Annotated in this window: 42 protein-coding genes (1 of these 42 running past the window's edge); 32 read left to right on the top strand and 10 right to left on the bottom strand. The window is 62.8% G+C overall.

The genetic code is table 11. From position 1 onward, the window contains the following. The 4 genes in view from ACE3P2_RS00210 to ACE3P2_RS00195 are tightly spaced (at most 22 nt apart) and all read right to left on the bottom strand, a layout consistent with a single transcriptional unit that may run on beyond the window. On the bottom strand, positions 1–244 hold the start of the coding sequence (locus ACE3P2_RS00210) for an efflux RND transporter permease subunit (RefSeq protein WP_374259499.1). It extends 2,810 nt beyond the left edge of the window; 244 of the gene's 3,054 nt are visible here — the first part of the coding sequence; its start codon is at positions 242–244; its stop codon lies beyond the left edge, outside the window. Then, positions 241–1,365: an efflux RND transporter periplasmic adaptor subunit gene (locus tag ACE3P2_RS00205; RefSeq protein ID WP_374259497.1), complete on the bottom strand. Its 1,125-nt coding sequence runs from the start codon at positions 1,363–1,365 to the stop codon at positions 241–243. The genes ACE3P2_RS00210 and ACE3P2_RS00205 overlap by 4 nt, the downstream gene beginning before the upstream one ends. Before the next feature lie 22 nt (positions 1,366–1,387). Further along, positions 1,388–2,650, bottom strand: a complete 1,263-nt coding sequence (gene lysA, locus ACE3P2_RS00200) for a diaminopimelate decarboxylase (protein ID WP_374259495.1) — start codon at positions 2,648–2,650, stop codon at positions 1,388–1,390. Then, entirely contained in the window at positions 2,647–2,850 is a 204-nt protein-coding gene (locus ACE3P2_RS00195) for a lipoprotein (RefSeq protein WP_374259492.1), read from the bottom strand. The genes lysA and ACE3P2_RS00195 overlap by 4 nt, the downstream gene beginning before the upstream one ends. A 47-nt stretch (positions 2,851–2,897) precedes the next feature. On the opposite strand from ACE3P2_RS00195, the gene cyaY reads away from it, so the two are divergent. Next, entirely contained in the window at positions 2,898–3,218 is a 321-nt protein-coding gene (gene cyaY / locus ACE3P2_RS00190) for an iron donor protein CyaY (protein WP_374259490.1), read from the top strand. Positions 3,219–3,232: 14 nt separating this feature from the next. Here the strand turns inward: cyaY and ACE3P2_RS00185 are convergent, their stop codons facing one another. After that, on the bottom strand, positions 3,233–5,584 hold the full coding sequence (locus tag ACE3P2_RS00185; protein ID WP_374259487.1) for a penicillin-binding protein 1A: 2,352 nt from the start codon (positions 5,582–5,584) through the stop codon (positions 3,233–3,235). A gap of 176 nt (positions 5,585–5,760) precedes the next feature. On the opposite strand from ACE3P2_RS00185, the gene ACE3P2_RS00180 reads away from it, so the two are divergent. From ACE3P2_RS00180 to ACE3P2_RS00110, 15 genes are all read left to right on the top strand, one after another. Next, complete coding sequence (locus tag ACE3P2_RS00180) at positions 5,761–6,837, top strand: pilus assembly protein PilM (RefSeq protein WP_374259484.1); 1,077 nt, start codon at positions 5,761–5,763, stop codon at positions 6,835–6,837. Then, complete coding sequence (locus ACE3P2_RS00175) at positions 6,834–7,457, top strand: PilN domain-containing protein (RefSeq protein ID WP_374259481.1); 624 nt, start codon at positions 6,834–6,836, stop codon at positions 7,455–7,457. Before ACE3P2_RS00180 ends, ACE3P2_RS00175 begins: the two co-directional genes overlap by 4 nt. Then, positions 7,454–8,128 (top strand): type 4a pilus biogenesis protein PilO, encoded by a 675-nt coding sequence (locus ACE3P2_RS00170; RefSeq protein ID WP_374259478.1) that lies wholly within the window; start codon positions 7,454–7,456, stop codon positions 8,126–8,128. The genes ACE3P2_RS00175 and ACE3P2_RS00170 overlap by 4 nt, the downstream gene beginning before the upstream one ends. Beyond that, on the top strand, positions 8,125–8,658 hold the full coding sequence (locus ACE3P2_RS00165; protein WP_374259476.1) for a pilus assembly protein PilP: 534 nt from the start codon (positions 8,125–8,127) through the stop codon (positions 8,656–8,658). The genes ACE3P2_RS00170 and ACE3P2_RS00165 overlap by 4 nt, the downstream gene beginning before the upstream one ends. A 2-nt stretch (positions 8,659–8,660) precedes the next feature. Then, positions 8,661–10,835, top strand: a complete 2,175-nt coding sequence (gene pilQ, locus ACE3P2_RS00160; RefSeq protein WP_374259573.1) for a type IV pilus secretin PilQ — start codon at positions 8,661–8,663, stop codon at positions 10,833–10,835. Positions 10,836–10,861: 26 nt separating this feature from the next. Continuing rightward, complete coding sequence (locus ACE3P2_RS00155; RefSeq protein WP_374259473.1) at positions 10,862–12,907, top strand: hypothetical protein; 2,046 nt, start codon at positions 10,862–10,864, stop codon at positions 12,905–12,907. Between the two features lie 51 nt (positions 12,908–12,958). Further along, a complete protein-coding gene (locus tag ACE3P2_RS00150; protein WP_374259571.1) occupies positions 12,959–13,468 on the top strand; it encodes a shikimate kinase in 510 nt (169 codons plus the stop codon). Continuing rightward, positions 13,456–14,535 carry a 3-dehydroquinate synthase gene (gene aroB / locus ACE3P2_RS00145; protein WP_374259471.1) on the top strand — a complete coding sequence of 360 codons (1,080 nt, stop codon included), beginning with the start codon at positions 13,456–13,458 and terminating at the stop codon, positions 14,533–14,535. The genes ACE3P2_RS00150 and aroB overlap by 13 nt, the downstream gene beginning before the upstream one ends. 16 nt (positions 14,536–14,551) lie before the next feature. Next, positions 14,552–15,676 (top strand): deoxyguanosinetriphosphate triphosphohydrolase, encoded by a 1,125-nt coding sequence (locus ACE3P2_RS00140; RefSeq protein ID WP_374259469.1) that lies wholly within the window; start codon positions 14,552–14,554, stop codon positions 15,674–15,676. A gap of 233 nt (positions 15,677–15,909) precedes the next feature. Further along, positions 15,910–20,586 (top strand): glutamate synthase-related protein, encoded by a 4,677-nt coding sequence (locus tag ACE3P2_RS00135; protein ID WP_374259466.1) that lies wholly within the window; start codon positions 15,910–15,912, stop codon positions 20,584–20,586. A 1-nt stretch (position 20,587) separates the two neighbouring features. Continuing rightward, positions 20,588–22,054, top strand: a complete 1,467-nt coding sequence (locus ACE3P2_RS00130; RefSeq protein WP_374259464.1) for a glutamate synthase subunit beta — start codon at positions 20,588–20,590, stop codon at positions 22,052–22,054. 319 nt (positions 22,055–22,373) lie between these two features. Then, complete coding sequence (locus ACE3P2_RS00125; protein ID WP_374259462.1) at positions 22,374–25,085, top strand: type VI secretion system Vgr family protein; 2,712 nt, start codon at positions 22,374–22,376, stop codon at positions 25,083–25,085. Next, positions 25,082–27,220, top strand: coding sequence for a DUF3274 domain-containing protein (locus ACE3P2_RS00120; protein ID WP_374259459.1), 2,139 nt, complete (start codon positions 25,082–25,084; stop codon positions 27,218–27,220). The genes ACE3P2_RS00125 and ACE3P2_RS00120 overlap by 4 nt, the downstream gene beginning before the upstream one ends. Beyond that, the gene (locus tag ACE3P2_RS00115; RefSeq protein ID WP_374259457.1) at positions 27,217–28,683 is read left to right on the top strand and encodes a hypothetical protein; all 1,467 of its coding nucleotides are present in this window, start codon (positions 27,217–27,219) and stop codon (positions 28,681–28,683) included. The genes ACE3P2_RS00120 and ACE3P2_RS00115 overlap by 4 nt, the downstream gene beginning before the upstream one ends. Positions 28,684–28,735: 52 nt before the next feature. Continuing rightward, positions 28,736–28,999: a PAAR domain-containing protein gene (locus tag ACE3P2_RS00110; RefSeq protein WP_374259455.1), complete on the top strand. Its 264-nt coding sequence runs from the start codon at positions 28,736–28,738 to the stop codon at positions 28,997–28,999. A 63-nt stretch (positions 29,000–29,062) separates the two neighbouring features. Here the strand turns inward: ACE3P2_RS00110 and ACE3P2_RS00105 are convergent, their stop codons facing one another. Together ACE3P2_RS00105 and ACE3P2_RS00100 are read right to left on the bottom strand one after the other, a co-directional pair. Next, positions 29,063–30,262 (bottom strand): acetate/propionate family kinase, encoded by a 1,200-nt coding sequence (locus ACE3P2_RS00105; protein WP_374259453.1) that lies wholly within the window; start codon positions 30,260–30,262, stop codon positions 29,063–29,065. Continuing rightward, positions 30,259–31,671, bottom strand: coding sequence for a bifunctional enoyl-CoA hydratase/phosphate acetyltransferase (locus ACE3P2_RS00100; RefSeq protein ID WP_374259451.1), 1,413 nt, complete (start codon positions 31,669–31,671; stop codon positions 30,259–30,261). Before ACE3P2_RS00100 ends, ACE3P2_RS00105 begins: the two co-directional genes overlap by 4 nt. Positions 31,672–31,884: 213 nt before the next feature. Here ACE3P2_RS00100 and glmU point away from each other — a divergent pair, with 213 nt between their 5' ends. From glmU to ACE3P2_RS00065, 7 genes are all read left to right on the top strand, one after another. Continuing rightward, positions 31,885–33,246, top strand: a complete 1,362-nt coding sequence (glmU, locus tag ACE3P2_RS00095; protein ID WP_374259449.1) for a bifunctional UDP-N-acetylglucosamine diphosphorylase/glucosamine-1-phosphate N-acetyltransferase GlmU — start codon at positions 31,885–31,887, stop codon at positions 33,244–33,246. 58 nt (positions 33,247–33,304) lie between these two features. Then, a complete protein-coding gene (gene glmS / locus ACE3P2_RS00090) occupies positions 33,305–35,143 on the top strand; it encodes a glutamine--fructose-6-phosphate transaminase (isomerizing) (protein ID WP_374259447.1) in 1,839 nt (612 codons plus the stop codon). Between the two features lie 140 nt (positions 35,144–35,283). Next, on the top strand, positions 35,284–36,120 hold the full coding sequence (locus ACE3P2_RS00085; protein WP_374243952.1) for a TnsA endonuclease N-terminal domain-containing protein: 837 nt from the start codon (positions 35,284–35,286) through the stop codon (positions 36,118–36,120). A 1-nt stretch (position 36,121) separates the two neighbouring features. Next, a complete protein-coding gene (locus ACE3P2_RS00080; protein WP_374243951.1) occupies positions 36,122–38,266 on the top strand; it encodes a Mu transposase C-terminal domain-containing protein in 2,145 nt (714 codons plus the stop codon). After that, entirely contained in the window at positions 38,256–39,887 is a 1,632-nt protein-coding gene (locus tag ACE3P2_RS00075) for an ATP-binding protein (RefSeq protein WP_374243950.1), read from the top strand. Before ACE3P2_RS00080 ends, ACE3P2_RS00075 begins: the two co-directional genes overlap by 11 nt. Positions 39,888–39,899: 12 nt before the next feature. After that, complete coding sequence (locus tag ACE3P2_RS00070; protein ID WP_374259445.1) at positions 39,900–41,720, top strand: TnsD family Tn7-like transposition protein; 1,821 nt, start codon at positions 39,900–39,902, stop codon at positions 41,718–41,720. Beyond that, on the top strand, positions 41,717–43,417 hold the full coding sequence (locus ACE3P2_RS00065) for a hypothetical protein (protein ID WP_374243948.1): 1,701 nt from the start codon (positions 41,717–41,719) through the stop codon (positions 43,415–43,417). The genes ACE3P2_RS00070 and ACE3P2_RS00065 overlap by 4 nt, the downstream gene beginning before the upstream one ends. A 158-nt stretch (positions 43,418–43,575) precedes the next feature. Here the strand turns inward: ACE3P2_RS00065 and ACE3P2_RS00060 are convergent, their stop codons facing one another. Together ACE3P2_RS00060 and ACE3P2_RS00055 are read right to left on the bottom strand one after the other, a co-directional pair. After that, on the bottom strand, positions 43,576–45,021 hold the full coding sequence (locus ACE3P2_RS00060) for a heavy metal sensor histidine kinase (RefSeq protein ID WP_374243947.1): 1,446 nt from the start codon (positions 45,019–45,021) through the stop codon (positions 43,576–43,578). Next, the gene (locus ACE3P2_RS00055) at positions 45,012–45,695 is read right to left on the bottom strand and encodes a heavy metal response regulator transcription factor (RefSeq protein ID WP_374243946.1); all 684 of its coding nucleotides are present in this window, start codon (positions 45,693–45,695) and stop codon (positions 45,012–45,014) included. The genes ACE3P2_RS00060 and ACE3P2_RS00055 overlap by 10 nt, the downstream gene beginning before the upstream one ends. 490 nt (positions 45,696–46,185) lie before the next feature. On the opposite strand from ACE3P2_RS00055, the gene ACE3P2_RS00050 reads away from it, so the two are divergent. From ACE3P2_RS00050 to ACE3P2_RS00010, 9 genes are all read left to right on the top strand, one after another. Then, a complete protein-coding gene (locus ACE3P2_RS00050; RefSeq protein WP_374259443.1) occupies positions 46,186–47,628 on the top strand; it encodes a TolC family protein in 1,443 nt (480 codons plus the stop codon). A 16-nt stretch (positions 47,629–47,644) separates the two neighbouring features. Continuing rightward, positions 47,645–49,066 carry a multicopper oxidase family protein gene (locus tag ACE3P2_RS00045; RefSeq protein WP_299886589.1) on the top strand — a complete coding sequence of 474 codons (1,422 nt, stop codon included), beginning with the start codon at positions 47,645–47,647 and terminating at the stop codon, positions 49,064–49,066. A 37-nt stretch (positions 49,067–49,103) separates the two neighbouring features. Next, positions 49,104–49,760, top strand: coding sequence for a cytochrome c (locus ACE3P2_RS00040; RefSeq protein WP_374259439.1), 657 nt, complete (start codon positions 49,104–49,106; stop codon positions 49,758–49,760). A 108-nt stretch (positions 49,761–49,868) separates the two neighbouring features. Continuing rightward, on the top strand, positions 49,869–50,300 hold the full coding sequence (locus ACE3P2_RS00035) for a DUF411 domain-containing protein (RefSeq protein WP_374243942.1): 432 nt from the start codon (positions 49,869–49,871) through the stop codon (positions 50,298–50,300). Positions 50,301–50,330: 30 nt separating this feature from the next. After that, complete coding sequence (locus ACE3P2_RS00030; RefSeq protein WP_334170134.1) at positions 50,331–50,669, top strand: copper-binding protein; 339 nt, start codon at positions 50,331–50,333, stop codon at positions 50,667–50,669. Between the two features lie 262 nt (positions 50,670–50,931). Then, on the top strand, positions 50,932–52,209 hold the full coding sequence (locus ACE3P2_RS00025; RefSeq protein ID WP_334170135.1) for a TolC family protein: 1,278 nt from the start codon (positions 50,932–50,934) through the stop codon (positions 52,207–52,209). After that, positions 52,206–53,825: an efflux RND transporter periplasmic adaptor subunit gene (locus tag ACE3P2_RS00020; RefSeq protein WP_374259435.1), complete on the top strand. Its 1,620-nt coding sequence runs from the start codon at positions 52,206–52,208 to the stop codon at positions 53,823–53,825. The genes ACE3P2_RS00025 and ACE3P2_RS00020 overlap by 4 nt, the downstream gene beginning before the upstream one ends. Positions 53,826–53,838: 13 nt before the next feature. Continuing rightward, positions 53,839–56,973, top strand: a complete 3,135-nt coding sequence (locus ACE3P2_RS00015; protein ID WP_334170137.1) for an efflux RND transporter permease subunit — start codon at positions 53,839–53,841, stop codon at positions 56,971–56,973. A 227-nt stretch (positions 56,974–57,200) separates the two neighbouring features. Then, the gene (locus tag ACE3P2_RS00010) at positions 57,201–57,467 is read left to right on the top strand and encodes a DUF2933 domain-containing protein (protein WP_334170138.1); all 267 of its coding nucleotides are present in this window, start codon (positions 57,201–57,203) and stop codon (positions 57,465–57,467) included. A gap of 79 nt (positions 57,468–57,546) precedes the next feature. On the opposite strand, the gene ACE3P2_RS00005 is transcribed toward ACE3P2_RS00010, so the two are convergent. Next, on the bottom strand, positions 57,547–57,671 hold a 125-nt coding region (locus ACE3P2_RS00005), incomplete at its 5' end, for a transposase (protein WP_374259569.1).

Below are 57,671 nucleotides of genomic sequence, written 5' to 3'. Positions count from 1 at the left end.
ACTGCACGTGCTCGATGCCCGGCACGCTGTTGACCGCCGATTCGATGATGTTGGTGATGCTCGAGTCGACGATGTCGGGGTTGGCGCCCTTCAGCGTGGTGGTGATCGAGATGACCGGGAATTCGATGTACGGGTAGCGGTCCATGCCGACCCGCTGGTAGCCGATGACGCCGACGAGCACCAGCACGGCGCTCATCATCCACGCCAGCACGTGGCGCTTGATGGAAAGCTCGGGCAGGGTCATGGCTTGGCGGCAGCGGCGGGTTGGGCGACGGGCTTGGCGGAGGCAGGCGTCTTGACGCTGACCGCAGCGCCGTCGGTGAGGAAGCCGGCGCCGTCCTCGGCGATGGTCTCGCCGTCGGTGAGGCCCTTGACGATCTCGATGCGGCCGTCGCGTTTGACGCCGGTTTCGATGACGCGCTGCTTCGCCTTGCCGTCGGCGATCACGTACACCACCTTGCCGGCGGGGCGCAGCACCACGCTCTGCTCGGGCACCACCACCGCGGCGGGCTTGCGGCCGGTGACGATGGCGGCGTTGACGGTGCCGCCCGAGAGCAGGCTGCCGTCGTTGTCGAGGCGCACCTGCACGTCGATGGCGCGGGAGAGATCGTTGATCGTGGGCTTCACGTCCTCGACGGTGCCCTCGATCACGGTGCCCGGCAGGTGTGGCAGCCCGAGGCGCACCGGCTGACCGGGGCGGATGCGTGCGGCGGCGGATTCCGGGAAGGGCAGGTGGGCGCGCAGCACGCGGTTGGAGACGAGGCGGAACAGCGGATCGCCGACCTTGACATAGTCGCCGGGGGAGACGATCTGGGTCTCGACGATGCCGTCGACCGGGGCGACGACCTGCGTGCGGCCCAGGTTGGCGCGGCTGGCGTGGCTGCGGGCGCGGGCGGTGGCGAGCTGGGCGCGCAGCGCGTCGCGCTGGGCGAGGGCGTCGTCGGCGCCGTTGCGGGAGATGAAGCCCTTGTCGACGAGGTTCTGCTGGCGCTCGGCGAAGCGCTCGGCCTGGGCGACGAGCGCTTCGAGGCGGTTGATCTCGGCGGCGTCGGTCTGCCCCTGGATCTGGAAGTCGGTGGGATCGAGCTCGGCGAGGCGCTGGCCCTTCTTCACCCGATCGCCGCTGTGGGCGCTGACCGACACCACCCGGCCGGCGACTTCGGCGCCGATCTTCGGGTCGATCAGCGCTTCGAGGGTGCCGAGGGTGTCCTCGGTCACGTCGAGGGGCACGCTGGCGGCCTTGAAGACGGTGATCGGCGTGGCCGGCGGGCCGGCGGGCTTGCCGGTGGCGGCGCCGTCGGGCTTCCCGCCGCAGCCGGCGAGTCCAAGGGCGAGGAGCAGGGCGAGGCGGGAGGCGGGATGCATGGCGGGCGGCGTCGGGTGGCGGTCAGGGCAGCGGGCGTTCGCCCTTCAGGAGGTGTTCGAGCGTCTCGCGCTCGCGGATGACGTGGACGTCGCTGCCATCCACCAGCACCTCGGCGGCGCGCGGGCGGGTGTTGTAGTTGGAGCTCATCGTCATGCCGTAGGCGCCGGCCGAGAGGATCGCCAGCAGGTCGCCGGTCTCGACCGAGAGGTCGCGGTCGTGGCCGAGGAAATCGCCGCTCTCGCAGATCGGGCCGACCACTTCGTAGCGGGTGGCGGGCAGGTCGCGCGGTGCGACGGCGACGATCTCGTGGTAGGCGTCGTAGAGGGCCGGACGGACCAGATCGTTCATGGCGGCGTCGATGATGGCGAAGTTCTTCTCGATGCCCGGCTTGAGGTATTCGATGCGGGTCAGAAGCAGGCCTGCATTGCCCACCAGGGAGCGGCCGGGTTCGAAGCACAGGGCCTCGTCGCGACCGGCGAAGCAGTCCAGCAGCGGCTTGAGGTAGGTGCTGGGGGTGGGCGGTTCCTCGTCCCGGTAGCGGATGCCGAGGCCGCCGCCCAGGTCGATGTGGTCGAGCTTGATGCCTTCGCGGCCGAGCTGGTCCACCAGGCCGAGGATCTTCTCGGCGGCTTCGGTCATGGGGGCCGGGTCGAGGAGCTGGGAGCCGATGTGGCAGTCGATGCCGGAGATCTCGATGCTCGGCAGCGTGGCGGCCTTGCGGTACAGGTCGAGGGCCTCGTCGAAGGCCACGCCGAACTTGTTGCTGCGCAGGCCGGTGGAGATGTACGGGTGGGTGTTGGGATTGACGTCCGGATTGACGCGGAAGGAGATGGGCGCGCGCTTGCCCATGCTGGCGGCCACCTCGGCGAGGCGGTCGAGTTCGGCGGCGGATTCCACGTTGAAGCAGCCGATGCCGGCGTCCAGGGCGAAGCGCATCTCGGCGGCGGTCTTGCCGACGCCGGAGAAGATCACCTTGCCAGCATCGCCGCCGGCGGCCAGCACGCGGGCCAGTTCGCCGCCGGAGACGACGTCGAAGCCGGAGCCCAGCTTGGCGAATACCGACAGCACGCCAAGGCTGGAGTTGGCCTTGACGGAGTAGCACACCAGCGACTTGCGCAGACCGAGGGCGCGCTGGTAGGCGTCGAAGGCCTGGGTCAGCGCGGCGCGGGAATAGACGTAGGTGGGGGTGCCGAATTGGGCGGCAATGTCTGCGAGGGCGACCCCTTCGAGGGTCAGGCCGGTGGGGCCGGCGGCAAGCGTCGGCACGGGCAGGGCGGTCGTCATGGGAGAGAGTCCTGGGTGGCGGGTTTGTTATGATCGGCGCCCGGTGCCGGGCTGGTGGCCGGGGCTTGCGCGGGCGTCGGCGTGGTGGCGGGCCGGGTGACCGGCTTGGGGGGCTGCGGGATGAACAGCGGCCCCTTGATGCCGCAGCCGGCCAGCAGGATCGCGCCGCAGGTTGCGGCTGCAATGGCGATGGTTCGCATGGATTCCGCGCAAAAGCGGGAATGTTAACAGATCAAGGGGTAAGGCGATGGATGAAGCAGATTTCAACGCACTGGCGGACGCCGAACTGGCGCGTCTCGAAGGACTGCTGGACGGCTGTGGGCTGGATTTCGACTACGAGCTGAAGCCGGGCGGGATCGTCGAGCTGGAATTCGACAACGGCAGCAAGATCATCGTCAATCGCCACACGGCGGCGCGGGAGATCTGGCTGGCCGCCAAGTCGGGTGGGTTCCACTTTCGCCCGGAGGGCGGGCGCTGGCTGGGGACGCGGGACGGCGCGGATTTCTACGCGGTGCTGTCCCGCTGCATGTCCGAGCAGGCGGGCGAGCCGGTCAGCCTGGCGGGCTGACCGGCTGCGGCGTTTCAGTCGGCGGGCGGTGGCGCCGGCGGCGCGGCTGCGGCCGGCGCTGCCGGTGCGGCGGCCGGGGTCGGTGCTTCGTCCGCCGGGGTGTTGCTGGCGGGTTCGTGCGGCGCTTCGGGCGGCACGGCCGGGAGATTTTCCTTGTAGATCATCTCTTCGGTGGGGCTGCCTGCGGGTTGGACGCGGATCAGGCCCGCCGGTGCGGTCGGGTAGGATTCGGGGACGCCCTCGAGGGCCTTGCGCATGTAGTTGATCCACATCGGCAGGGCAGCGGCGCCACCGGTTTCGCCGCTGCCGAGCTTCTTCGGCTGGTCGAAACCGATCCAGGCGACGGCCACCACGGTGGGTTGGTAGCCGCAGAACCAGGCGTCCACGTACTCGTTGGTGGTGCCGGTCTTGCCGGCGAGGTCGCCGCGCTTGAGCGCCAGCGCCTTGGTGGCGGTGCCGCGGCGCACCACGTCCTTCATGATCGAATCCATCAGGTAGGCGTTGCGCTCGTCGATGGCCCGTTCGGCGGTTTCTCCGGCCACCGGTGGGTCTACGCGGGCGAGCACGTTGCCGGCCTCGTCGCGGATTTCCTTCACGAGATACGGTTCGATCCGGTAGCCGCCGTTGGCGAACACCGCGTAGCCGCGCAGCATCTGCCAGGGGGTGACCGAGCCGGCACCGAGGGCCATGGTGAGATAGGGCGGGTGGCGTTCGGCGTCGAAGCCGAACTTGGTGATGTAGTCCTGGCCATAGCGCGGGCCGATCGACTTGAGCAGGCGGATCGACACCATGTTCTTGGAGCGGGCCAGCGCGGTGCGCAGCGAGATCGGGCCGTCGTAGCGACCGTCGTAGTTCTTGGGTTCCCAGGCCTGGCTGCCGGTCTCGCCGGCGGGGAAGGACAGGGGGGAGTCATCCACCACGCTGTTGGGGCCGTAACCCTTCTCGAAGGCGGCGGAGTAGATGAAGGGCTTGAAGCTGGAGCCCGGCTGGCGCCATGCCTGGGTGACGTGGTTGAACTTGTTGCGATTGAAGTCGAAGCCGCCGACCAGCGCCCGAATGGCGCCTGTGCGGGGGTCGGCGGCGGCGAGCGCGCCTTCCACTTCGGGTAGCTGGGTGATCTCCCAGTGGTTGTCTGCGCGCGTGATGCGGATCACGGCGCCGGGGCGGATACGCTTGTTGGGTGGCGCCTTGTCGCCGAGCATGGCGGATGCAAAGCGCACGCCTTCGCCGCTGATCCTGATGGTTTCGCCGTAGCGGTAGACCGTGACCACGCCGCCGCCCACCTTGGTGACGATCGCGGCCAGCATGTCGTCGTAATCGGGCGTGTCGGCCAGGAGTTCGTCGAGCGACTCGGTCTGTTCGGGGTTGGTGCGCGCCGGGTCGATGTAGCTCTCGGCGCCGCGGTAGCCGTGGCGGCGGTCGTAATCCATGATGCCGCGGCGCAGGGCGCGGTAAGCGGCGTCCTGTTCGGCCTTGTTGATCGTGGTGATGACCTTGATGCCGCGGGTGTAGGCTTCTTCGCGGTATTGCTCGTAGGCGATCTGGCGCGCCATCTCGGCGACGTAGTCGGCGCCGCTGCCGAAATCGGCGGTGCTGCTGCTCGTGCTGCCGGTGGCGACCTTGAGCGGAGTGTCGATCGCCTGCTGCTGTTCGGCCGGGGTGATGAAGCCGAGTTCGGTCATCCGGCGCAGCACGTATTGCTGGCGCAGCGCGGCGCGCTTGGGATTGACGATCGGATTGTAGGCCGACGGCGCCTTGGGGAGACCGGCGAGCATCGCGGCTTCGGCGATGGTTAGGTCGCGCAGCGGCTTGTTGAAGTAAGTCTGCGACGCGACGGCGAAGCCGTAGGCGCGCCGGCCAAGGAAGATCTGGTTGATATACACCTCGAGAATCTGGTCCTTGGTCAGGTTCTGCTCGATTTTGAAGGCCAGGAGGATTTCGTACAGCTTGCGGGAGATCGTCTTCTCGCGGGTCAGGAAGAAGTTGCGCGCCACCTGCATGGTGATCGTCGAGGCGCCCTGGCGCTTGCCGCCGGTGGCGAGGTTGGCGCCGGCGGCGCGCAGGATGCCGAGGAAGTCGACGCCGGAGTGCTGGTAGAAGCGGTCGTCCTCGGCGGCGAGGATGGCGTGCTTGAGTACCGGGGGCACGTCCTGGATGTGCACGACGGCGCGGCGCTCCTCGCCGTACTCGCCGATCAGGGCGCCGTCGGCGGTATAGACCCGCAGCGGAATCTTCGGGTGGTAGTCGGTCAGGGCTTCCAGCGAGGGGAGCGTGGGCCAGGCGAAGGCGACGGCGATGGCGACGATCGCAACGCCGACGGCAACGAGGCCGAGAAGAACGGCAAGGGGGTAGAGGACCCAGCGCATGGCAGGAGCAGGAGGCAAGTTCGAAGTGCCGCATTATACGAGTACGACCCGTTTGCCGCCCGTGTGGCGATGCGGTGTTTAACAGGGACTTGCTTTACACCTGTCATGGTTGTTGTTAGGATTTCATGTAGATTGTTGTAATTGCGTCTAACATAAAGAATTTTCAGGACTTTTTTGTGATCGACCTATCCTTTCTCAGCCCCAGGGCGCGTCCGCTGATTGGCGTCGACATCTCGTCGTCGTCGGTCAAGATGGTCGAGTTGTCGGCTGTTTCCGGGGGCGGGTATCGGGTCGAGCGCTACGCGATCGAGGCCCTGCCCCGCGAGGCCGTGTCCGACGGCAACATCGCCAATTTCGATGCGGTGGCGGAGGCGATTCGCCGCAGCTGGCGCCGGCTGGGCACCACCACCAAGTTTGTCGCGATGGCGCTACCTGCCTCGGCGGTGATCACCAAGAAGATCATCCTGCCTGCCGGCTTGCGCGACCAGGAACTCGAGGTCCAGGTCGAGTCCGAGGCCAATCAGTACATCCCGTTTGCCCTCGACGAAGTGAATCTCGATTTCCAGGTCATCGGCCCGGCTGCATCCGGTGCGGACGAGGACGAAGTGCTGATCGCCGCGTCGCGCAAGGAAAAGGTTGCCGACCGGGTGGCCGCGGCCGAAGCCGCCGGACTCAAGGCGTTGGTGATGGATGTCGAATCCTACGCGGCGCTCTCCGCCTTCGAACTGGTTCAGGCGCAGCTGCCGGGGCACGGCGAGGACAAGATCATTGCCCTGGTCGATGCGGGCGCCAACGTGATGAACGTTTCGGTGCTGCGCAACGGCGTGCAGGTCTATGCGCGCGAGCAGGCCTTTGGCGGTTTCCTCCTGACCCAGGACATCATGCGCCACTTCGGCATGTCGATCGAAGAGGCAGAAAGCACCAAGCGTACCGGTTCGCTGCCCGAGAGCTACGAGAGCGAACTGCTGCGCCCCTTCATGGACTCGCTGGCGCTCGAGGTTTCGCGGGCGCTGCAGTTCTTCTTCACCTCGACCCAGTTCAACCAGGTGGATCACATCGTGCTTGCCGGCGGTTGTGCAGTCATTCCGGGGCTGGCCGAAACCGTGGCAGGCCGTACCCAGGTCGAGACGCAGGTTGCCAATCCGTTTGCGAGCATGAGTCTGAGTTCCAAGATCCGACCCAAAAATCTGGCTGTCGATGCGCCGGCCCTGTTGGTGGCCTGCGGGCTCGCGTTGCGGAGGTTCGATTCGTGATTCGTATCAACCTGCTTCCCCATCGGGAAGAAAAGCGCAAGGCGCGTCGGCAGCAGTTCTGGCTTCTTGCCGCGGTGGCGGCGATCTCCGGTCTGGTCGTCTGGTTTGTGGGGCATTCGGTCATCGCGGGCTACGTCGAGAGCCAGGAAGAGAAAAACGTCTTCCTGAAAGAGCAGATCGCCGAACTCGACAAGGAAATCGCCGAGATCAAAGGGCTGCGCGAGCAGGCCGAAGCCTTGCTGTCGCGCAAGCAGGTGATCGAATCCCTGCAGGTCAATCGCACCGAAACCGTGCAGATCTTCAACGAGCTGGCCAACCAGATGCCGGAGGGCGTCTATCTGCGCGCGCTTAAGCAGACGGGGTCGCGGATCAATCTCGTGGGCTATGCCCAGTCCAACGCGCGGGTCTCGAATCTGATGCGCAACCTCGAGGCGTCCCCCAATCTGGAGCGCGCCGATCTGGTCGAGGTGAAGGCGGCGACACTCAACAACCGGCGGGTCAGCGAATTCAGTCTGAACGTCAGCATCGAGCGTTCGAAGACGGAAGACCCCATGGGCAAGCAGAAAGGAAAGGCGGTCGTCGTGGGCGGCGCCGCGAATGCGGGAGGTAAGCCGCTATGAGTTCCAGGCTGTCGATGGAAGGGCTTCGCAATCTCGATTACCAGAGCCTGCTGCGTGACTTCAGGGGGCTCGATCCCAACGATCCCGGGCAGTGGCCGCTGGCGCCGCGGGTGGCTTTCCTGGTGGCGGTCTTCCTCGCCATCGTCGTGGGTGGCTGGTGGCTCGACTGGAGTGCCCAGTGGGAGCAGCTCGAGACCAAGCGCGCAGAAGAGACCAATCTCAAGCAGGAATGGCGGGACAAGAAGGAGCAGGCCGTCAATCTGCCTGAATACAAGCGTCAGCTCAGCGAGATCGATCGCCAGTTCGGCGCCTTGCTCAAGCAGTTGCCCAACCGTTCGGAGATGGAGTCCTTGCTCGCCGACATCAACCAGGCGGGTCTCGGGCGTGGGTTGCAGTTCGAGCTGTTCAAGCCCGGCACCGAAAGCATGAAGGATTTCTACGCCGAGCTTCCGATCGCGGTGCGTGTCGTCGGCAGCTATCACGATCTGGGCGAGTTCGTGAGCGATGTTGCCCAGATGCCCCGGATCGTCACGCTCAACGACGTCGCGATCGAGGCGCAGAAGGAGGGCAGCCTCAAGTTCGATGCGACGGCTGTGACCTACCGCTATCTCGACGACGAGGAAGTGGCCAAGCTGCGCAAGGAAAAGGCTAAGGAAAAGGCCGCCAAATGAGAATCGTTCGATTGACCGCGCTGCTGCCGGTAGCTGCCGTCCTGCTGCTGTCGGGCTGCGGTGACGAGCAGGATGATCTGCGCAAGTGGATGGACGAGAACTCCCAGGGGTTCAAGCCCAATCTGAAGCCGCTGCCGCCGATTCAGGAGGTGGTGCCGGTGAGTTACCAGGGGGCCGGCAAGGTCGACCCCTTCCGGGCCGCCAAACTGGAGCCGGATAAGAAGTCGGGCCAGTTCGTGCCGGACGCCAACCGGCGTCGCGAGCCGCTGGAATCCTATCCGCTGGAATCGTTGAAGATGGTCGGGGTGCTGATGAAGCGCGGTCAGTCCCACGCCATCATCGTCGCCGACAAGACGTTGCATCAGGTCAAGGTCGGCAATTATCTCGGACAAAATTATGGTCAGATCACCGCCATCTCGGAGACGGAGGTTACCTTGAAGGAACTCGTCGAAGACGCCAACGGTGAATGGACCGAACGCATCAGTACGCTGCAACTGCAAGAGCAGGCGCCTCAGGAGGGGAAGAAATGAAAATGAGACGCTCTGGCGTCAAGCTTGGCGCATGGGTTTTGGCGGCGTGTTTCGGCAGCCTGACGCCGATCGCCGCTGCGATCGCGCAGACCCCGCCTGGCGCGGCGGCGCAGGCCGCCAACCGGATCGAGAAGATCATTGCCGCCGAGCAGGGCGGCAACATCATTCTCAAGCTCACGCTGGCTCAGCCGTTGGCGGCATTGCCTGGCAGTTTCAGTGTCGCCAATCCCGCGCGGATCGCCTTTGATTTTCCCGATACGGCGAATGCCCTCGGGCGTAACAGTCAGGTGCTCAACACGGGTGATCTGCGCAGCGTCAACGTCGTCCAGGTTGGAGACCGGACCCGGCTGGTCCTGAATCTCTCCCGCGTCTACCCCTACGACACGCGAATCGACGGCAACGATGTCTTGATCACGCTGGCGACCTCCCAGGTCAAGGAGGCGACCGGCATGGTCGTCGCCCAATCGTCGCAGTTCGCGGCGCCCGCGCTGGCCTCGCAGGGTGAGCGCCACTCCATTCGCGATATCAATTTCCGTCGTGGCAAGGATGGCGAGGGCCGTCTTGTCGTCGATCTGTCGGATGCCAACGCGGGTATCGACATCCGTCAGCAGGGCACCAGCCTGATCGTCGATTTCCTCAAGACCGATGCGCCCGAGCAGCTTCGTCGCAAGCTCGACGTGGTCGACTTTGGTACGCCGGTCTCCAGCGTGGTGACCCAGACCCAGGGTGGCAACGTCCGCATGACCGTCACGCCGAAGGGTTTGTGGGAGCATAACGCCTATCAGAGCGACAATCAGTTCGTTCTCGAGGTGAAGCCGGTCCGCGAAGATCCGAACAAGCTCATCCAGGGCGCCGGCAAGGGGCGTTTCGGTGGCGAGAAGCTGTCGCTGAACTTCCAGAACATCGATGTCCGGTCGGTGCTGCAGGTCATCGCAGACTTCACCAACTTCAACATCATCACCAGCGATTCGGTGCAGGGTAATCTGACCCTGCGGTTGAAGGATGTGCCGTGGGATCAGGCGCTCGACATCATCCTGCAGGCTCGCGGTCTCGACATGCGCAAGAACGGCAATGTGATCTGGATTGCCCCGCGCGACGAACTCGCCGCCCGCGAGAAGCTCGACCTTGAAGCCCGTGCCCAGATCGGCGATCTCGAACCGCTGCGCACCGAGAGCTTCCAGATCAACTATCACAAGGCCAAGAGCGTCGCCGAGTTCCTCAAGAGCAAGGATCAGACCGTCCTCTCGAAGCGCGGCAGCGTGGTGCCCGACGAGCGCAGCAACAAGATTTTCGTCAACGACATCCCGTCACGCCTCGAGGAGATGCGCCGCCTGATCGCCGAGATCGACGTCGAAGTTCGTCAGGTGCTGATCGAGGCGCAGATCGTCGAGGCTTCCGACACCTTCACCCGAAACCTGGGCGTGCGTCTTGGTTTTGGCGGCAAGACGGGCGGGGTGCTGGGCACCACGACCGGCGGCGTGCAGGTTTATCGCAACACCTTCGGTACCGGTAACTTGTCGAACACCGGCTATCAGGCTGGTCAGATCGTCACCATGCCGAACTTCAACGATGCCCTTGGGGTCAATCTGCCGGCGTCGACGATCAACAACAAGCAGGCGGGAGCCTTCTCGCTGGCGCTATGGAACAGCGCGGCGACACGCTACATTGATCTCGAGGTCTCCGCCCTCGAAGCCGACGGTCGGGGCAAGGTCGTTTCCCGTCCGCGTGTGATGACCGCCGATAAGGCTGAAGCCATCATCGAGCAGGGTGTCGAAATTCCGTATAACTCGGCCACCAGTTCCGGCGCGACGAGCGTGTCGTTCCGCAAGGCGAACCTCGCACTGAAGGTCAAGCCGCAGGTCACGCCGGACGGCAAGATCATGATGGCGCTCGATGTTAACAAGGATTCGCCGCGCTTCGACGTGTCGCTGACCTCCGGTGTTCCCATCGACACCAAGCACGTCAAGACAGAAGTCGTGGTGGAAAATGGCGGTACGATCGTGATTGGTGGTATATACACTCAGGATACTTCCAATACCACGACAAAGATCCCGCTGCTTGGCGATGTGCCCGTGCTCGGCTATCTCTTCCGGACCAACGAACGGAAGGACAACAAGACCGAGCTGCTTGTCTTCATCACGCCCCGCATCATTAACGATCAGCTCGGGTTGCGTTGATGCCGTGTTCTGCAAAGGAAATCCGAATGAGTGACTTTGGTGCCCTCAGGCTGTTCTCGAAAATCCGTTTCGCCGTCGTGGTGATCGCCATGTCTGCCATTGCAGGCTGCGGTGGCGGCGGCGGGGGTGGTGGCTCCACTGGTTGTCCGGGGGGCTACATCAGCTGTTCGGGGAGTACGGGTTCGGGGTCTTCAGGCTCGGGGACGACTACCACCGCGACCCCGACGCTTACGCTGGCCCTCGTCGATGCAACGACGAACCAGGCGAGCACCTCATTGACCACCGGCAAGCCGCTCAAGGTGATTGCGACCGTGACCTCGCCGACCGGCGCCTTGCTGTCCGGAAAGCTCGTCACGTTCACCAGTTCGGCGCCCACCCTGGCTGTACTCGACCCTGCCTCCGGCACGCGCCTGACCGGCAGCGACGGGACCGCGTCGATTACCGTTCTGGCGGCCAATGTCACCGCTGAGGGCGCCGGCCGGGTTACTGTGTCCGCCGATATCGACGGGACGATCGTGACCGGCAGCGCCGCCTACAGCGTCAGCCCCGGAACGCTGAGTCTCCAGAACCTCGCGGCAGCAAGCGCTTCCCTCGGCGCCTACGGCAGCACGTCCGTCTCGGTGAAAGTCCTGTTGAATGGCGTGACGACCTCCGAGACCCAGGTCGTGTCCTTCATCTCGTCCTGCGCCAGCGCGACGCCCGCCAAAGCCACGCTCACGCCCACCGTAGCGACCGTCAACGGCGTGGCGACCGCAACCTATACCGACAACGGCTGCGCTGGCGACGATACGATCACCGCGTCGATTCAGGGCACGACGGCGCAGGTTCGCATCACGGTTGCGCCGCCCCAGGCTTCGAACGTGAGTTTCATTTCGGCGACCCCGGCTTCCATCGTGCTGGCAGGAACCGGCGGGGATGGGTTGTCCTCCGATTCCGTGGTGACCTTCAAGGTCGTCGATGGCAAGAATGCGCCGATGGCGTCGAAGAAGGTGAACTTCGACTTGTCGACGCGCGTTGGTGGCATCAAGCTCAACAGCCAGGCAAGTGGCATCGTTCAGGGCACGTCCGACGCGTCCGGCCTGGTCGGCGTGACCGTATCCGCGGGGACTGTGCCGACGCCGGTCTGGGTCATCGCGACGCTCGATGAAAATTCGGCGATCCGCAGCCTGTCGCCGAACCTGACCATCTCCACCGGACGCCCCACTCAGGATCGTTTCTCGCTCGCGGTCGATACCTTCAACATCGAAGGCTGGCTGATCGATGGAAAGCAGACGGACCTGACCGTGCATGCGTATGACCGTCTGGGCAATCCCGTCCCGAACGGCACCGTGGTCAATTTCATCAGCGAAGGCGCTGGCGTCCAGCCCTCGTGCAATACGACCGATGGTGCGTGCTCGGTGAAGTTCACCTCGGCGAACTTCCGGCCGTCGAATGGACGGGTGACGGTCCTTGCGTATGCTCAGGGCGAAGAGAGCTTTGATGACCTGAACACCAACAATACGTGGGATGCAAACGAGCCGTTCCGTGATCTGGGCGACGCATTCATCGACAACAATGAAGACGGTGCATGGCAGTCAGGGGAACGCGAAATCGCCTTCAATGCGGCCAACACGTCTGCGTGTCCCGCCTATCCGGCTGACGGGCGCTACTACAATGCGCCTTACAAAGCGAATACCTGCGATGGTCAGTGGGGTTCTGCGCACGTGCGCCGGACTGCGGTCATTACGCTTTCGAGTGCCAACATCGGATCGCTGTCGCCCAGTACTTTCAATACGCAGGGCTGCTCCGGGGCTTTCACTTTCCGCGTCGCCGACGAGAACAACAACCCGTTGCCGGCAGGCACGACGATAAGCGCGATAACCGACACCTTGCAGTGGTTGCCGTCCATCGACGTCGCCTACACGAAGCCGGTAGTACCCGATAAAGTGCCGAATACGTCCGCGCTGGGCGGGACTTTCCATACGCTCTTCATCGATACCAAGTGCAGCGGCTCTTCGGTGACTGGCACCGTCACGCTCCAGCTGACAACGCCCGCCAATGTGGTGAGCTATCGGACCATCGTCATCCAGTAAGCGCTTGGCCTTTATCTGGACCCGGGAACAAGTTTGAAGTCACCTTGCAGTATCGTCCTAGTCGGCATGCCCGGCTCGGGGAAGACCACCGTCGGCCGGGAGCTTGCAAAGCGTCTCGGCCGACGTTTTGTCGATTGCGATCAGGAGATCGAAGCGCGAACCGGCGTGAAGATCCCGACGATCTTCGAGATCGAGGGCGAGGAGGGCTTCCGGCGTCGCGAGACGCAGACCCTCGACGCACTGACTCAGGAGACGGACCTGATCCTCGCCACCGGCGGCGGCGCGGTCACCCGGCCGGAAAACCGGGCGATGCTCGCCGAACGGGGCGTGGTGATCTACCTCAACGTGACGCCGCCCGTCCTGTGGGAACGGACGCGTCATGACCGCACGCGCCCACTGTTGCAGGTGCCGGATCCGAAGGGGCGCTTGCAGGATCTCTACGTCGCCCGAGACCCCCTCTACCGCGAGGTTGCCCACATCATCGTCGAGGGCGGCCGCGGTACGCCCCACGCGATGGTGAGGCTGATCGAAAAGGAATTGCAGGCGATATGCGCACTCTGAACGTTGAACTGGCCGAACGCAGCTACCCGATCCACATCGGGGCCGGGCTGCTCTCCAATCCCGCGCTGATCCTTCCGCATCTCAAGACCCGGCGCATTGCCGTCATCACCAACGACGTGGTCGGCCCGCTGTATCTCGACGCCTTCGTCGCCGGCCTCGAAGCCCAGGGGCTCAGGGTGACGCGGATCGTCCTGCCCGACGGTGAGGCGCACAAGGATTGGCAGACCCTCAACCTGATCTTCGACGGTCTCCTCGCCGAGCGCTGCGACCGCAGCACGACGCTGATCGCCCTCGGTGGCGGGGTCATCGGCGACATGGTCGGTTTCGCCGCCGCGACCTACCAGCGCGGCGTGCCCTTCATCCAGGTGCCGACGACCCTGCTGTCCCAGGTCGATTCGTCGGTCGGCGGCAAGACCGCGATCAATCATCCTCTCGGCAAGAACATGATCGGCGCCTTTTACCAGCCTAAGCTGGTGCTTGCCGACACCACCGCCCTCAACACCCTGCCGGACCGGGAGCTGAAGGCCGGTCTGGCCGAAGTCATCAAGTATGGCCTGATCCGCGATCTTCCCTTTCTCGAATGGATCGAGGCGAACGTCGAGCGTCTGCTGGCGCGGGACCCCGATGCCCTTGCCGAGGCTGTCGAGCGCTCCTGCCGCAACAAGGCAGAGGTGGTTACCGCCGACGAGACCGAGCAGGGCGAACGTGCGACGCTCAATCTCGGCCACACCTTCGGTCACGCCATCGAGACCGGGCTGGGCTACGGCGAATGGCTGCATGGCGAGGCGGTCGCGGCCGGTGCCGTCATGGCCGCGGATCTGTCCCGTCGCCTCGGCTGGCTCACCGATGCGGACGTGGAGCGGGTCGTCGCCATCCATCGCCGCGCCGGCCTGCCGGTCAAGGGGGCGCGGCTGGGTGCCGAGCGCTATCTCGAACTGATGGCCCACGACAAGAAAGTGACCGACGGCACGCTGCGTCTCGTGCTCCTCAAGGCGATCGGGCATGCGGTGATCACTGCCGAAGCCCGCGCCGACGACATTCGCGCCAGCATCGACGCCTGCTGCTGACACCCAGGCCGATGCCATGATCGAACTTGCCCCTTACGCTGTCACGGAAGCCAATTCCCGCGGGCGGCAGATTTCCGAGCCGGCGCCGCTGGCCAGGGGCGAGTTCCAGCGGGACCGCGACCGCATCGTGCATTGCACCGCGTTCCGCCGGCTCGAATACAAGACCCAGGTCTTCGTGAACCACGAAGGCGACCTGTTCCGCACGCGCCTGACCCACAGCATTGAGGTCGCCCAGATCACCCGTTCGATCGCCCGCGCGCTGCGCCTCAACGAGGATCTCGCCGAGGCGGTGGCGCTCTCGCACGATCTTGGTCACACCCCGTTCGGCCACGCAGGCCAGGAGGCGCTCAACGCCTGCATGAAGGATTTCGGCGGTTTCGAGCACAACCTGCAGTCGCTGCGCACCGTCGACATCCTCGAGGAGAGCTACGCCGAGTTCAATGGCCTCAACCTGCTCCACGAAACGCGGGAAGGGATCCTCAAGCACTGCTCGCCGAAGCACGCCGAACTCCTCGGCGACGTCGGTCGGCGTTTCCTCGAAGGTCGCCAGCCGTCTCTCGAGGCGCAACTCGCGAATCTCGCCGACGAGATTGCCTACAACAATCACGACGTGGATGACGGCCTGCGATCTGGTCTGATCACCCTCGAGCAGCTCGATGCCGTGCCGGTGTTTGTCCGCAACCGCAAGCTCGTCGAAGCGCGATACCCGGGTCTCGCCGGGCGACGGCTGATCCACGAAACGATCCGGCGCATGATCAACCTGATGGCCGTCGATCTTATCGAACAGACCCGCGCCAACATCGCCGCCGCTGCGGTGACGAGCCTCGCCGACGTACGCGCCGCGCCACGCCTGGTGGCCTACAGCGCGGAGCTGCTGCCCGACCTGCGGGTTCTCAAGACCTTCCTGCGCGACAACCTCTACCACCACTATCAGGTGCTGCGCATGACCGACAAGGCCCGGCGCATCATCCAGGATCTGTTCGCCGCATTCATGAACGATCCGCGCCTGCTGCCGCCGCAATATCAGCAGATGGCGCGGGCGGACAAGCCTCGGGCGATCGCCGATTACATCGCCGGCATGACCGATCGCTACGCCATGAAGGAACATCGGCGCCTGTTTGCTGTCGGCGAGATCGGCTGACGCTACCCGAGGGCTTGCGGCAGCGCAAAAAATCCTTGAAGGACAGGCGTCTGCAGCGGTATATTCGACCCTCGCCCAATGTGTTTGAACGGTCTCCTCGTCGGGATCTCGCGTAGCCGGCCGGCCATACTGCCGGCTTTTTCACGGTTCGGACGGGGCGATTTTCCGCAGTTTGAAGGTCCGGCGTTACAGCAACGCGAGCGCCGGTGTGTGTTGTGTCGAGGAAAAACAAGATGGATCTTCCCATGGAGCAGGGTCTGTACGACCCCGCCAACGAACATGACGCCTGTGGTGTCGGCTTCATTGCACATATCAAGGGCAACAAAACCCACGAGATCGTCCTGCAAGGTCTCGAAATCCTGAAGAATCTGGATCACCGGGGCGCAGTCGGCGCAGACCCGCTGCAAGGCGACGGGGCCGGCATCCTGATCCAGATTCCGGATACCCTGTTCCGCGAAGAAATGGCCAAGCAGGGCGTGACGCTGCCGCCCGCCGGCGACTACGGCGTCGGCATGGTTTTCCTGCCCAAGGAGCATGCTTCCCGTCTCGCCTGTGAGGAAGAGATCGAGCGCGCCGTTCGCGCCGAAGGACAGGTCGTCCTCGGCTGGCGCGATGTGCCGACCGATCCGGCGATGCCCATGTCGCCCACCGTCAAGGCCAAGGAGCCGGTGATCCGCCAGATCTTCATCGGCCGCGGTCCCGACGTGATGGTCACCGATGCCCTCGAGCGCAAGCTGTACGTGATCCGCCGTCGTGCCGCCAACGCCATCGGCAGCCTCAAGCTGAAGCACTCCAAGGAGTTCTACACGCCGTCGATGTCGGCGCGGACCATCAATTACAAGGGCCTGCTGCTCGCCGACCAGGTCGGCCAGTACTACCTCGACCTCCAGGACCCCCGTTGCGTCTCCGCGCTGTCGCTCGTGCACCAGCGCTTCTCGACCAACACCTTCCCGACCTGGCACCTCGCCCACCCGTTCCGCTACATCGCCCACAATGGCGAGATCAACACCGTCCGCGGCAACTACAACTGGATGCGCGCCCGTGAAAAGGGCACCCACTCCCCGCTGCTCGGCGACGATCTGCAGAAAATCTGGCCGCTGATCTACCCGGGTCAGTCCGACTCCGCCTCCTTCGACAACGCCCTCGAGCTGCTGGTGATGAGCGGCTACTCGCTGGCCCACGCGATGATGATGATGATTCCCGAAGCCTGGGAATCCCACACGCTGATGGACCAGAAGCGTCGCGCCTTCTACGAATACCACGCGGCCATGATGGAGCCGTGGGACGGCCCCGCTGCGGTGGCCTTCACCGACGGCCGCCAGATCGGCGCCACCCTCGACCGTAACGGTCTGCGCCCCGCCCGTTACCTCGTGACCGACGACGACTACGTGGTCATGGCGTCCGAATCCGGTGTGCTGCCGATCCCTGACGAGAAGATCGTCAAGAAGTGGCGTCTGCAGCCGGGCAAGATGTTCCTGATCGACATGGAGCAGGGCCGCATCATCGACGACAAGGAGTTGAAGGACTCCCTCGCCGCCGCCAAGCCGTATCAGGAATGGCTGTCCCGCATCAACATCAAGCTCGACACCTGTGCCGAGCCCGAGAGCGTGGCCGCGCCCGAGTGCGCTGCGTCGTTGCTGGATCGCCAGCAAGCCTTCGGCTATACCCAGGAAGATCTCAAGTTCATCCTCGAGCCGATGGCCAAGAGCGGTGAGGAAGCCGCCGGTTCGATGGGCAACGACAGCCCGCTGGCCGTGCTGTCCTCGCGCAACAAGCCGATCTACAACTACTTCCGCCAGCTCTTCGCCCAGGTGACCAACCCGCCGATCGACCCGATCCGCGAACAGCTGGTCATGTCGCTGGTGTCCTTCGTCGGCCCGCGTCCGAACCTGCTCGGCATCAACGAGATCAACCCGCCGTACCGCCTGGAAGTCACTCAGCCGGTGCTCACCTTCGCCGATATGGCGAAGCTGCGCGGCATCGCCGGCTACACCGGCAACAAGTTCAAGTCCGCCGAGCTGGACATCTGCTACCCGCTGGCCTGGGGCAAGGAAGGCGTCGAAGCCCGCCTCGCCTCCCTGTGCGCGGAAGCCGAGAACGCGGTGCTGAACGGCTCCAACATCCTGATCGTCTCCGACCGCAAGGTCGATGCCGCCAACGTCGCGATTCCGGCGCTGCTCGCCACCTCGGCGATCCACCAGCACCTCGTCACCAAGGGCCTGCGTACCCGCACCGGTCTGGTCGTCGAGACCGGTTCCGCCCGCGAGACCCACCACTTCGCGGTGCTGGCGGGCTACGGCGCCGAGGCCGTGCATCCCTACCTCGCCCTCGAAACCCTGGCGCAGCTCGCCAAGGGCGATGCCGAGACCACCGAGAAGTACACCAAGCACTTCATCAAGGGTGTCGGCAAGGGGCTGATGAAGGTCATGTCCAAGATGGGCATCTCGACCTTCATGTCCTACACCGGCGCGCAGATCTTCGAGGCCATCGGTCTCCAGAAGGGCCTGGTGGACAAGTACTTCACCGGCACCTCGTCGCAGGTCGAGGGGATCGGCGTGTTCGAGGTGATGGAAGAAGCCATCCGCCTTCACCAGCAGGCCTTCAGCGCCGATCCGGTGCTCGCCAACGCACTCGATGCCGGCGGCGAGTACGCTTTCCGGATCCGTGGCGAAGAGCACATGTGGACCCCGGACGCGATCGCCAAGCTGCAGCACTCCACCCGCTCCGGCAAGTACGACACGTACAAGGAATACGCCAAGATCATCAACGATCAGAGCAAGCGCCACATGACCCTGCGCGGCCTGTTCGACCTCAAGCCCGCCGGTGCCCCGGTGCCGCTGGAAGAAGTCGAATCCGCCAAGGAGATCGTCAAGCGTTTCGCCACTGGCGCGATGTCTCTTGGCTCCATCTCGACCGAAGCCCACACCACCCTCGCCGTGGCGATGAACCGCATCGGCGGCAAGTCGAACACCGGTGAAGGCGGCGAGGATCCGAAGCGCTTCTTCCCGATCGCCCAGGACACCACCCTGTCCGAGGTCATCGGTGCCAGCCGCGTCGAGCGCGACATCGAGCTGAAAGCCGGCGACAGCCTGCGTTCCTCGATCAAGCAGGTCGCCTCTGGCCGCTTCGGCGTCACCACCGAGTACCTGGTCAATGCCGACCAGATCCAGATCAAGATGGCCCAGGGCGCCAAGCCCGGTGAGGGCGGTCAGCTGCCCGGCCACAAGGTCTCCGAGTACATCGGCTTCCTGCGCCATTCGGTGCCGGGCGTCGGCCTGATCTCGCCCCCGCCGCACCACGACATCTACTCGATCGAGGATCTGGCCCAGCTGATCCACGACCTGAAGAACACCAATCCGGTCGCCGACATCTCCGTCAAGCTGGTGTCCGAAGTGGGCGTCGGCACGGTTGCTGCCGGTGTCGCCAAGGCCAAGGCCGACCACGTGGTGATCGCCGGTCATGACGGCGGTACCGGTGCCTCGCCGCTGTCGTCGATCAAGTACGCCGGTTCGCCGTGGGAACTCGGCCTTGCCGAAACCCAGCAGACCCTGGTCCTCAACCGTCTGCGCAGCCGCATCCGCGTGCAGGTCGACGGTCAGATCAAGACCGGTCGCGACGTCGTCATCGGCGCCCTGCTGGGTGCGGATGAGTTCGGCTTCGCCACCGCGCCGCTGGTCGTCGAAGGCTGCATCATGATGCGCAAGTGCCACCTCAACACCTGTCCGGTGGGCGTGGCCACGCAGGATCCGACCCTGCGCAAGCGCTTCTCCGGCCAGCCCGAGCACGTGGTGAACTACTTCTTCTTCGTCGCCGAGGAAGTGCGTGAGCTGATGGCCCAGCTGGGCATCCGGAAGTTCGACGACCTGGTTGGTCGTGCCGACCTCCTCGACATGAAGGCTGGCATTGAGCACTGGAAGGCCAGCGGCCTCGACTACAGCCGCATCTTCCACCTGCCGAACGTGCCGGCCGACGTGCCGCGCATCCACACCGAAATCCAGGACCACAACCTCGCCAAGGCCCTCGACCACCAGCTCATCGAGCTGGCCAAGCCGGCCCTCGAAAAGGGTGAGAAGGTGTCGTTCGAAGTGCCGGTGCGCAACGTCAATCGCACCGTCGGTGCGATGCTGTCGGGCAAGTTCGCCGCCAAGTACGGCCACGCCGGCCTGCCGGACGATACCGTGCATATCCGCCTCAACGGCACGGCGGGTCAGAGCTTCGGCGCCTTCCTGTCGCGCGGCCTCACGCTCGAGCTGGTCGGCGAAGGCAACGACTACGTGGGCAAGGGCCTGTCTGGCGGCCGCATCGTCGTGCGTCCGGCCGACGGCTTCAAGGGCGAGACCCCCTCGAACATCATCATCGGCAATACTGTGCTCTACGGCGCGACCGAAGGCGAAGCCTACTTCGCCGGCGTTGGCGGCGAGCGTTTCGCGGTGCGCAACTCCGGCGCAACGACCGTCGTCGAAGGTGTGGGCGACCACGGTTGCGAATACATGACGGGTGGCACCGTGGTGGTGCTCGGCATGACTGGTCGCAACTTCGCCGCGGGCATGTCCGGGGGCGTCGCTTACGTCTTCGATCAGGAAGGCACCTTCGAATCCCGCTGCAACATGGCCCAGGTGGCCCTGGAGCCGGTCGAGGAGGAGATCGAGGCCCGCAAGGGTTCCGAATCCGGTGACGATCTCGAATCCCACGGTCGTGTCGACGTGCGCCACCTCGGCATGGCCGACGAAGCGCTGCTGAAGATGCTGATCGAACGTCACGCCACCTACACCGGCAGCGAACGCGCCAAGGCCATCCTGGCCGACTGGGCGAACGCCCGCGCCAAGTTCGTCAAGGTGATGCCGCACGAATACCGTCGCGCGCTGGCCGAGCAGGCCGCGCAACAACAGAAAGAACTGGAGGCCGCGTAACATGGGCAAGCCAACTGGGTTCCTCGAATTCGAACGTCTTTCCGAGGCCTACGCACCCGTCGAGGAGCGTCTCAAGAACTACAAGGAGTTCGTCGTCACGCTCTCCGACGAAGATGCCGCCAAGCAGGGCGCGCGCTGCATGGATTGCGGCATCCCGTTCTGCAACAACGGCTGTCCGGTGAACAACATCATTCCCGACTGGAATGACCTGGTTTACCGTGGCAACTGGAAGGAGGCGATCGAGGTTCTGCACTCGACCAACAACTTCCCGGACTTCACCGGCCGCATCTGTCCGGCGCCCTGTGAGGCCGCCTGCACGCTGAACATCAACGTCGAAGCCGTGGGTATCAAGTCGATCGAGCACGCGATCATCGACAAGGCCTGGGAAAACGGCTGGGTCAAGCCCCAGCCGGCCACCACCAAGACCGGCAAGAAGGTCGCCATCGTCGGTTCCGGCCCGGCTGGCCTGGCTGCGGCGCAGCAGCTGGCCCGCGTGGGTCACGACGTGACGGTGTTCGAGAAGAGCAGCCGCATCGGCGGTCTGCTCGGCTTCGGCATCCCCGACTTCAAGCTCGACAAGTCGGTCATCGACCGTCGCGTCGAGCAGATGAAAGCCGAGGGTGTCACCTTCAAGACCAAGGTGCTCGTTGGCGACAAGAACCTGCCCGCCGGCATCAACAACGACGCCACAGAGTTCGTGTCCGCTGACCAGCTCAAGGCTGACTTCGACGCCGTGATCCTGGCTGCCGGTTCCGAAGTGCCGCGTGACCTGCCGGTCCCGGGCCGCGAACTGAAGGGCATCCACGCCGCGCTCGAATTCCTGATTCCGCAGAACAAGGAAGTCCAGCAGGGCATCGCCAACCCGATCAACGTCAAGGGCAAGCATGTTGTCGTGATCGGCGGCGGTGACACCGGCTCCGACTGCGTGGGGACCTCCAACCGTCACGGTGCTGCCTCTGTGACTCAGTTCGAGCTGATGCCGATGCCGCCCGAAACCGAGAACCGCGCGCTGACCTGGCCGTACTGGCCGTACAAGCTGCGCACCTCGTCGTCCCACGACGAAGGTTGCTCCCGCGATTTCGCGGTGGCCACCAAGGGTTTCGTTGACGATGGCAACGGCAACGTGAAGGCGCTGAAGGCCGTCCGCCTCGATTGGAAGGACGGCAAGATGTCCGAAGTCGCCGGTTCCGAGTTCGAACTGCCCTGCGATGCGGCATTCCTGGCGATGGGCTTCACCAACCCGGTGGGGACGCTGCTCGAAGCCTTCGGGGTCGTAAAGGATGCCCGCAACAACGCCAAGGCAAGCACCGACGGTGAAGGCTGCTACCGCACGAACGTCGACAAGGTCTTTGCGGCCGGCGACGTGCGTCGGGGCCAGTCGCTGGTGGTGTGGGCGATTCGCGAAGGTCGTCAGGCCGCCCGCGAGGTCGACGCCTTCCTGATGGGGTCGTCCCTGCTGCCGCGCTGATCCGTCAGCCGCTCAGACAGCGAAAAGCCCGGGGCAACCCGGGCTTTTTGTTTTTGCGGCGTCCTGGCGCGAGACGTGAAAGTTGCATCGGAGGCGGATCGGCATGGTTCGTCATCCGGCTCTGGCGAGCGTTCGGGTGATTGGGTTTGGGTGGGATCGCCAATGTGTCGGCAAGTCACCATCGCTGCGGTCAAAGTCGCGTTAAAAATGCTTTGAGTATATCTGTATGAAATTTATGTATAATTAATTACAGTTAAAAACAGAGGGAGTTCCGTGTCATTCGTTCGAAGCGCATTCGGGCGAGGCCGGGCGAATCGCGATGAGTTCAGAATCCAGTCTTTACGCTGCCGTACGCAGTGCGATGTTGGCGCTTTCCCAAGCGGTTCGCGTCCTCAAGATCTGTTTTCCCGAGAGTGCCCCCGAAGCCGTCCGACAGCTGGTCGCCTACCGTGCGGAGGGCGAGGAGGGCGTCAGCGGCGTATGGGCTTATCGCGTGCAGTGCCTGGGGGATGACGTCGAGCTGTCCCTGAAAAATATCCAGGGTTTGCCGGTGGGGCTTTCCATTGGCGACGACATGGGCGGTTGCCGTTGGGTGTGTGGAATCGTCACTGGAGTCGAGCAGATCTTGTCGGACGGTGCGGCGACGGTTTTCGAGTTGCGCGTTGAGAGTGCGCTCGGTGTTCTCGCCCATCGCCGAACATGGCGGGTCTTTCGCGAGCTTTCCATCCCGCAGATTACCGAGCAGATCCTCGCCGAGCATCTTGGGCGTAACCGCGTTCTCGCTGCCGCGTTCCGGTTTGCCTTCGATGGTCTGGAGGGGCACTACCCGGCGCGGGCTTTCACGATGCAGGCCGGGGAGAGCGACGCGGATTTCCTCATGCGACTATGGACTCAGGAAGGTATCGCCTGGCACTTACGTTGCACTTGGGAAGATGGCCATCCTATCCACGCGCTCATGCTGGCCGATGGGCCGGCGATCTATGTCGCCGATTCGTTGGGATGGGTTCGTTTTCAGCGTGCCGACGCCACCGAAACCCGCGATACCGTCAATACCTGGGAGGCCTGGAGCGCCCTCGCGCCGGGTGCGGTGACGCGCAGCAGCTTCGATTACAAGGCGGTACGTCGGGACGACGTTGCGGAAGTGAGCGCCCTCGATCAAGGCGAGGCCGGCGAGGCGCTGGCCGGCAGTCTCGTGGATTACGCCTATGAGCCGCCCCGTACTGGCGCCAACGGCGCTCACCACGCGCAACTTGGGCGCCGGCGCATTCTTGCGCACGAGTTTGCCGCCAAGGGGTGGGTGGGGGAGAGCGTGGTGCGCCGCTTCGCCGCGGGGCGCAGCTTCACGCTGGCGGGACACGCCAGTATCGATCTGCTTGCGCCCGCGCAGCGCGAATTCACCCTGACGCGTCTCGAAGTCTCCGTGGCGAACGCCATTCGGCTCGATCCGGTGCTCGCCCGTCGGCTTGCCCAGGGCTGGCGTGAGGCGCCGGACGAGGGTGGGGCGCTGCCGCTTTATCGCAATCGCTTCGAATGCGTGCGCAGCGACGTTCCCATCGTTCCCTTCCACGATCCGTCCACGGTGCCGCGACCGGGTCTCCTCAGTGCCATCGTCGTCGGCGAATCCGGCCGGGAGGTCGACGTCGACGAGCAAGGGCGCATTGCCGTGCGTTTTCTGTTCGCCCGGGACGAAGAGCATCCCCGCGCCGGTGCCAGCGGGACCCCGAGCGATTCCGCACGGGTGCGGGTGCTCCAGCCGTGGGCCGACGCCGGGTTCGGTACGGCGTTCTGGCCGCGCGTGGGGGCCGAGATCCTGGTCGGCTTCATTCAAGGGCATCCCGACAAACCCATCGCCCTCGGTGGTTTGTACGACGGTCTCCACGAGCCCGTTCGCTTCTCCGAGAAAGCGGGGCTGCCTGCCAATGACGCCCTGTCGGGCCTGCGTTCCCGTGAGTTCCGCGGAGAGGGTTACAACCAGCTCCGTTTCGACGATAGCGGAGGGCAAGTCGGCAGCCAGCTCTTCTCGAGCCACGGGGCCACCCAGCTCAACCAGGGCTGGCTCGGCACCGCGCGGGAGCACGGCGATTCCTCACCCCGCGGCGAAGGCTTCGAACTGGCCACCCAGGCCGCAGGTGCCCTGCGCGCCGCCCGCGGCCTGCTGGTCAGCACCTTTGCCCGCCTCGACCCCGCCAGCCGCCAACTCGCCCGCGAAGAAACCTTGTCGTTGATGGAGGAATGCGTGGCGCTGTTCAAGGAACTGGGCCAATACGCGGCCGACAACGCCGCCGCTGCCGCCGACCCCGCCCCCCAGACCAGCACCCATGCTGCTCTGCGCGATTGGGACAACGGAACGAACACCGCGCCGCGGGCCGGCGGCGGTGCGACGCCGCTCGTCGCCATCACCGCGCCGGCCGGCATACACCTGTCCAGCCCGGCCAGCATCATCAATCATGCGGGGGGCAACCTCGACTCGGTCGCCCTCAAGCATTGCCAGATCAGCGCGGCCGAACGCCTCATCGCCAACGCGGGCACCGGCATCTCCCTGTTCGCCCAATCCGGTGGCGCCCGTTTCATCGCCCACCGGGGGCCGGTCGGCATCCAGGCCCAGCACGACGACGTGGACATCCAGGCCGCACGGCACCTCAAGCTCTCCGCCAGCGACGGGCAGATCCAGGCGCTCGCCGCCAAGGAAATCCTGCTGGCGACCGCCGATGGCTGCTACCTCAAGCTCGGCAACGGCAAGATCGAACTGGGCTGCGACGGTACCATCGCCCTCAAGGCTGCTCGCCACGACTGGAGCGGCCCCGCCACCCAGGCCGCCGAATTGCCACGCTTCGCCGACGCGGACGTGGGGCGCACCCCGGTATTCGTGCGCCCCACCGACGGCCAGCCGATTACCGGCGCCAACTACGAAATCACCCGCGCCGACGGGGCTGTCGAATCGGGTGTGACCAATGCCCAAGGCCACGCCAAGGCCATCGCCAGCGAGCAGTTCGAGGGGCTCCGTGTCCGCTTCACGCCCAAGTCGTCATGAGCCTCCTCTGCAGCGTCTCCGACTACGCACTCCTGCCCGGCCACGGGTTGATGTACGTCCCCAGCCAGTTGCCCCTGCCCGGGGTCGTCATTTTCGTACATGGCGTCAATTCCGACGGTGAGTGGTACGACGCCGCCGAAGACGGCCTGTGCGAAGGCCTCAACACCCGGCTGGCCCGGCAGGCCAGCCAGCTGGCATTCCAGGGCAATCGCACCGGACGGCTGATTCCGTGCGCATATACGGACGAACTCGATCCAGAAGGTTTCATTGCTCCAGACCGCGATGGCAAGAATTTCATCAAGCCCGCTCCCAACTGGTCGCCGGTGATCCGCTTCCGCTGGGGATACAAGGCAACCAAAAAGGACGTCAAGACCTTCGGCCAGGGCATCATGCTCAACGAGGACGACTACTGGGGCGGCGGCCCATTCGCCAACGGCTGCTCCGCGGTCGCCGACTTGTGGACCGACGGTCTCAACGACCGCCTCTTCCTGTGGATCACCGCCCAGCACCTCAACCCCGTTGCGGGACGCAGTGTTTATTTCTGCCCCCACCGCGCCTACTATGCCTTTGCCGCGCTGCGTCTCGCCAAGCTGATCAAATCCATCCGCGACAAGCAGGCCGACTGCCCGATTACCGTCGTCTGCCACAGCCAGGGCAACATGGTCGGCATCGGTGCCGCCTTTCTCGCCGACCGGCTCGGCATCCAGGCCGACAATTTCGTGCTTTGCAATCCGCCCTTGAGCCTGGTCGACCGTAACCTGACCGAAGCCTGGGCCCAACGCACGACGACGAATGAACACGGAGACAGTGGTCGGGTCAGCCACTCCGCCCGCATCACCACCCTCGCCAATTTCTTCGATCTGCTGCGGGCCCGCGCGGGCTGCGCACAATCATCGGCGTGGGTGGATCAATGCATGGCCAACCCGACCCCTGTCGACGGAAGCCGCGGCTTCGAGGCCGAGAAAGACCGGGTCCGCTATGGCCTCGACGGCAGCAACCATGGCCGGGTCACCCTCTATTGCAACCCCCACGATCAGGTGATCTCCGCCGATGCCGTGCAGGGCATCGGCTGGCTGGGCATGAGCAAGGAACAAATCAAGGACACCAACGGGGAAGGCGTTTTCTCCCAGCGCGTCTTTGCGTACAACTACAACGTCGGCCAGGCGGGGGGCGAATACCACTACTGGAAGCAGCGCCGTATGCGGGAGCCCGACCCCTATCCTGGCAGTTTCTGGATTCCGCCGTCGCCCCCAGCCCGCTACAGCATTCAGCAAGGGCTGGCGTCCAACCAGAGCTTCGTCGGCAAGATCATGACGGTGCTCTCCGCGCCGTTCTTCGTCGTCGTCACCCAGGCTGCAAAGATTCGAGTCAATGCCGAGCCAGACGATCAGTGGTGCATCCCGATCACGGCCCCCCCGTTGCCAGTGGAGTTTCTCCCCAAAGTCTGGCGTTATGGCAAGGCGTCGGACAACTTCGATGGAACCTGGGATCCCGCCGGCCAGGCCCGCAATCGAGCCAAGACGGCGTCCGACCCGAACGATCCCTATGCCCGGCACGGTATCCACACTGTCCGCGATGACGGTGCCGCCGTTGCGCCCCCCGACGACGAACAGTCCGATGCGCCCCGGGGCGACGAACAGTCCGAAGCCCACCTGCGCTACGAGCATCGGGCCGAACTGCGCGCCCGGGCGCGCCGTCAAGGCCGTGCCCAGGCGGACGGTTCGGTGCCCGGCGAGGCACCAGGGGGCGACGGTGGGGCCGACTACCAGGTCTGGCGCGAGGGCGAGATCCTGCAAATGCTCCGGGAGGGCGTCGACGCCAGCGCCACCGACCACTCGTCCATCCTCACCAATCCCAAACACGCAGAAATGGCCTTGGCCTACGACGTGGCGATCGGGGTGTGCACCCTGAGCGAGCAGGACTGGCAGACCCTACGGGTGGAGGCGGATTGGCGGTACTGTGCGGAAGGTTTGGATAAAGGCCATCCTCATCTCGACCTGAGCGAATACTTCCAGTTTGGCTTCATGAACAAGCAGCCTTTGGAAGTATGGGTCAAGACCAGCGAGGCCCGACGTCCGGAAGGGGTGGTGGACGCGCGCAGTATCCGGCGGTCCACATCGGACTCGCAATCATGATCGACGCGCTCTTGTCCTCCTGGCCGCGCCGCCTGGCCGCCGGCTTCGTGGTTTATGCCTTTGGACTTTTTGCGGTGCTCGTCTGGACGTGGCACTTCCACCCCGACCAAACCCTCGATACGGAAACCCTTGTCATGCGCCTGTTCGCACTTCCCGCCCTTTTCGCGCTGCTGACCGTGCTCCTCGGCACCGCCGCTTGCACCACTCAAGGCCTTGCCGCACCCGATTCCGCACAGGCCTCGGCCGCCCCCCCCACTGAACCCTTCCGCGCTCAGGTTGTCGGGGTGCAATGGATGAATCCGCTGGTGCGCCGGGACTACCCGACCGAATGGCAGCTGCTGTGGGTGCAGGGGCTGGCCGTTCCCAATAAGAATGACTACCAAGTCAAAACCAGGCCCGAAAAATTCACCCGAATCGGCTATGTCTCATCCATCGTCACAAACGTGAATAAAACCCGCCCGTTTGACGAAATTTTTGAGCGCTATGCTGCAAAAATCGTTCGTCCCTTCGGCATCCCTTACGCTCTCTACGACACCTACTTCTACACCGTCAACGCCAAGAGTCCGAAATACTGGCGGGAACTGGCGGGCATCCGGGTGGAATTCGCGATCCCCGACACCCCCCGCCTGCCCCGCGAGCAAGCTGCGGAGTACGTCCGTACGGCCTTGCGCGACGAATTCTCGTTCTACGACGTGCCGGACCTCTCTTCCGCCGATATCCCCGCCGACGTGCGCATCACCGCCGGGGGTGCCAGCGCGGGTTTCCGCGCCCTCGCCGCAGCGCTCGACTACCTCGAAGCCCACCCCGACAAGACGGTCTGGGTGATGAACTGGGACGCGCCGGACTTTCCCAACGACGAATCGATCGCCGAGAACTGCACGCTGCTGGTGCTCGCCGGCCCGCGCCTCGACACCCGGCGCGAACCCCTCGCCTGGATCGCCCGGCCGGCGGAGCGCAGCCTCCAGGCCGTGGCGCCGGCGGAGCACCGTTCCCGCGCCGCCCAGGCCTGGCACGACGCCATGCGGGCCGCGGCCGATCAGGCCGGCGTCGCCCCCGCGCGCATCGGCCGGGTGATCCACGACGCCGGCAGCGGCCCCGCCTCCGGCGAGCGGCTGGGGCGCCTGGGGGGCGCCATGACCGAAGTGCTGCCCGAACTCGATCTCCTGAAGGACGGCTTCAATACCGCCAGGTTCCTGGGGGACATGGGCACGGGCAGCGCCGTCACCAACCTCGCCCTCGCTGTGGCGTGGACCCACCAGAAAGGCCAGCCGGTGCTGGTGGCCGGCACCACCGAGCCCGAGCGCGCCACCGCCGTCGTCGTCACCCCGCCGGCCCGCGCCCGGATCGTGGACCCGGACAAGGACTGGTTCCGCGCCCGTGCCGAGCGGCACGCCTACCTGCCCTGGTGGGGCCTGCGCAAGGACCTGGACTGGTCGCGGTACATGCAGGGGTATTCTCAATGACACATTCGTCGCGCTTCTCGTCGGGCGCGATTGATGAAGAAAGGTGCGTGCGATGAAAGGTGTGATCCGACAGGGCGACCCGACCAGCCACGGTGGCAAGGTGGTTGGGGCGAGCGGGCCGGGAGCGGTGATGGGCCGGGCGGTGGCTCGCCGGGGCGATGCTTGCGCCTGCCCGCAGCGGGGGCACTCGAATTGCGTGATCGCCGAAGGCGATCCGAACGTCCTGCTGGATGGTGTGCCGGTGGCTTTCGAGGGGCACCGCACCAGTTGCGGCGCAACACTGATCTCGACGGAGACGGCTGCCGGTCGATCCTGATGAAATGAAAAGGGCAAGGCCGCAGCCTTGCCCTTTACCCAGATCGGCACTGGCCGAAGAGGCTCAGCCCAGCCCGAGCAGGTTCACCGCGTGGTGGCCGATCATCCATTCCTCGTTGGTGGGTACCACCAGGACTTCCACCTTGCTGTCTTTGGTATGGATGCGGGTGGCGTGGCGTTGGTTGGCGGCGGGGTAGAGGTGGAGACCGGTCCATTCAAGCCACTCGGCGATACGGGCGCGTACCGGCGCCGCGTGCTCGCCGATGCCGCCGGTGAAGACCAGCGCCTCGAGGCCGCCGGCGGCCATCGACAGCTGGCCGATCATGCAGGCGGCGCGGTAGCAGAACAGCTCGATGGCTTCCTTCGCGGCGTCTTCGTCGGAGTCGAGCAGGGCGCGCATGTCCTGGCTGAGGCCGGACACGCCGAGCAGGCCGGACTGCTTGTAGATCAGGTTGGACAACGCCTTGGCGTCCATGCCCTTCTGTTCGATCAGGTGCAGGATTACGCCCGGGTCGAGGGTGCCGGTGCGCGTGCCCATCATCAGGCCATCGACCGCGGTGAAACCCATGCTCGTGTCGCGGGACAGGCCGTCGCGCAGCGCGCACATGCTGGCGCCGTTGCCCAGGTGGGCGATGACGATGGCGCCGCGGGCCTTTTCCTCGCCGAGGAGGTCGGGGAGCTGGCGCGATACGTATTCGTAAGACAGGCCATGGAAGCCGTATCGCTTCACGCCCTCGTTGAAGAGTGCGCGGGGCAGCGGAAAGCGCTCGGCGACGGGCAGGCGGGTGCGGTGGAAGGCGGTGTCGAAACAGCCCACCTGCTTGACGTCCGGCATCAGCGTGAACAGCGACTTGATCGCGCGCAGGTTGTGCGGCTGGTGCAGCGGGGCCAGGGGAATCAGGGTTTCGAGTTCGGCGACGACCTCGGGGGTGAGCACGACCGGCGCGCCGTAGTGGTCGCCGCCATGCACGATGCGGTGGCCGGCGGCGACAATCTCGACGCCCGGGCTGTGCCGGTTGATCCAGTCGAAAATGAACTCCAGCGCGACCCGATGCTGGCCGTTCTGGTCGGTGCCGGCGGGCACCACCAGGGCTTCGGTGAAGCGCTCGCCGGTGTTGGTGTCCTTGGCGGCCATCAGCGGCTCGGCGCCGATGCCTTCGACCTGGCCCGACAGGCGTGGCATGTCGGCCAGCTTCGGGGTCATCGGGAAAAGGGCGAACTTCAGGCTCGACGAGCCCGCATTGAGGATGAGGACGGCTTTCACAGGCGGACTCCCTGGCGGCGTTTGTGGGCCATCAGCTGCGCGATGGCGCAGGAGGCGGTACGGGTTTCGGCGGTATCGGCTCGGCTGGTCAGCACGATGGGCACGCGGGTGCCGAGCACCACGCCGGCCATCAGGGCGTCGGCGAGGTATTCGAGCTGCTTGGCGACCATGTTGCCCGATTCGAGATCGGGCACGATCAGGATGTCGGCCTGGCCGGCGACGGCGGAGCGGATGCCCTTGGTCTTGGCGGCCACCAGCGACACGGCGTTGTCGAAGGCCAGCGGGCCGTCGAGCAGGCCGCCCTTGATCTGGCCGCGATCGGCCATCTTGCACAGGGCGGCGGCATCGAGGGTGGAGCGGATCTTCTCGTTCACCGTCTCGACGGCGGACAGGATCGCCACCTTGGGCTCGGGTACGCCCATCATGATCGCCAGTTCGATGGCGTTCTGGATGATGTGAACCTTGTCGGCGAGGGTCGGCTCGATGTTGATCGCGGCGTCGGTGATGAGCAGCGGGTGCGGGTAGGTGGGCACGTCGGCCATGAAGACGTGGGAAATGCGGCGCGAGGTGCGCAGGCCGGTTTCCTTGGCCACGACTTCGCTCATCAGCTCGTCGGTGTGCAGCGAGCCCTTCATCAGCGCCTCGACCTCGCCGGTGCGGGCGAGGCGCACGGCGGTTTCTGCGGCGGCATGGCTGTGGGGCACGTCGACGATGCGCACGCCGTGCAGGTCGATGCCTTCGCGCTCGGCCACCTCGCGGATCTTGTTGGCGGGGCCGACCAGTACCGGGATCACCAGACCGGCATCGCGGGCCTGGATCGGGCCGCGCAGCGACTCGGTGTCGCAGGGGTGCGCGACGGCGATGGGAATCGGCTCCATGCCCTTGGTCATCTCGAGCACGTGCAGGTAGCGCTGCTGGCGGTCGGAGATGGTGATCTCGGGCAGCGCCATGCGCGGGCGTTTGATCTTTTCGGTGGGCGCCATGACCTCGGCGGTGCCGTCGATCACCTTCAGGCCGTCCTGATTGACGCACAGGCATTCGAGCAGCAGATGGTGGTTGTGCTCGAAGCGCTGGACGCAGGTGATGGTGACGGTGAGGGTGTCGCCGATGGTGATCGGGCGCCAGAACTTGAGGGTCTGGCCGACATAGACGGTGCCGGGGCCGGGGAACTCGGTGCCGAGGATCGACGAGATCAGCACGCTGCCCCACATCGAGTGGCCGACCACCTCGCGGAACTGGCTGGAGCGCGCGAACTCCGGGTCCACGTGGGTCGGATTCACGTCGCCGGACATCACCGCGAAGAGGTGGATGTCTTCGGGAAGCAGGGTGCGGACGAGCTGGGCGGAGTCGCCGATGGCGATTTCGTCGAAGGTACGGTTCTGGATGAAATCGCTAGCTTGATTGGTCATGATGTATCCTGATTTTGCTATGCAGCAAGACGATTCTACGGAAAGTCTTCCAACTAACTTTAGCACTAGATCAAATCATTGTTGCGTTGCATCAGTTGACATGCGGGTGGCGCTACGATGGCGCCTAAACCGAGAACTGCGCCGCAATAGCGTAAAAACCGCGCGTGCTAGAATCCGCCCGAACTGAATTCAAACCGCATTTAAAGGATGTCCATGGAAGTGATCGTTCTCGCTGCCGGCCAGGGCAAGCGTATGCGTTCGGTGTTGCCGAAAGTCCTGCAGCCGCTTGCTGCCAAGCCGATGCTGGGCCATGTGCTCGATACCGCCCGGGCCCTCGAGGCGCGGCGCATCGTGGTGGTGTATGGCCACGGTGGCGAAGTGGTGCGTGAAGCCCTCGATGCACCCGATCTCGCGTGGGCGCGCCAGGACCCGCCCCAGGGCACCGGCCATGCGGTGCAGCAGGCGATGCCGCTGGTCGAGGATGGCGACATTGCCCTGATCCTCTACGGCGACGTGCCGCTGATCGGCGTGCCCACCCTGCAGCGCCTGATGGCCGCAGCCAGCGACCGCCAGCTCGCGCTGCTCACCGTCAACATGGACGATCCCACCGGCTACGGCCGGATCATCCGCGAAGCCGGCAAGGTCACCTGCATCGTCGAAGAGAAGGATGCGACCCCCGAGCAGCGCCAGGTGCAGGAAGTGAACACCGGCATCCTTGCCGCGCCGGTCACGCGCCTGCGCAGCTGGCTTGCCAACCTCAAGAACGATAACGCCCAGGGTGAGTACTACCTCACCGACATCATCGCCATGGCGGTGGCCGAAGGCCTCGAAGTGGTCACCACCCAGCCCGACGCCTTCGAGGAAACCCTCGGCGTCAACAACAAGACCCAACTCGCCGAGCTCGAGCGCATCCACCAGCGCAACATCGCCCGCGGACTCACCGACGCCGGCGTCACCGTGATCGACCCGGCCCGCCTCGACGTGCGCGGCACGCTCACCTGCGGGCGCGATGTCGAGATCGACGTGAACTGCGTCTTCGAAGGCAAGGTCGAACTCGCCGACGGCGTGCGCGTGGGCGCCAACTGCGTGATCCGCAACGCCACCATCGGCGCCGGCACCCGCATCGCCCCGTTCTCGCTGATCGAAGACACCACGATGGGCCCGGTCTGCGTGATCGGCCCGTATGCCCGCACCCGCCCCGGCACCGTGCTGGGCGAAGACGTGCATCTGGGCAATTTCGTCGAAGTGAAGAACAGCGTGATCGCCAACCACTCCAAGGCCAACCACCTGGCCTACGTGGGCGACGCCGACATCGGTCAGCGCGTCAATGTGGGCGCCGGCACCATCACCTGCAACTACGACGGCGCCAACAAGTTCCGCACCGTCATCGAGGACGACGTGTTCATCGGCTCCGACACCCAGCTCGTCGCGCCGGTGCGCGTCGGCAAGGGGGCCACGCTCGGTGCCGGCACCACGCTCTCGAAGGATGCGCCGGCCGGCGAACTCACCGTCTCGCGCGCCAAGCAAGTCAGCATTCCGGGCTGGAAACGTCCGGTCAAAGTCAAGAAAGCCTGATCTCCCCATTTTTTCGGCCCGGCCATGAAGGTCGGGCCTTTTCGAAAGGTTTCCGCTCATGTGTGGCATCGTCACCGCCATTGCCCGTCGCAACATCGTTCCCGTGCTGCTCGAAGGGCTGCGCAAGCTTGAATACCGCGGCTACGACTCCGCCGGCCTCGCCGTCCTCAAGACCGAAGGCACGCCCGAGCTGACCCGTCTGCGCGCGGTCGGCCGCGTGGCCGAACTGGCCGCCCAGGCCGACGAGTCCCAGCTGTCGGCCAGCATCGGCATCGCCCACACCCGCTGGGCCACCCACGGCGTGCCCTGCGAGCGCAACGCCCACCCGCACATCTCCGGCGGCCTGGCGGTGGTCCACAACGGCATCATCGAGAACTTCGAAGAACTGCGCAGCGGGCTCCAGGCCAAGGGCTACGTGTTCACCTCCGAGACCGACACCGAAGCCATCGCCCACCTGCTGCACGACAAGCTCAAGACCATCCCCGACCTCTTCGACGCGGTGCGCGCCACGGTTGCCGAGCTGGTTGGCGCCTACGCCATCGGCGTGGTCGCCGAGGCCGAGACCGGCCGCGTGATCGTCGCCCGCAAGGGTTCGCCGCTGCTGCTGGGCATCGGCGAAGACGGCCACTACGCCGCCTCCGACACCGCCGCGCTGCTGCAGGTCACCCGCAAGGTGGTGTACCTCGAAGACGGCGACGTGGCCGAGCTGACCCTCGACGGCTTCCGCGTCACCCTCACCGACGGCACCCCGGTCGAGCGCAAGGTGAACATCTCCAGCCTGTCGGCCGACGCCGTCGAACTGGGCCAATACCGCCACTACATGCAGAAGGAAATCTTCGAGCAGCCCCAGGCCCTGGCCAACACCCTCGAGCCCATCGCCGGTGCCGGCGCCATCAGCCCGCAGATTTTCGGCGCCGAGGCCGTGGACGTGCTCAGCGCCACCCGCCGCGTGCTGATCCTCGCCTGCGGCACCAGCTACCACTCCGGCTTCACCGCCCGCTACTGGCTCGAATCCGTCGCCAAGATCCCCTGCACCGTCGAGATCGCCTCCGAATACCGCTATCGCGAATCGGTGCCCGAGTCCGACACCCTGGTGGTCGTCATCTCCCAGTCCGGCGAGACCGCCGACACCCTGGCCGCCCTCAAGCACGCCAAGAGCCTGGGCATGACCAAGACCCTGGCGATCTGCAACGTGCCCGAATCCGCCATCGTCCGCGAATCCGCCTTGCGCCTCATCACCCGCGCCGGCCCCGAGATCGGCGTGGCCTCCACCAAGGCCTTCACCACCCAGCTCGCCGCCCTGGCCCTGCTGGCCCTGGCGCTGGCCAAGATCAACGGCCGCCTCTCCGCCGAGCAGGAAGCCGGCTTCCTCACCCAGCTGCGTCACCTGCCGGTGGCCGTGGCCAAGGTGCTGGAACTCGAACCCGAGATCGAGAAGTGGGCCCAGCGCTTCGCCGGCAAGCACCACGCCCTGTTCCTGGGCCGTGGCAGCCACTGGCCGATCGCCATGGAAGGCGCGCTCAAGCTCAAGGAAATCTCCTACATCCACGCCGAAAGCTACGCCGCCGGCGAACTGAAGCACGGCCCGCTGGCCCTGGTGGACAAGGAGATGCCGGTCATCGCCGTGGCCCCGGCCGACGAGCTGATCGAAAAGCTCAAGAGCAACCTGCAGGAAGTCCGCGCCCGTGGCGGCGAGCTCTACGTGTTCGCCGACGCCGACTCCGAGATTCCGGAATCCGAAGGCGTGCACATCCTGCACATGCCCGAGCACTACGGCATGTTGTCGCCGATCCTCCACGTCATCCCGCTGCAGCTCCTCAGCTACCACGCCGCCCTCGTCAAGGGCACCGACGTGGACAAGCCGCGCAACCTCGCCAAGTCGGTGACGGTGGAGTAAGCCGCGCCGCCCGCCGGGATCGTCGTGTTAGAAAATAATAAAGATGTGAACTAGACAATAAAGATGTGATGTAAATAATAAAGTTGTAATTTAGCCCCCAGTGACTAAGATGAAGCCATCTAGTTACTGGGGGCTTTTTCATGGCCAAGCGCCGCTATAGCTTCGATGAAGCCACGCTTGCGCGATTCCTGAAGGAAGGGCGGGGCCAAGGTGCGGGCGGGAGCTACAAGCCCTGGCTAACTATCCAGGATGTTCCGTCACAGGGCCGAACAGCACGGCCCACAGGCTGGAAAACTGGCAGGCTGCACCATCTTCTCTCCGACATCGAAACGGCACTCTTCTACCTACTCGACTGGGAAGATCACGTCCTGGACATTCGGGAGCAATTTCCCCTCGATCGCGAGAAAACGCGGCAGATCGCATCCGAGATGGGGGTTGCCCATCCGTCTGACGTTAAGACCAAAGTGGACATCGTGATGACCACTGACTTCTTGGTCGATATCCAGACCGCTCAAGGACGGAGAACGCTGGCTATCCCGGTTAAGAAAAGTGATGACCTCGACGATGCTCGGACGATCGAGAAGTTGGAAATCGACCGCCGGTATTGGCAAGGTGAAGCTGATTGGATCATCGTTACCGAGCGGGACATGAACAAAGATCGTGTTGGCAATATCCGCTGGGTTCATGAGATGCATACCCTTGAAGGGCTAGAGGTACCTTACCCGGGGTTCTGGCAGGATCGGTGCCGCGCTCTGCTTGGCTGCATGGAGACATGTGCCGAGATGACGATCAAACAGTTTCTCCGTTGGCTGGAGAGCACCCAGGGGTTTGGTTCTGGGGAGGGGCTTACCGTGATCCGTCACTTGATCGCAACCAAGATACTGCTGATCGACATGGATCGTCCGTTCGATACCTCGGCGGTCCTTGCCCAGGCGCTAACGCGCAAAGGCGGTGGCGAAGTAAGGCGGAGGGCGTGAAATGCTGCTCAGGAACGATTTGTTGCACTACGAAGAGGGCGAAGGGCGTACCGTTAGAGTCCTCTGGTTTAGTCCCGACAGCGCAGGTGCAGCGATCATCGACGTGTGTGAGGAAAAGGCGCTACCCATCATCGTGCGGCTGGACGGGCTAATCGAGGATGTGCGAGAGAAGCGGGCACGTCTGTTGAATCCCGATCCTTATCTCGTGCTCGCGATCGAAGCTTCCATCCCTCCGAGCCACAAGACCATTCGGGACGACGCTTGGTCCATTATCAAGAATCTTGTTGATAAAGAACCTGAAATATACAAAAGGGATGAGCGAGGTAAAATCTTAAAGGCCGCGATAGCCGAGCACAAGATCACACTCAACACGGTATACCGCTATCTTCGTCGTTATTGGCAGCGGGGCCAAACGCCGAACGCCTTGCTGCCTGACTACGCGAATTCCGGAGGGCGGGGCAAGGAGCGCCACAGCACTGGTAAGAAGCGCGGACGGCCGCGCCTCTATGGTGGTCAGAAGGGCATCAATGTCACGCCCGATATCCGAAGGGTTTTCCGGGTTGCCGTTGACAGGTACTACGCGCAAGTCGGCAGTAAGTTTACGCTGAAGGGTGCGTATGACGAAATGATTCGGACGTTTTTCTGTGAAAAGCGAATCGATCCCGAGTCAAACGATGTCATTCACGTCCCCCAAGACGCCTACGCTCAAGATGGTTTGCCTACGGATACCCAATTTCGCTATTGGTTTGGGAGAGATCAGGACATCATGGACGTCAAGCGGCGCCGGGTTGGGCCCAGGTCCTACGATAAAGATATGCGCGGTCTGCTTTCCACCTCTGCAGTGGAGACATGGGGGCCGGGAGCCAGATATCAGATCGACGCAACCTTAGCCGATGTATATCTAGTATCCCGCCTGAAGCGGGACCGTATCATCGGGCGCCCTGTCCTTTACATCGTCATCGATGTCTTCAGCCGGATGATCGTTGGAATCTATGTCGGGCTGGAAGGCCCCTCTTGGGTGGGCGCGATGATGGCATTGGCTAACACTGCTGCAGACAAGGTCAACTATTGTCGGCAGTTTGGGCGGGAGATCGAACTGGAGGATTGGCCCTGCCATCACCTGCCAGCCGCGCTGTTGGGTGACCGTGGGGAGATTGAGGGGCGTTACATTGAGACGTTGGCGAATAACTACCGTGTCAGTATCGAAAACACCGCTCCCTATCGTGCAGATTGGAAAGGAATCGTCGAGCAACGGTTCCGCCTTTTGCCGGCCAAATTCAAGCCTTATGTCCCCGGCTATATCCAATGCGATTTCCGAGAGCGGGGCGGGAAGGACTACCGTCTTGATGCCGTATTGGATCTCCACCAGTTTACGCGCATCGTCATCGACTGCGTTCTTCATTACAACAATCATCATGAGATCAAAGGCTATGATAAGGGACCTGGCATGGCGGCCGATGATGTCCCGGCCGTCCCCATCGAGTTATGGAACTGGGGTGTTGCTCAAAAAAGCGGCCAATTGCGCTCTTATCCTGAAGATCGCGTCCGTTTTAGTTTGCTTCCGGTAGGTTCTGCGAGCGTCACTGGCCACGGGATTTATTTCGACGGATGCTTCTACACTTGCGCCGAGGCGGTCGAGCAGCGTTGGTTTGACCAAGCCAGGCAACGTGGGCGTTGGCGTGTGTTAATCAGTTATGATCCGCGCTGCCTAGACGATATCTATCTTCATGCCCCGGACTCAGAGCAAGGGTTTATTGTGTGTGCCATGACGGAGCGGAGTCGGGTAGACCGAGGCATGTCATCCTGGGAGATCGGGCAGAGGCGATTCTTCGAGAAGGATCAAGCCGCCGACCGTGCCCCAAATCAGCAATTCAAGCAGGCTGATCTTGCCGCGAAGATTGAAAGCACCGTCAGCGAAGCAATTGCTACGCAGCCTTTAGCGACGGCCAGTGACCGTGCCAGAACGAAAGATATCCGTTCCAACCGGGCGGAAGAAAAGTTGGCGAATCGGCAGACTGAGGTATTCCGTCTAGGTGATCGCACGCCGCCGCCGAAGGTTGCGGATGTTATTCCTCTGTGGCCGAAGTCCGACTATTCTGAACCTAGCATTACCGAGATATTGGGGAGCCTAGACGATGACCAATAGTGACGCGCAGCTAGCTGTATTGCCGGAGTATCAGGACAATCCATTCATCACGGCACTGCCGCCGTTGTGGTCGACGAAGGAAACCTACGATCGATTGCTGTTGCAGCCACTCTTCGACCCCAAGGAGCGGCAGTTTCCCGATCATGTGCGGCCGCATTGCATCATGCGGTTGTTCCGATATTTTGATCCCCTTGAGCAGCACCTGACCCTCGCCAGTCGATTTGGCATGCTTCTGCGGCAAGGGTACATCGGTCGGAATCCTGCGCAGGGAGACTACCAGCGCCACTTGCAAAACAGCGTTGCGCGCATGGAGACAGGTAACCTAGCAACGCGGCGATTCGCTGTGCCCAATAGTGCTGCCAGTTTTGCGTTACTTGGAGACTCAGGGATCGGTAAGTCGACAGCCATTGAGCGCACGCTAGCCCAGTATCCGCAAGTTATTTACCACGATAAACCTTTCAGTTTGCACCAACTAACTTGGCTGAAGGTGGAGTGCCCTCAAAAGGGTGGTCCCATTCAGTTGTGCATAAATTTCTTCGCCGAACTTGATCGTGTGCTGGGCACGAACTATCTGGACAAATACGGATCTTCCACTCGCACTGTCGGCCTGGCCATGCAGCGCATGGCGCACCTCGCAAGCATCCATGCTCTGGGGGTTCTGGTTGTCGACGAGATTCAGCATCTGCTGCGCACGCATGGAATGGATGCTGAGGACATCCTGAATTTTCTCGTTACCTTGGTCAACACTATTAGTGTGCCAGTGATCGCTATTGGAACAAATAATGCCGTCAGCCTGCTTCAGGGAAAGTTTCGACAGGCGAGGCGGGCAAGCGGAATCGGCTCCATGATCTGGGAGCGGATGCCGAACAATGAGACATGGCAGCATTTCGTCGACCGGTTATGGAGGTATCAGTGGACGCGTGAATTTACGCCGCTAGATCAGGACTTACGCGACGAGCTCTACGTTGCGTCCCAAGGGATCATTGATGTGGTCGTCAAGTTATTCATGTTGTCGCAGATGAAGGCTATCAGATTGCGGAAGGTCCGTAATCTCTCTGAGACCTTGACCCCTTCACTGCTTCGGCAAGTCGTTAAGGATGACTTTAAGCTGATCGAACCCATGATCGATGCGTGTAGGAGGAACGACACCGCAGCGCTTAGCGCATTTGATGATCTGTTGCCTTTCCGAGAGCATGTGATTCAAATTTTTGGCGATGCGGTCACGAATAATGACCTTAGTAAGGAGGCTCCTCCAGCCTTGCCGGCAACAGATGTGCAAAACGGTGCGCAAGGGACTAGCGACGTACTTGGATCGGTTCGTGCGGCAATGGGCGCATTGGGTTTGGCACCTGACGTTGTCGAAGTGATGCTCCGCGACGCCCTAGCGGCAGATCCCACGTTGGATGCGCTACAGCTAGTCGCAGTCATCGGTGGAAAGCTGAAGGCCCCGGTAGAAACACCTAAGCCAAGGCGAACAAAGAAGATTCAGAAGGCGGAGCAGGCCGAGTGGCCTCTTGGTGATTTGAGGAGAATTGTCAGCGAAGGCAAGCCGCAAGGTCTGACGGCATACGATGCCCTGAAGGCATCGGGTGCCGTCGGGGCTCTGCCTGAAGCTGCGTGAGGATTGCTCTGCATGCTTGTCTATTTCCCTGAGCCCTATCGCGACGAGTTGCTCTACAGTCTTCTGGCAAGATACCATCGACATGTTGGTTCGAGCAGCCCCAAGCAGACGCTGGATGATCTATTTGGTTGCCGCGGGGTGATCGCAAGGCTGGATCTACAGGGGAGTCTTGGTCTCTTATCCACACATCTACCTCCTAGATGGGGAATGAGTCCCGAGCGACTGGCTGTGGACTACACGCTGTTTCCGTACTATCTGGCATTTCAGCCGGCGGATGTCCGGAAACGGGTGCTGCGTGCTTTGATTGGTGGCTCCCTTGCTGGGCTACATCTGCTTCTGGGCCTTGCCCCGGCAGCGTCTCGTGTCAGGCAATTGCGATTCTGCCCAGAATGCGTCCTTGAGATGGAGCGCACGCATGGTGAGCCTTATTGGCGACGGACGCATCAGTTGCCGGGGGTGCTGCTGTGCCCGGATCACGGCGTCATCTTGAGGTCGAGTGCTATCCCTTCTGCACTTGGAAATCGTCATGCCTTCATTGCGGCAACCAGCGCGAATTGTGACTGTGGCAGGGAGGTCACACCGACGTCCTTGGAGAACGATGAGACCTTGCTTTCGGTAGCACGAGCTTGCCGGCAAGCGCTGGAGTTCATGCCGCAAGCGCGAAATCGTGAGAAATGGGCAGCTTGGTATCGGAGCGGCTTGATCAGGGCTGGTCTTTCGTCATCCTCCGGCAGGGTTAAACAGAATGAGCTGGAAGAGAGGTTTCGGGACCATTTTGGTGTGGCTTTGCAGCCGTTACTCGCCGATGTTGGGTTGGCTGACATGAGTTGGCTTGTCGTGCTCACACAGCGGCCTAGCCGGGCACTACATCCCTTGCTGAACATATTACTGCAGGAATTCTTAAAGGGTTTGGCGAGTGACGAACCCTTTGGAGTTGGCCCCTGGCCCTGTCTCAACCCGTTGAGCGGTCATCAGGGCGAACTTCTAGTCGAGCGGGTGGTTACCCACCGCAATCGTGGCCGCATCGTGGGCGTGTTCGAATGCGCTTGTGGTTACGCCTATGCTCGTAATGTTGATAATTCGTCTGGCACCCTAAGCCGTCCCCGCCCTTTGCGTTTTGGGGCCGAGTTCGATCGGCTGATTCGACAATTAGTTGATGATCGAATCGGTATTCGTCAGGCGGCACGGCGGCTGCATGTGGACCCTCGTACGGTCCGGCTACGTGCCGCAAAACTGAATCTGAATGCGATTTGGGCCCCGGCAAATGTATCGATTCCCGTGGTCTGTGATTCGGGAGGGTACCGCAAGGCGTGGCTGGATCTGCAGCAGAACCACCCCAATTTGGGTCGCAAAGCTTTGTCCGAGTTAGAGCCGGCGCTGTTCATGTGGCTGTATCGCCATGACAAAGAATGGCTGGTGACAAATCAGCCCGCGGCAAAAGTCTCCCGCCGAGTTCGAGTCGTCAGCCCTTGGGCGAGTCTTGACCTTGAATGGATGCAGCGTGTCACAGATCTGGCCGAAAAAATCCGTCACGAACTCCCTCCTCGCAAAGTAACTTTGGCGGAAATTTGCCGTAGGACTGCAGATCCTACTTGGCTTTCGAGCCATCTTCGTCGTCTTCCCAACACAGCGGCCTTGCTCAGTCGCTTACGAGATACGACCGCGAGCTTCCAGAGCCGCCGCGTTGCTTGGGCTGCCCATGAGCTTGCAAATGCCGGTCAATCCTTAGCTGTGTGGCGGATACAGCGCAAAGCTGGTTTGTCGCGGCAAGTGACGATGGAGGTCGAGGCAGCCCTTGAGCTCGCCGTTTTGCCAGGAGCGCCTCTGTTATGAGGCATCTGACAGTCAGTGCCTTCCGCGAAGTGGACGAGCCGCTTGAAATTCATTGGCTTGTTGGTTTGGAGCAGGGCGCGGATGGAAGTTGGCTCTTGAGGGTGGTCACCCGTGGTTTGCGATCCGGACGGGTGAGAATGTGGCCATTGCCCATTGGACTATTTCCATTTATTTCTCTAGGACTGCGCTTTGAAGATGGATTGTTGTTGGATACGCAGTCGAATGGAGTAATTCATCCTGTATTAATTTCTAACTTGGCAAATGGGGTGGAAGTGACTTCCGCCGACATTCCTACTGGCTTATATCCGTTCTTTGGGCATCAGGGTGGAGTGCAGAGGGTTATTCGATACGAGATCGACGGTGAGAGGATCTTCGTTCCGACGATGGAGCTAGTACGTTACCTACTGTTGCATAACAAGACGTTGGCCAACGCGGTTATGGTTCCGGGGCAGCTGATGACTTTATACCAATTCGAGCCCCTTGGTATCTACGAAGAACTGACGCTCAGATTTACCTCCGACATGCCTAGGCGGTCACTTTCCAAGAGCTTTGCTTTGGAATTCGCTTGGCTTGCGATTCACCCCGAAGGTCGTCGGACATGGGATAGCGTTTATACGAAATCCGCTGGGCAGCAGTATGTTAGTTTGGATTTGCCGGACGTTCCTGAGTCAAAACTGGCGTTTCGTGGGGTCAGGCAGGGTGCAGATTGGCTGGTGCTAGAGATCATCCATCTCACCGGGCGCTCGTCTCCATGCTTGCGATTACGCTATGGCCACCCCAGTTTTCGGAGACCTAGTGACACAGTTCCAATTACTCCCGAAGGTGGGGCCAGAAAGCCAAAAGTGTGTCAACAGGAGTCTGACGTGGAAATTTCAACGGCTGAAGAGGGTACTCGGGTGGCGGCAGGTCAGCTGGCCATTGAGGTAGGGACAAAGTCTCGAGAATTCACGATCAAAGTGCCAATAAAGAAAATTTGGCGCGAGACGGGGAGATCGCGACATAGCGTCAACGGCAAATCTCCGACCGAAGACAACGTGGTAACTGGGGGGGCAGTGACGAACAGACCTCTATTTAAAGGCGGGGTCAGCCGAGAAAGCCGAGGCGCGCGCATTCCTCCCCTCGAATTCCGTACGCTGGAGTCCTGCCCGTGGGATCTTGCAGGCGATCTCCAAGCATTGGCGGAGACCATCGAAATGATGGCGGGTTTAATAAGCGACACAGAGATATCCATGTCTTTGTGCCGGCTGAAGCCGGGCCGCGCATTCTCAACGATCGGTCGTCGCCCGCGTTGCTGTTTGGTTACCCTCATCAATGTTACAGGCAAGCCACCGGTGGTGTTGGTCGATGTGGATCGGGGTGGAGAATGGGCGCTCTCTACAATGGTACTTTCGTTTTTGGAACCGGCGCCCTTCTCCGATATTGATATGCACGTGAAGACAGTCCTGGATACCATGGTCGACAACGGTGGGCATTGGGATTCTTGTGCTGACAGTGCCCTGCGCGAAGTTTGCGTGTGCCGTCGATTACCGAAAATATTGCCAAAGCGGGATGGCAAGGAGGATAGCCGTTATCGTACGACTTGGGCCTACCGACTGGCTATCAAACTTGGCTTACCGTTTTCTGGTGCGGACAAGAAATTGTTGCATAACTCTTATTCAGGCGCCGTAGCCCCAACCCCAGACGGATTTCAGGGGTAAGCAACCGTCACCGAAACGCCAAAAATATGTGATGGTATTCGGAATTGCGCAGCGCACATGCACCTCTGGAGCCTGTAGTTTCACTCTCAAGCGGCCAGTCGCACCCCCAATAGCTTGAAGCGTAATATGTTCGTCTCGACCAGGCTAAGTTGATAAAGTTAATCAGTGCCGTGAGGCGTGACTATCGACGCCGGCATCCACATCTCGAAAATGTTGCTTCCTTCCCCCGCCCGTCCCTCAATGTCGCCTCCGTGAGATCGCAGGATTGAGCGAGTGATGGCAAGGCCCAGCCCGGCGCCATCCCCTGTGTGGCGACGGGATGCATCCACGCGGTAGAAGCGGTCGAAGAGACGTGACAGGTGTTCCGACGGGATGGGCTCCCCAGTGTTTTCGATAGCGAGGTGGATTGTCTCGGCGTCTCCACTGTCTCGTACGACGCTCACCGTCACGACAATGCGCCCACCAAACGGGGTATAGCGAAGCGCGTTGGATAGCAGGTTACCGATGGCCCGTCGGAGCATCAGCCTGTCTCCGGTCACCTGTCCTGAGCCCTCAAGCCGTAGTGTGACGCTGTTTTCTTCGGCCAGGGCACCATAGAAATCGAACAGGGCCGTGACTTCGTCCGCCAGATCAAAGGTTTCCTGACCCGGCACGATGAGGCCGTTTTCCGACTTGGCGAGGAACAGCATGTCCGAAATCATCCGCGACAGACGATCGAACTCCTCGCAGTTAGACTCCAGCACTTCCCGGTACTCGGTGGAGCTACGAGTCTTGGAAAGGGCAACCTGGGTTTGCGTCATCAGGTTGCTGACCGGGGTCCGGAGTTCGTGGGCCAGATCAGACGAAAAGTCTGAAAGTCGCTTGAACGACTCCTCCAGCCGGGCCAGCATGTCGTTGAGGGATTCAGCCAGCTCAGCCAGTTCGACGGGAACGGTGTCCACAGGCAAACGCTGGTCGAGATGCTGGGCGCTGACTTCCGTGGCTCTGCGTTTCATCTCGCGAAGTGGTTCCAGTCCTCGACGGGCGGCAAACCAACCGAGTAGTCCAGTCGCCAGTGTGCCCCCAATGACGACACTCCAAAGTGTCTTCATGAATGAATCCATGAAGCTGTTGTGATGGGAAATATCCGTCGCCACGGCGACTACGGCAGGCGACCAAGCCTGCACCCCGGTTGGTGCTTGAGCCACGATGCCCCGGAACGACAACCGATCATCGACCTGCCACACGTAAGGGCGCTTAGCCTCAGGTGTCTTGACCCGATCCATTAAAGGTTGGGGGAAGGGCGCGTCGTGGGTGGCGAACAGAGTTTGACCGTCCGGTCCTTTTACGGCCACGATCAGGCCATGGTGGCCGATCAAGGCGTCATCCATTTGCTGCGGAATTGCCGCTAGGTCCTTTGGCGAATTCACCTTGGCCAAGGCGTGGCGAATCAGCTCAAGTTTGCCGCTCAGGGCCTCCATGTCCTGCTCTTCGAAGTGGTCTTCGACGGACTTGGCCACAATCAAACCCAGTATCAGCAACACCACGGTCGATGCAGCCGCGAACAGCAGGGTCAGGCGGAAGGTCAGGGACTTGCGGCGGCTCCCTGGGCGAACTACTCGCACTCTTGTTCCTCCAGAACATAGCCCATGCCACGCACAGTGCGAATCAGCTTGGGTTCGAAGCCGTCGTCGATCTTGGCCCGCAGGCGGCGCACTGCCACCTCGATCACATTGGTGTCGCTGTCGAAGTTCATGTCCCACACCTGGGAGGCGATCAGGGAGCGCGGCAGCACTTCGCCACGCCGCCGTAGCAGGAGTTCAAGGAGGGCAAATTCCTTCGCGGTGAGATCGATTCGCTTGCCGGCTCGTGTGACACGCCTGCGCAGGAGGTCCAGCTCTAGGTCTGCCGCATGTAAAGCATCAACTTCTTTGTTTTTGGTGCCCCGGCGCAAGAGCGTTCGAACGCGAGCCAGCAACTCAGAGAAGGCGAAGGGTTTGACCAAATAGTCGTCGGCTCCCAGTTCGAGCCCTTTGACCCGGTCATCCACGCTGTCCTTGGCGGTCAGAAACAAGACAGGCATCTCCTTGCCGGCCTTGCGCAAGGCCTGCAGGACGCGCCAACCATCGAGGCCCGGTAGCATCACGTCGAGCACGATGAGGTCGTAAGCTTCGGTCATCCCGAAGTGCAGCCCGTCCATGCCGTCACGTACCAGATCCACATTGAAGCCCGCTTCAACCAGCCCTTGCTTGAGGTAGTCCCCTGTTTTGGGCTCATCCTCGACGATCAGTATTTTCATTGTCTTCCTCGCAGCATTCTCTATTTGGCAGCGTTATTTTGGCGCAAGTCGCTTCCACTCTTCCCAAGATTACAAAGATGTAATTCCCGGGTCAGTCTCCTGTCGGTTTTTGCGCCCCAAACTGCTCGCCATGGGAACACCAGATTCCCGATGCCCCTCTTTGACCCCACGGAGACGACCGATGCGATCAATTCTGCTCGGGCTGCTGGCACTGGCCTTGACGAAAAGCGTCCTGGCTGCTGAGCCGCCCACCCTGGAGCCTGCCTTCAGGACGTCCCCCAATGCGCCCTCCTTGTCCGATTATCGTGCCTGGTCGGAAGTCCCCGTTGGCTCATGGCGAGCTGCTAACGAAGGTGTCCAGCGATCAGGCGGCACGCATACGGGCCATTCGGCACCTGCCAACACCGATGGGGCTTTGCAGAAGGAAAGCGGAGCGACGCCGCCGGCCTCAGCGAGGCCTCCTGCTGACCATCACCATTAGGAGTCTGCCATGCGCTCAACCCTATCTGCACGACACTCCCGCTCCATCAAGGGGCTGACCGCCCTGGTGCTTGGAACGCTGGTCCTGAGCGGCTGTGCCAGTTTCTCCTCGGACGGAGGTTTCGACACCGTGCGTGAAACGACCCGCACCCGCATCGGAGCAGACGCCCAGTGGGTCAGGAGCGACGAAGCCCGCAAGGAGATCGATGCCCGCGTGAGCGAGCTGCTGGCCAAGCCTCTGGCTGCTGAAGATGCTGTTCAGGTCGCCATTTACAACAACCGGGGACTTCGCGCCGCATTCTACGATCTTGGGATCAGCGAAGCCGAGATGGTCCAGGCCGGGCGCCTGCCGAACCCTCATTTTTCGATGCTTCGCACCAGTCGTGCCGAGAATGGGGTACGCGAATTCAAGATCGAACAGGTGCTGACCTTCAACCTGTTCGCGCTGATCACCATGCCGCTTGCCGTGGAGGTCGAGAAACGCAACTTCGCCCAGACCCAGCGCATGACGGCACTGGAGGTGGCGAGGCTGGCCTCCGAGACGCGCAAGGCCTACTTTGGTGCCATCGCGGCCGAAGAGTCGGTCCGTTACCTCCGAAAAGTAAAGCAGGCGGCGGAAGCCGGCGCTGGCCTGGCCCGCAAGATGGCGGAAGTCGGTAACTTCAACCGGCTGCAGCAGGCGCGCGAGCAAGGCTTTTATGCCTCCGCAGCCCTCGAACTGGCTCGGGCCGAGCAAGCCAGCATTGCGGCACGGGAGCGGCTGACCAAGCTGCTGGGCTTGCCATCACCCCAGGCGATTCGACTCCCCGAGCGCCTGCCAGATCTGCCCAAGTTGCCCGACGAGCTGCCGGCAGTCGAGCAAACGGCACTGGATCAGCGCCTTGATCTCCAGGCGGTCCGTCTCGAAACCGAGGCGCTGGCCAAGAACCTTGGCCTCACCCAGGCCACACGCTTCATCAACGTGCTGGAGTTCGGGCCGGCGCGTGTCCTGGAGGGAACACGAGATAGCGGCTACAAGCGCGGCTACGAAGTGAGTTTCGAACTCCCGATCTTCGACTTTGGCGGCAGCAAGGTTGCCAAGGCGGAAGCCATCTATGGCCAGGCCGTTGAACGTGCGGCGGAAGCTGCCATCAACGCCCGTTCGGAAGTCCGCGAAGCCTATTCGGCATATCGCAACAGCTTCGACATTGCAAAGCATTACCGGGACGAAATCGTGCCGCTCAACAAGCGGATCGCCGAAGAGAACCTACTGCGCTACAACGGCATGCTGATCGGGGTCTTCGATCTGCTTGCCGACGCCCGCTCCCAGATCAGCAGCGTGAACAGCTACATCGAGTCCCTGCGTGACTACTGGATTGCCCAGAGTGATCTACAAATGGCCCTGATCGGCAAGCCCTCCTTGGCCGCCGCCGCGCGCACTTCCCCGGCCAGCACCGGCCGTCCGGATCACTGAACCGAAAGGACACCCGATGACATCCCGTCGCGCATTCATCCAAAGCCTGGGCCTGACCGGTGGCGCCGTGGCCGCGGCCTCGGTCAGTTCCGTCGCCATGGCCGCACTTCCTGAACTCATCCTGAAGGAGGATCCGAACACGGCGCCTCCGCATTTCCCGCGAGGCGTCACCGGCGCCGGTCGGCCCTATAACCCGGTGGTCACCCTCAACGGCTGGACGTTGCCGTGGCGCATGAACAAGGGCGTCAAGGAGTTTCACCTTGTGGCCGAGCCGGTTGTGCGGGAGATCGCTCCTGGCATGAATGCCCACCTGTGGGGTTACAACGGACAAAGCCCCGGCCCAACGATCGAAGTGGTCGAAGGCGACCGGGTCCGCATCTTCGTCACCAACCGCCTGCCCGAGCACACGACCATTCATTGGCACGGGCAACGCCTGCCCAGCGGAATGGATGGTGTCGGCGGACTCAATCAACCTCAGATTCCCCCTGGCAAGACCTTCGTCTACGAGTTCGTGGCACGCCGGCCAGGCACCTTCATGTATCACCCCCACGCCGACGAGATGACCCAGATGGCGATGGGCATGATGGGCTTCTGGGTTACCCATCCGAAGGAGCGGCACCCCCTTATCGACGAGGTGGACCGGGATTTCTGCTTCCTCCTGAACGCCTACGACATCGATCCCGGCAGCTACACACCGAAGGTGAACACGATGCTCGACTTCAACTTGTGGACCTTCAACAGTCGGGCATTTCCGGGCATCGACTCCCTCAATGTGCGCCAGAACGACCGGGTACGTATCCGCGTCGGCAACCTGACGATGACGAATCATCCGATTCACTTGCATGGTCACGAATTCACGGTCACCGGCACCGACGGCGGCCCGACGCCCAAGGGGTCGCGCTGGCCGGAAGTGACGACCGACATCGCCGTCGGGCAGATGCGTCAAGTCGAGTTCATCGCCAACGAAGCCGGTGACTGGGCCTTCCATTGCCACAAGAGCCACCACACGATGAATGCGATGGGCCATGACGTGCCGACGATGATCGGGGTCGATCACCGGGAGGCCGCCAAGCAGATCACCGATCTCATTCCCGACTACATGGTGATGGGAGAGCGCGGCATGGCCGACATGGGTGAAATGGAGATGCCGCTGCCGGACAACACCCTTCCGATGATGACAGGCCAAGGCCCCTATGGTGCGGTGGAGATGGGCGGCATGTTCACTGTCCTGAAAGTCCGTGCCGAGCAGAAGGTCGGCGATTACTCCGACCCCGGCTGGTACAAGCAGCCTCCCGGCACCCGTGCCTATGAATGGACCGGGCCCGCCGCTGAGCCGCCGCGCGCAAAAACCCAGGGGGGGCAATCCATGCCGGCGACGGGCAAGCCCGCAGCAACCGAAGTGCAGGTCCGAAAGCCCGGCCCGCATTCCGGTCACTGAGTTCCACTCACGATAACAAGCACTGAGGAACCCCATCATGAACAAGACTCTGATCACCCTGGCGGTTCTGGCTGCCGTGGGTGCGGCTTCAGGGGCCGTCCTTCTTTACTCCGGCGCCATCAACGTTGCCGCCGACGAGCCCCATCACCCGCTGACCTATCGTTTGCTCGAATTCGCGCGTGAGCGCTCCATCGCAGTTCGGGCAAGTGAGATCAAGCCGCCTGTTGATCTGACGAATCCGGAACGGGTCCGCCGGGGCTCGGGTAACTACGACGCGATGTGTGTGGGATGTCACTTGTCTCCGGAAGCAGAGGACTCGGAGATCCGGAAAGGGCTCTATCCGACACCCCCAAAGCTGACCGTCAAGCCCGAAGCTGCGCTCGACCCCCAATTCGCCCAGGCCCGTCAGTTCTGGATCATCAAGCACGGAATCAAGGCTTCAGGCATGCCCGCCTGGTCGAAGGGCGGGATGGAGGATGAAGCGATCTGGGATCTGGTCGCTTTTCTTCAGAAGCTGCCCGGGCAAACTGCGGCGGACTACACGGCGCTTGTTGCATCCAGCGAAGGACACAGCCATGGCGGGCTTGATGCCCATGATGCTCATGGCGACCATACCAAGGATGAACCCGTCTCTCCCGCCGTAGTAGAGAAGAAGGGGCACACGCATCCGCCCGGCTTCAAGCACACGCACTGAGGGCTGTAGCGCCTTTGCCTGAAGATTACAAAAATGTAATTTTCAGGACAGCTTCCCGTCGGTGTGCGCTTGCCAGAATGAGCCATCCCAATCACCAAAGGAATCGTCATGAAACTGCAGACGCTGATCTTGTCGTCCGTGCTGGGCCTGATGGCGGGCACCGTCCTGGCCGGAGCCCCGGTCGATGTGTACAAGAGCCCGTATTGCGGTTGCTGCGGTAAGTGGGTGGAACACATGCGTGCCCAGGGCTTCGACGTGAAGACGCATGACGTGGAAGACGTTCCGGGACAGCGCAAGAAGCTCGGCATGCCCGAAGCGTACGGGTCGTGCCACACGGCCAAGGTCGGCGGCTACCTTATCGAGGGGCATGTACCGGCAGCGGATGTCCAGCGCCTGCTGAAAGAGAAGCCCAAGGCCGTTGGCTTGGCCGTTCCCTCTATGCCGCCGGGCTCCCCCGGCATGGAAAGTGCGAAGCCGATGCCCTACGAAACGTTACTCGTCAAAGCGGATGGTTCGACCAACGTGTTTGCCCATCACTGATATCCGATATCTCTCATGAAGGAAATTTCCATGAAAACTCCGTTCATCGTCCTTGCCACAGTGCTGGGCACCGTATTTTCCATTCCCGCCATCGCTGCCAACGAGCATGCGGATCACACCGCCATGCACGGCGAAAAAAGCGGTGTTTCTGCCCAGATGACCGATGGTGTCGTCAAAAAGGTCGACAAGTCTGCCAGCAAGCTCACTCTGTCCCATGGCCCGCTGCCCAACGGCATGCCGGCAATGACCATGGTGTTCCGCGTCAAGGATCCGGCCTGGCTGGATCAGGTGAAGGCCGGCGACAAGGTCCGCTTCATGGCGGATCAGATCAACGGTGCGATGACCGTGGTGCATCTGGAACGCAACTAAGTTACTCGTGTTGCCGTGCATCGGGTCGACATATCGATTCTCAATCATGAGCAATTGACAGCGGTGCTCATGATTGGTGGTGCCGCCGGACTTATGTTGGGCGTGCTCGTGCTCTGGCTACTCAGAAAGCGGCCCGTCCCAAAGTCGACGAGAGTCGTCAAGGTGCAGTCGCGTGAGCGCAAGGGGCGACGTAAGAAGTGACGGCTTTCTGGTGCAGTGGCTTTGATTGCCAGAGTTCGACAATATTCAGGGAGTCTCATCAATGAAGATGCGTACGAAACCGCGCGTAAGTTGGTTGTACGCCATGCTGCTGGGGGCATTCAGTCTGGCTGCGCAGGCACAGGACGTGCCACTTGGCGCCAACGTTGAATCGCTGCTGGACTTCGCCCGCAGCCGCAATCCTGAATACGCCTCAATGCGCTACGAGGCCGAAGCCGCCGCCGAGCGGGTCACTCCGGCCGGCGCCTTGCCCGACCCGAAGTTGCGTACTGAGTTGCGCGACATCACCCGGATGGGTGAGCAGAACCCGACGCTGGCGCCGGCCCGCGTCGGCAGCACGCGGTACCTGCTGATGCAGGACGTGCCCTGGCTAGGGAAGCGGGATCTCAAGCGGGAAATCGCCGAACTCGATGCCCGTGGCGCCGAAGGTCGTGCCAGTGGAACCTGGGCGGAACTGGCGGCCCGGATCAAGACAGCCTATTCCCAGCTCCAGTACGTCCATCGCAATGAACAGCTGACCCGCGAGATCCTCGATCTGATGACACGCCTGGAAAAGATCGCCCAAGTGCGCTACGCAGGTGGCTTGGCGGCTCAGCAGGACGTGATTCGGGCACAGGTGGAGCAGACCGGCATGAAGAGCGAGCTGGTTGCCCTCGAGAATGAACGCCGGCAGCTCCAGGCAAGGCTGAATGCCCTCCTTGCAAGGCCCAGCGCGTCCCCCCTGGCTGCGCCAGAGCGCCTGCGAACGCTCCCGGCCCCGGCCCAACTCGACCCGCTGGCCCTTGAGGAGCGTGTGCGGACAAAGAACCCGCAGCTCTTTGCCGAGGAGGCACGCATCCGTTCGGCCGAAAAGAATCGCGAACTGACTTACAAGAACCGCTATCCGGACTTCACGCTGGGCGTTTCGCCAATCCAGTACCAGGGTTCCGTGAAGGAATGGGAGTTGATGGTCGAGCTGAACCTGCCCTTGCAGCAGGGCTCACGCCGTGCCCAGGAGCGGGAGTCGGAAGCCATGTTGTCAGCCGCGAAAGCCCGTCGCGACGCCACCGCCAACCAGGTTTTGGGTGAACTGGCCGAGAACCTGTCCGGCTTCGAGGCGGCCCGCAGAACCGAGACCCTCGCTGCAACCAGCTTGTTGCCGCAATCCGAACTGACTTTCAAGGCGGCGTTGGCCGGTTATGAGACCGGCAAAGTCGATTTCGCCACCTTGCTCGACGCCCAGCGGCAGATCCGTCAGGCCCGTCAAAACCGTATCAAGGCTCAGGCCGACGCGCAGATGCGCCTTGCAGAAATCGAACGAATCCTCGGAGAAGATCTATGAAAACAGGCGCAGGTATTGCGATCGGCCTGTCGGTCGCCCTGGCTGCCAGTGGCGGCTACTGGCTGGGGCAGCGGCCGACAGCAAGTCATGAACCTGCCGCCAGTCAGGTTGCAGCCCCTTCGGTAGAAGGTGCAAAGAAGGAACGCAAGCTGCTGTACTACCGCAACCCGATGGGCCTGCCGGACACCTCGCCGACGCCCAAGAAGGACCCGATGGGGATGGACTACATCCCGGTCTACGAAGGGGAGGCTGACGACGAGCCTGCAGCCGCCAACTCGATCAAGATCAGTACCGAGAAAGTGCAAAAGCTTGGCGTGCGAACCGAGGCGGCGGAACTGCGTACCCTCGACAAGCAGGTGCGCGCCGCTGGCCGCATCGAGATTGATGAACGGCGCAGCTTTGCCATCTCCCCGAAGTTCGAGGGCTACGTGGAACGCCTGCACGTGAACGTCACTGGGCAGCCGGTCGCCAAGGGCCAGCCGCTGTTCGAGGTGTACAGCCCGGAACTGGTCTCTGCCCAGCGTGAATACACCATTGCCGCCCAGGGTGTCGAAGCACTGAAGGACGCCGGCAGCGAGGCGCGGAGCGGCATGCAGCAGCTCGCCGAATCCAGCCTCTTGCGCCTGCGCAATTGGGACATCTCCGACGAGCAGATCCGCGCACTCGCCAAATCGGGCTCCACCAAACGCACGCTAACCTTCCGCTCGCCGGTGGCTGGCGTCGTCACCGAGAAGAAAGCCCTGCAGGGCATGCGCTTCATGCCGGGCGATACCTTGTACCAAGTTGCCGACCTGTCATCGGTATGGGTTGTGGCCGACGTGTTCGAACAGGACATTGCTCAAGTGCGTACGGGGGCCATCGCAAAGGTGCGCATCAATGCCTACCCGGACAAGGTTTTCGAAGGCCGCGTGACCTATGTCTATCCGACCCTCAATCCCGAAACGCGGACGGTGCCGGTGCGGGTCGAACTGGCCAATCCGGGCCAGCTCCTCAAGCCCGCGATGTTTGCTCAGGTCGATGTGCCCGTGGAGCGCAAGGGACAGGTCGTCACTGTTCCTACCTCGGCGGTGATCGACAGTGGTACCCGACAGATCGTCCTCATCGCGCATGGCGAAGGTCGCTTCGAGCCGCGGGACGTGAAGCTGGGTGGGCGTAGCGAAAGCCACATTGAAGTGATGGATGGCGTCAAGGCCGGCGAAAAGGTCGTCGTCGCCGCCAACTTCCTGATCGATGCGGAAAGCAACCTGAAAGCCGCGGTCGGCGGCTTTGGGCATTCGGGCCATGGCGGCGCGCCGAAATCCGGAAATGACGGCGAGAAGCCTGCGGCGGCGCCCCAGGCCGCCGGGCACCGTGCTGAAGGCACGGTGGACAGCGTCGATGCCAGGGACGGGACGGTCAGCCTGAGTCACGGCCCGGTCGCCAGCCTCAAGTGGCCGGCGATGACCATGGAGTTTAAGCTTGCCAATCCATCGCTGCTGCAGGCCTTGAAGCCGGGAGCCAGGGTGGATGTCGAGTTCGTCGAGCGCCAGCCAGGGGAATGGGTTATCACCTCGGTGGCCCCTGCCGGCAAAGCCGCCACGGCGGTGCCAGCTGCCAACCCTCACGCAGGCCACTGACACAGGATCCATCATGCTGGCCAAAATCATCGACTGGTCGGGCCGAAACCGCTTCCTGGTTCTGCTTGCCACGCTTTTCATTCTCGCCACCGGGGTGTTTGCGGTGCTGCGCACGCCCATCGACGCGCTGCCCGACCTCTCCGACGTGCAGGTCATCGTCTACACCGAATACCCCGGCCAGGCGCCACAGGTGGTCGAGGACCAAGTCACTTATCCGCTCACCACGGCGATGCTGTCGGTGCCCAAGTCGAAGGTGGTGCGCGGCTTCTCCTTCTTCGGCGCGTCTTTCGTTTACATCATTTTTGAAGACGGCACCGACATCTACTGGGCCCGCTCGCGGGTGCTGGAATATCTCAACTTCGCCGCCGGGCGCATGCCCAAGGGCATCACGCCGCAGATCGGGCCGGACGCCACCGGCGTCGGCTGGGTATACCAGTACGCGCTGATCGCCAAGGACAAGACCCTCGCCGAGCTGCGCACGATCCAGGACTGGTATCTGCGCTACCAGCTGGCCAAGGCCCACGGTGTTGCCGAAGTGGCTTCCATCGGCGGCTTCGTTCAGACCTATCAGGTCACCGTCGATCCGGTGAAGTTGCGCGCCTACGGCATTCCGCTGATGAAAGTTGCCCAGGTGATCCGCGACTCGAACCGAGACGTGGGCGGCCGCGTAGTGGAAATGGCCGAAACCGAGTACATGGTGCGCGGCAAGGGCTATCTGCGTGGCAGGGAGGACATCGAACGGCTGGTGGTGAAGGCCGACAAGGGAACGCCGGTGCTGATCCGCGACATCGCCCGGGTTGAACTGGCACCGGATGAACGCCGCGGCCTCACCGAACTGAACGGCGAAGGCGAAGTGGTGGCTGGCATCGCAATGGCCCGCTACGGCCAGAATGCACTGGAGGTCATCCATAACCTGAAGGACAAGATCGCCGAGATCGGCCCGGGCCTGCCGGAAGGCGTGACGGTGCAGACGGTCTACGACCGCTCCGAGCTGATCCACCGGGCCATCGAAACCCTCAAGGGCACGCTGATCGAAGAATCGATCATTGTGGCGCTGGTCTGCGTGGTCTTCCTCCTCCATGTACGCAGCGCACTGGTGGCAATCCTGATGTTGCCGGTGGGCGTCCTGATGGCCTTCATCGCCATGCGCCTGTTGGGCATGAACTCCAACCTGATGAGCCTGGGCGGCATCGCCATTGCGATCGGGGCTATGATCGACGCGGCCATCGTGATGATCGAGAACGCCCACAAGCACCTGGAGCGATTGCCGGAGGGCCACTCCACGGCCGAACGTTTCGAAGCCATGCTGGCCGCCTGCAAGGAAGTGGGCCCGGCGCTGTTCTTCTCGCTCCTGATCATCACCGTCTCCTTCCTGCCGGTGTTCACGCTGGAAGGCCAGGAAGGCCGGCTGTTCTCGCCGCTGGCCTACACCAAGACCTTCTCGATGGCCGGTGCGGCGATTCTGTCGGTGACCCTGGTGCCGGTGCTGATGCTGCTGTTCATCCGCGGCAAGATCATGCCGGAGGCGAAGAACCCGGTGAACCGGGTGCTGATCTGGGTGTATCGGCCGATCATCGCCGCGGTCATGCGCTGGAAGAAGTTGACCATCGTCCTCGCGGTGATCGTCCTGGCCGTTTCGGTCTATCCCGCGTCCCGTCTGGGCTCCGAGTTCATGCCGACCCTCAATGAAGGCACCTTGCTCTACATGCCGGCCTCGCTGCCGGGCATGTCGATCACCAAGGCCGCCGAGCTGATGCAGACCCAGGACAAGATCATCAAGAGCTTCCCCGAGGTGGAGTCGGTGTTCGGCAAGGCCGGCCGCGCCAACACCGCCACCGACCCGGCGCCCACCGAGATGTTCGAGACGGTCATCAACCTCAAGCCGCAATCCGAATGGCGGCCCGGCATGACGACTGACAAGCTGATCTCAGAGCTGGACAAGGCCCTGCAGTTCCCCGGTGTCGCCAACGCCTGGACCATGCCGATCAAGGCGCGCACCGACATGCTGTCCACCGGCATCCGCACCCCCATCGGCATCAAGGTCTTCGGCAAGGACCTGGACGAGATGGAGAAGCTGGCCAAGGAGATCGAGGCCGTCGTCAAAGCCGTGCCCGGCACCACCAGTGCCTTTGCCGAGCGCATTACCGGTGGCTTCTACCTCAATATCGAGCCCGATCGGGAGCAACTGGCCCGCTACGGCCTGGCCGTCGGTGAGCTGCAGGACGTCATCGGTAGTGCGTTGGGTGGCGAGATGGTCACCACCACCGTCGAGGGGCGCGAGCGGTTCGGCGTGACGGTGCGCTACCCGCGCGAACTGCGCTCTGATCCTCAGCAGATCGCCAGCCAGGTACTGGTGCCGACGATGGGCGGCGCGATGGTGCCGCTGGGGCAGCTGGCGAAGGTCTCGGTTGCGAAAGGCACGCCGGGCATCCGTACGGAGAACGCCTTGTTGTCGGCGTATATCTTCGTGGACATCCGTGACCGGGACATCGGCGGTTACGTGGCGGATGCGAAGAAGGCCGTCGCCGAGCAGATCAAGTTCCCGCCGGGCTACTACGTCACCTGGAGCGGTCAGTTCGAATTCATGGAGCGCGCCATCGAAAAGATGAAGGTCGTCATCCCGATCACCTTGCTGACGATCTTCCTGCTGCTCTACCTCAACTTCCGGCGCATCACCGAAACGCTGATCGTCATGCTGTCGGTGCCCTTTGCGCTGGTTGGTGGGGTGTGGCTGATGTGGCTGCTCGGCTACAACCTGTCTGTGGCCGTGGCGGTGGGTTTCATCGCGCTGGCCGGCGTGGCGGCGGAAACCGGCGTCGTGATGCTGATCTACCTCGATCATGCCTGGGAAGCCGTGAAGAGCACATGCCGCACTGCTGGGCGTGCCCCCAACGTCGGCGATCTCTATGCGGCGGTAATGGAAGGCGCTGTCGAGCGCGTGCGCCCGAAGATGATGACCGTCGTCGCGATCATGGCCGGCCTCTTGCCGATCATGTGGGGGACGGGCACCGGCTCCGAGGTGATGAGCCGCATCGCGGCACCGATGGTTGGCGGAATGATCTCCTCGACGGTACTTACCCTGGCGGTGATTCCGGCGATCTACGCCCTGGTGAAACAGTGGCGGCTGGATCGGGGCCAGGAAAGTTAGCGTGAACTCATTTGGGGACCAAAGAGGAGATCGGTGATGCCACCCCGTCCTTTATCAAGCCGCCGTGATCCGGTGTGCGGGTCGCCTGGGCTGCATGTCTTCCGGCGCAGCCTGTGGCGATTCTTCGAGCACAACGAACTGGAAAACGCGGCCCACGCTGGCAACCTGGCGTGCTGTAGCCGTCCTCCGTCGCCACGTTGATTCTTGTCTTACCGCAGGAGGTTGTGATGATCGATTCTCGTGAGCCATCCGAATCTGGAGCTGATGATCATCCTCACCATTTCCGGGGCGGCAAGTGGCTGTGGTGGGTGTTTGCCGCGATCGCCCTGTTCTACCTGCTAACTGAACACCGCGCGCATTTGTTTGGTGTCTTGCCCTACCTGCTTCTGCTGGCCTGCCCCCTGATGCACCGTTTCATGCATGGCCATCACGGTGCTCACAAGTCGCATGATCGCGATGCCGGTGAAGGAGGAGATGGCCATGGACGCCAGTAACAGTGATTACGGGTTATGGACACTCGTTGTCATCAACTCGATCTTCTTCATCCTGTTTGCCGCTAGGGTGTGTGGACATTCATGCAGCCCAAATGACAGCTGCACACAGACAGATGAACGACGCAAAGCGGGATGCCAGCTTGTCGTAGCGGGTTGCGATGCGCCGAAACTGTTTGACGCGGCAAAACCAGCGTTCGACCAGAT

Origin of the sequence: Zoogloea sp. (genome assembly GCF_041911615.1) — a bacterium.
GTDB lineage: Bacteria > Pseudomonadota > Gammaproteobacteria > Burkholderiales > Rhodocyclaceae > Zoogloea.
This window is presented reverse-complemented; position numbering and strand designations above follow the sequence as displayed.

Excerpts from the sequence above, each read along its gene's own strand:
- ACE3P2_RS00205 (WP_374259497.1), bottom strand. The coding sequence starts at position 1,365 with ATGCATCCCGCCTCCCGCCTCGCCCTGCTCCTCGCCCTTGGACTCGCC.
- lysA (WP_374259495.1), bottom strand. The coding sequence starts at position 2,650 with ATGACGACCGCCCTGCCCGTGCCGACGCTTGCCGCCGGCCCCACCGGC.
- ACE3P2_RS00195 (WP_374259492.1), bottom strand. The coding sequence starts at position 2,850 with ATGCGAACCATCGCCATTGCAGCCGCAACCTGCGGCGCGATCCTGCTG.
- cyaY (WP_374259490.1), top strand. The coding sequence starts at position 2,898 with ATGGATGAAGCAGATTTCAACGCACTGGCGGACGCCGAACTGGCGCGT.
- ACE3P2_RS00185 (WP_374259487.1), bottom strand. The coding sequence starts at position 5,584 with ATGCGCTGGGTCCTCTACCCCCTTGCCGTTCTTCTCGGCCTCGTTGCC.
- ACE3P2_RS00170 (WP_374259478.1), top strand. The coding sequence starts at position 7,454 with ATGAGTTCCAGGCTGTCGATGGAAGGGCTTCGCAATCTCGATTACCAG.
- ACE3P2_RS00165 (WP_374259476.1), top strand. The coding sequence starts at position 8,125 with ATGAGAATCGTTCGATTGACCGCGCTGCTGCCGGTAGCTGCCGTCCTG.
- pilQ (WP_374259573.1), top strand. The coding sequence starts at position 8,661 with ATGAGACGCTCTGGCGTCAAGCTTGGCGCATGGGTTTTGGCGGCGTGT.
- ACE3P2_RS00155 (WP_374259473.1), top strand. The coding sequence starts at position 10,862 with ATGAGTGACTTTGGTGCCCTCAGGCTGTTCTCGAAAATCCGTTTCGCC.
- aroB (WP_374259471.1), top strand. The coding sequence starts at position 13,456 with ATGCGCACTCTGAACGTTGAACTGGCCGAACGCAGCTACCCGATCCAC.
- ACE3P2_RS00140 (WP_374259469.1), top strand. The coding sequence starts at position 14,552 with ATGATCGAACTTGCCCCTTACGCTGTCACGGAAGCCAATTCCCGCGGG.
- ACE3P2_RS00135 (WP_374259466.1), top strand. The coding sequence starts at position 15,910 with ATGGATCTTCCCATGGAGCAGGGTCTGTACGACCCCGCCAACGAACAT.
- ACE3P2_RS00130 (WP_374259464.1), top strand. The coding sequence starts at position 20,588 with ATGGGCAAGCCAACTGGGTTCCTCGAATTCGAACGTCTTTCCGAGGCC.
- ACE3P2_RS00125 (WP_374259462.1), top strand. The coding sequence starts at position 22,374 with ATGAGTTCAGAATCCAGTCTTTACGCTGCCGTACGCAGTGCGATGTTG.
- ACE3P2_RS00120 (WP_374259459.1), top strand. The coding sequence starts at position 25,082 with ATGAGCCTCCTCTGCAGCGTCTCCGACTACGCACTCCTGCCCGGCCAC.
- ACE3P2_RS00115 (WP_374259457.1), top strand. The coding sequence starts at position 27,217 with ATGATCGACGCGCTCTTGTCCTCCTGGCCGCGCCGCCTGGCCGCCGGC.
- ACE3P2_RS00110 (WP_374259455.1), top strand. The coding sequence starts at position 28,736 with ATGAAAGGTGTGATCCGACAGGGCGACCCGACCAGCCACGGTGGCAAG.
- ACE3P2_RS00100 (WP_374259451.1), bottom strand. The coding sequence starts at position 31,671 with ATGACCAATCAAGCTAGCGATTTCATCCAGAACCGTACCTTCGACGAA.
- glmU (WP_374259449.1), top strand. The coding sequence starts at position 31,885 with ATGGAAGTGATCGTTCTCGCTGCCGGCCAGGGCAAGCGTATGCGTTCG.
- glmS (WP_374259447.1), top strand. The coding sequence starts at position 33,305 with ATGTGTGGCATCGTCACCGCCATTGCCCGTCGCAACATCGTTCCCGTG.
- ACE3P2_RS00085 (WP_374243952.1), top strand. The coding sequence starts at position 35,284 with ATGGCCAAGCGCCGCTATAGCTTCGATGAAGCCACGCTTGCGCGATTC.
- ACE3P2_RS00080 (WP_374243951.1), top strand. The coding sequence starts at position 36,122 with ATGCTGCTCAGGAACGATTTGTTGCACTACGAAGAGGGCGAAGGGCGT.
- ACE3P2_RS00075 (WP_374243950.1), top strand. The coding sequence starts at position 38,256 with ATGACCAATAGTGACGCGCAGCTAGCTGTATTGCCGGAGTATCAGGAC.
- ACE3P2_RS00070 (WP_374259445.1), top strand. The coding sequence starts at position 39,900 with ATGCTTGTCTATTTCCCTGAGCCCTATCGCGACGAGTTGCTCTACAGT.
- ACE3P2_RS00065 (WP_374243948.1), top strand. The coding sequence starts at position 41,717 with ATGAGGCATCTGACAGTCAGTGCCTTCCGCGAAGTGGACGAGCCGCTT.
- ACE3P2_RS00055 (WP_374243946.1), bottom strand. The coding sequence starts at position 45,695 with ATGAAAATACTGATCGTCGAGGATGAGCCCAAAACAGGGGACTACCTC.
- ACE3P2_RS00050 (WP_374259443.1), top strand. The coding sequence starts at position 46,186 with ATGCGCTCAACCCTATCTGCACGACACTCCCGCTCCATCAAGGGGCTG.
- ACE3P2_RS00045 (WP_299886589.1), top strand. The coding sequence starts at position 47,645 with ATGACATCCCGTCGCGCATTCATCCAAAGCCTGGGCCTGACCGGTGGC.
- ACE3P2_RS00040 (WP_374259439.1), top strand. The coding sequence starts at position 49,104 with ATGAACAAGACTCTGATCACCCTGGCGGTTCTGGCTGCCGTGGGTGCG.
- ACE3P2_RS00035 (WP_374243942.1), top strand. The coding sequence starts at position 49,869 with ATGAAACTGCAGACGCTGATCTTGTCGTCCGTGCTGGGCCTGATGGCG.
- ACE3P2_RS00030 (WP_334170134.1), top strand. The coding sequence starts at position 50,331 with ATGAAAACTCCGTTCATCGTCCTTGCCACAGTGCTGGGCACCGTATTT.
- ACE3P2_RS00025 (WP_334170135.1), top strand. The coding sequence starts at position 50,932 with ATGAAGATGCGTACGAAACCGCGCGTAAGTTGGTTGTACGCCATGCTG.
- ACE3P2_RS00020 (WP_374259435.1), top strand. The coding sequence starts at position 52,206 with ATGAAAACAGGCGCAGGTATTGCGATCGGCCTGTCGGTCGCCCTGGCT.
- ACE3P2_RS00015 (WP_334170137.1), top strand. The coding sequence starts at position 53,839 with ATGCTGGCCAAAATCATCGACTGGTCGGGCCGAAACCGCTTCCTGGTT.
- ACE3P2_RS00010 (WP_334170138.1), top strand. The coding sequence starts at position 57,201 with ATGATCGATTCTCGTGAGCCATCCGAATCTGGAGCTGATGATCATCCT.